Raw genomic sequence first — 57,671 nt, 5'->3', positions numbered from 1 at the left:
GCGCGGGGGACACCATCTTTGAAAATTTCATTTTACATGTACCTCGCCGGCCGCGCCGACCTGCATCATAAGGAAGATCTTCACTTCTAATGCACCTTGCACTCCCCATACCAGGTTGCGTGTCAGCAGGAACTCCCAAGGGCACACCAAGACAGGGACAAGAACACTAAAAACCGGAACCCAAGAGGCACCGGTTCAAAAACTCTATTTTACTTTATTCAATGCTTGTTTTAAGTCATCTCGTATATCTTCCCAAGCTTCAAGGCCTACTGATACCCTCAAAAGAGTATCCGTTATGCCCATCTTTACTCTGGACTCTTCTGGTACTACCGCATGTGTCATGGTGGCAGGGTGCTGAATCAGCGTTTCGGCATCCCCCAAACTCACCGCAATTTTGATCAGGCTTAGCTCATTCATGAATTTCTGTGCAGTTTCTTTCGTTCCTTTAAGGGTGAAAGCAATTAATCCGCCCGGCTGAGTCATTTGTTTTTTCATCGTTTCATAATTGGGGTTATCAGGGTCGCCCGGGTAATACAGCTTATCCACTTGTGGCTGTTCTTTTAAGAAAGCTGCAATCTTTTCAGCATTTTCACAATGACGGTCCATCCTAACCGGCAGGGTTTTCAATCCCCTAAGTAACAGCCAGGCATCAAATGGGGAAATCACTCCGCCGATATCTTTTTGGGTAGTCATCCGGATGTGCTCCATGGAGTCCTTTTTCCCCGCCACGATTCCAGCTATTACGTCGCCATGACCGCAAATGTATTTTGTGGCACTGTGAATGATGATGTCACACCCCAGATCAAGGGGCTTTTGCAGATAGGGTGAAGAAAACGTATTATCCACTATGACTGGAATCCCTTTTTCCTTTGCGATACCTGCGACCATTTCAAGGTCAATCAATTTCATTGTAGGATTGATCGGTGTTTCAACGTAGATGCAGACCGTTTCAGGCTTAATACTATTTCTGATCTCTTCAGCATTCTCCATCGCAGAGAAATCATGCGTAATATTATATTTTTCTTCCATCAGGTTCAAAAGCCCGAATGTACAGCCATAAACTCCCTGTGAGCAGAGGATATGATCATTTGCTTTTGTCATTGATAATAAAACAGCCGATACTGCTGCCATTCCAGAACCGAACGCAAGGGCCGCTTCCCCATTTTCCAGTGCAGCCATCCGCTCTTCAAGGATGGAAACGGTAGGATTTCCAAGACGGGAATAAATATATCCACCTTCTTCGCCCGCAAACCTTCTTTCACCCTGCTGGGCATCCTTAAATGTAAAAGTAGAAGTTTGATAGAGTGGCGGCGCCAAACTATCATGGTATTCCACAGAGTTGTACCCTTCATGGATCACTTTTGTTTCAAATCTATCGTAATTCTTTTTCATTTTTTCTCCTCCTGATCTATGGTCCGTTCCCTTACATTGTGTTCCTTCTCTATCCCCTTCTGACAGGGTCTCTCCGGCGGCAGTTAAACCGTCCGGCCTACTCATCTCTTAAGAATCCATTAATAGCATATGACATTTCTTTGGAAAAAGAAAGCGTTTACAATAAATCTGTTTTGTGCTTCCATTTTAAAAATTCAATAAGAAAAGACCTCGAAACACAACTGTTTCAAGGTCTTCTTTGACTAGTATAAAATGTTGGCAACCTGGTTTTTTCCATTATTTTTTGCGTAGTACATGGAGGCGTCCGCTCTTTTGACTAAGTCCTTCACATGATCCTCCTGCCCCTTCTTCCAAGAGGAGACACCGCAGGATACAGTGACAAAAGGATTGGTTGCTTTCGGGATCTGCTCCACAAGCCTTGCTCCCATCGAGACACCCGATTTCAAATCCATATCAGGAAGGTAAACAGCAAGTTCCTCTCCTCCCCACCTTGCCGCAAAGCCTGTTCCGTTTGATTCATCTATAAGGACCTTGGCAACCTGGATGAGGACTTCATCTCCGATCTGATGTCCATATGTATCGTTGATTTTCTTGAAGTTATCAATATCCAAAAGCAGGAGTGCGCCTTGTTCATCTCTCTTCATCGCCTTGGCCATTTCATCATCCAAATAATTTCTTGAATAAAGCTGCGTCAAGTGATCCGTCACGACCAGTTCTTCCAGCTTTTCACGGAGCATGGAGTTGGTCAATGCCAGTGTGGAATGATGGATAAATGACTGCAGGAGCTTGTACATATCAAATGAAAAAGAATAAGGTTCCTCATGAAGTACAATACAGAAACCAATTATTGAATTGTTCTGGACCATTGGAACAGCCATGAGAGAAAGATAAGACAGGTCCTTGCCGAACTTGCCGCTGAGATCGCCAATGAATATCGCTTCTTTATCCGTATAGATTTTACGTTTAACATAGTTGATGCATGTCGCCCCTTCAATACTTTTAAAATAGGAGGAGCTTTCTGTAAGAACCTTGGATTCCCCCATTTTATCAATAAAGACAAAGCCGATAGAGGAAGCTTGAAAAGAACGCTTAATCTGTTTTTTTAAGAATGCAAGAGTCTCCGCCATCCGTAAATTTGAATTTAATCTGTGTGAAGTCTCATTGATCAGCTGCAGATCAGAAATCAACCTTCTGGACTGCTGATAAAGCTTGGCATTTTCAAGCGCGTTTCCAGCTGTATAGGCCAGGAGACGGACGAATTCCCTTTGATTTTCAGGAAACTTGAATGGGAGACCGGTTATGACTTCCAGAACACCATATACACCCTGCTTTCCTTTTAACGGAGCATACAGGGTAAGCTTTTGCTCTGAATAATGTTGTTCTATTTCGATGGTTCCATTAACAAAAGCCTCCATGGCTGCTGTGTTGGCACTATCGTAGTCAAAATCCTTAATAGGCAGATTTCCATGGTTTTTATCATTATCATTTGAAAGCAATAAATGAAAGTGGTAATCCGGGAACACCCTGGTCAGTGTACTGATGATCTGGCCAAGCAAAATATTAATATCCATTGAAGAATGGAAAGCTTCATTCACCTTGAAAAGTTCACGGTAACGATGCTCATCTTCTATAATTTGAAGATACAAATTCATTTTCTTCAGGAAAGCACTGCTGGAGGCTGTAAACTTCTCCAAAGCATTCCTGGACAGGCTCAGAACCTCGTTGGACCGGATTCCTGACACCAGCAGAACGCCAAACGAGCCATGCTGATGATCCTTTATGCGAAAGGCATAGTCATATGAGAGGAAATCAGTTTGCCTGTCTGTACCTTTTGCGAAAACCTCTTTGTCGTCCTTGAAAATACCGTCTAAAATATCAGGAAAAACTGAAGAAGGATGGTTTTCCAATGATATCCACTCGGTAAGCTGATAGCTGCACTCCATCCGCTGGTAGAAAAGGACCGTTTCAGCATGCAGGATATCGTGCACCATTTTCATCCAGCTGTAAAGGCATTGACCGGTGTTGCCGTCTTCTTCATTGAACTCTTCATTCACTAAGTCAAACAATTGGGCTTTGTAGTTATCCAGGAAACGGTCGTCCTTCCTGTCCATCCCGATCACCTGTGTGTCCACACAATCTTTCTTATCCATAGTATGTCCCTCATATCCTAGCTTTACTGTTATTTATTCCTTTGGCCCGCCAGCTTATCAATAAACTTACCGCTATGTAATAACCGTTTTAGGACTTTCATCATTATCGGTATATCCAAGGGAATTGGAGGCACCGATAATGATGAAATACACCATTACACCTCTGATTCTATCAAATAAAATTATATCACAAAGATTCAGATGATTCCTATGTAATATTCTAAATTAACTACTTTTCACAGGGGCTAATTCTCCACCTTTTTAAAGGCCGGCCTTACAAGGGTTCTTACTAAGGCTGTACTTTAATTGATAAGTAAAAACAGAAGCCGTTTCCTGCTTCAGGTTTACTACTGCGTTGAACAGGTGTAACCCAAAACCGACAAATAGTATGGGTAAATAATAGAGGAACGATTCTAAATAAGAATTCACCCTTGACTTCACCGGTTTAAAATCATATAATATTCTTTGTGTAAAATAAATGCAGCCTTTGTGATGTCCTTTATGCTGTATTTTGTTCCTCGTGAATGAGGTGTATCTTGTAACTCTCTGCTGCTGGAGCGAAGGTACATGAAAACATAATACGCATGATTGTCAATTCACACACGGTTTTTATTTTACAACAAAATAAAAACACGAAGGAGGAGTCTTCAATGGCTCGTTATACTGGCCCTAGCTGGAAATTATCCCGCCGCCTTGGAATCTCTCTAAGCGGTACAGGTAAAGAATTAGAAAAGCGTCCTTACGCTCCTGGACAACATGGTCCTAACCAACGCAAAAAAATCTCTGAGTATGGTTTACAATTACAAGAGAAGCAAAAGCTTCGTCATATGTATGGAGTGACTGAGCGTCAATTCCGTAACCTATTCGACAGAGCAGGTAAAATGCAAGGTAAACACGGTGAAAACTTCATGGCACTTCTTGAATCCCGCCTTGATAACGTTGTTTATCGTCTTGGTTTGGCTCGTACTCGCCGTCAAGCACGCCAACTTGTTAACCACGGACACGTTACTGTTGATGGATCTCGCGTAGATATCCCATCATACCGTCTGTCTGCTGGCCAAACAATCGGTGTTCGCGAAAAATCCCGCAACCTTAACATCGTTAAAGAAGCTCTTGAAGTGAACAGCTTTGTTCCTGACTTCTTGACTTTCGATGCTGACAAGCTTGAAGGATCTTTCACTCGCTTACCAGAGCGTTCTGAACTTCCAGCTGAAATTAACGAAGCTCTTATCGTTGAGTTCTACTCTCGTTAATCTTCCAGGAACCTTTCCCTTTTATGGGAAAGGTTTTTTATTTTAATCCAATCCAACTCACTCTCTATACATTAATGAAATAGATCTTCTTGTGCTGATCCTGTTTAACAGAGCATTCTTGTAATCGAAAATTGTTTCGTTGCTGAAAAAAAATGGCTGATAGCTGTTTTGAATACATTAGTAAAGTCTTTTGAAATAGGGAATAATTTATTTTCAGCTTTGTTCTTATATCTATGAATAAAGTCAAGAAAATCGTCAGCAGTTTATGCTGACGATTTTTAAATATATATGCGGAAACTTTACTCCATTGCACTTTCATCCATGGAAAACAGCTCCCACAAATGACCGTCAATATCTTCAAACCCCCAACCATACATGAAACCATGATCTTGCGGATCCTTCGAAGGACTTGCTCCTGCTTCTAACGCTTTGTTTACAATTTCAATGACTTTTTCTTTGCTTTCAACTGATAGTGCCAAGATTGCTTCAGTACTTTTTTTCGAGTCCGTGATTTCTTTTTTAGTAAAAGACTTAAAATGGTCTTCCACTAACAACATGGCAAATATATTTTCATTAATAACCATGCATGCTGCAAATTCGTTAGTAAACTGAAGATTGAATTCAAAGCCTACTTTAGTGAAAAATTCCTTGGTCTTGTGGAGATCTTTTACCGCTAAATTCACAAATATCTTATCAGCCTGATAACCCATGTACCCACCCGCCTCAATCATATTTTTTATTCACATTACATTTCTCTGTATAGCAAATAAACTCCTTCAAAGAAAATATTAATTTTTCTTAATATTATGGAGCGATCATTATTTAGGATGAATCAACACTGATAAAATGTAAAGTTGTTTTCTCATAAATTGTTGCTTCATGAAAATTCCACTTACCGGATCCCCCCTGGAATCGGAGTTTTTTCTCTCTAAACAGGCAAAGCAGCTCTTTTCTAAGTTATTTCCGCTTAATTCTGGCGATCGATTCCAAAATCAATCGTAATAGCAACAAAGTTTACGAAAAGAGTCAAATGAAAAAAGGAGCGCCAAAATCAAAACGATTTGGCCCTCCTTTTATCGTAGGTTTTCATTAAGAGTATTGAATCATGAAATACTTTTTCTTCCCTCTTCTGATGATGGTGAACTGGTCATCGATCCGGTCTGATTCAGACATGACGTGCTGAAGATTGGTGGTACGGTCACCATTGATATAGATAGCTCCGTTTCCGATATCTTCCCTTGCCTGTCTTTTGGATGAAGCGATTTTTGTGTTTACAAGGAGGTCGACAAGATTGATTTCCTCATCTTTAGCCTGCGTAAATGATGGGACATCCTTAAAGCCCTGCTTGATTTCTGCAGAAGAGAGTTCTTTGATGTTTCCGCTGAACAATGCTTCTGTGATTTTGATCGCCTGGGCCAAAGCTCCTTCTCCGTGAATCAGCTTCGTCATTTCTTCTGCCAGTGTCTTCTGAGCCTTACGCAGGTGGGGCTCTGTTTCGACTGCTTGTGCCAATCCTTCGATTTCCTCATGTGTCAAGAACGTGAAGTATTTAAGGTATTTGATAACATCCGCATCAGCTGTATTGATCCAGAACTGATAGAATTCGTATGGAGAAGTTTTTTCTGGATCAAGCCAAATAGCGCCGCTTTCTGTTTTTCCGAACTTGGAGCCGTCAGCTTTCGTTACAAGGGGGATGGTGAATCCGAATGCTTTGGATTCCTCTTCTCTCGTGCGGCGAATCAACTCTAGTCCTGTTGTGATGTTCCCCCACTGATCGCTTCCGCCGATTTGCAGCTTGCAGTTGTAGTTCTCATACAAGTGATTGAAGTCCATCGCCTGCAGTATCGTATAGGTGAACTCAGTATAGGAAATACCTGATTCCAGACGAGATGAGATCGTGTCTTTTGCAAGCATATAGTTGACACCGATATGCTTTCCGAAATCACGAAGGAATGTCACCATATCCATCGGTCCGATCCAATCAAAGTTGTTGACCATCACCGCGCCATTTTCACCTTGGAAATCAAAGATGCTCTTCAGCTGTTCCTTAATGCTTTCCACATTGTGCTGGATAGATTCCACAGTCTGCAGTTTTCTTTCCTCACTTTTTCCGCTTGGATCTCCAATGAGGCCAGTCGCACCTCCGACAAGCACGAGTGGACGATGGCCATGATTCTGAAAACGTCTCAATGTTAAAAACGGAAGAAGATGCCCGATGTGCATGCTGTCTGCTGTAGGATCGATTCCACAGTAAATCGAAATCTTCTCTTTGTCCAAAAGGGTTTTCAATCCCTCTTCATCCGTCTGCTGATAGGTTATGCCGCGCCATTCTAAATCTTTTAATAAATCCATTTCCATCTTCCTCCTGGTATTTACATATTTTTTCGCTTAGGGAGATATTTTCTCCACAAAAAAAACGCCTCTGCCAATGCAGGGACGTTTATCACGCGGTACCACCCAACTTAAGGACACAAGTATCCTTCACTCTACAGAATAACGGTTTTCCCGTTTGCCGCTAATCGACTTTTTTGTCTTTCACAGCAAAAGCTCGAGGAGGTAATTCATCACGTCATATATGTCAGTTTCCACCTGCCACTGACTCTCTGGGATAGGGATAACGGGACTACTTGTTCCTGTCTAAGCGATTTCATTATAATTTTTTCAGATACCCCATTTTTATCATAATCACATCCTCTTTGTCAATTTCCCTACTGAACTTCATCTCCAAAACAGCCAGCTTATTTATCAATACGGAAAAATCCACCAATTAAATTAAAAAGGGAAAATATACCACGTTTATTTCTACATTGATTTTTCACGGCTTGGCGGCTGCCTCCCTATAAATTCCTGATTAAGGTCTTTACATGGTCGAAATATGCTATAATATAGTTGATTTTAGGAGGAGTGAATATATGAAGGAAAAATTTCAATCTTTACTGCAGCGATCTCAACCTGTCATCAAGTTTTTTACTAACAATAGATTTTTAAAACGCGCCAGAATTACATATGGTGTTCTTTGGAATTTATTATTGATTTTTATTATTTTCGCCGTTCTTGGTACAGCATTCGCAGGCGGTGTCGGTGCTGGTTATTTTGCCTCTTTGGTAAAAGAAGAACCAATCCGCCCATACGACAACATGAAAAAAGATATCTATAACTACGAGGAAACTTCCCAGCTCTACTTTGCCAATGATGTGTATCTTGGAAAAATGAGGACCGACTTGGAACGGGAAGAAGTCAGCATAGATGAAGTTTCGGATCATCTGGTCAACGCATTGATCGCAACAGAGGACGAATACTTCCAAGAGCATAACGGGGTGGTCCCGAAAGCAATCCTCCGGGCAATCGTGCAGGAGTTCACTAATTCCGCTTCTCAAACTGGTGGAAGCACCCTTACACAGCAGCTGATCAAGAATCAAATCCTTACAAATGAAGTTTCTTTTGACCGTAAAGCAAAAGAAATCCTTTTAGCGATGAGGCTGGAGCGATTCTTTGAAAAAGAGGAAATCCTTGAAGCCTATTTAAATGTGGCAACATTGGGGCGGAACTCATCAGGCAGAAATATTGCCGGCGTTAAATCTGCCGCAAAAGGGATTTTCGGAGTTGAACCTAAAGACTTGTCGCTTCCTCAGGCGGCATTCATTGCGGGCCTTCCGCAAGCACCCTTCTCCTATACTCCTTTCACTAATGGCGGAGAAGTCAAAGAAAACCTGGAACCTGGAATTGCAAGGATGCAGACGGTGCTGTACCGGATGTTTGAAGAAGGGTATATTACGGAGGAAGAATATGATACAGCCTCCAGCCACGACATTGCCAAAGACTTCATCGGTCCTTTGCCTTCTGTTAATGACGATTATCCATGGCTGACCGCCGAGCTTGAAAGCCGCGCAAAGGATATCATCTCAGTCACTTTAGCTGAGCAGGATGGCTATTCACAGGATGATCTGGATAATAATGATGAGATTTATGAAAAATACATGACCCTTGCCGACCGTGAAATGAGGCAGCGTGGGTACCAGATCCACTCTACAATCGATAAAGAAATTTATGACAGCATGCAAAAAACGAAAGATGCTTATGAAATGTACGGACAAGAACTTACAAGGACGAAGATCGATCCTGAAACAGGGGAAGAAATTGAAGTTCCGAATCCCGTTCAGGTCGGCGGCATCATGATTGAAAACAAAACAGGAAGAATCATCAGTTTTGTCGGCGGAAGGGACTTTGATCTCGAGCAGTCGAACCATGCTACCAAAACCATCCGTCAGAATGGTTCAACCATGAAGCCGCTGCTTGTATACGCGCCGGCTTTGGAATTCGGCGAAATTGGACCGGGTTCACCTGTACCAGATGTTGATATGACTATCATGGCTGGAAACGGGGTTCCTTGGAATCCGCAGAACTATTCCTTTGATTATAATGGGTTAATTCCTGCCAGATATGCATTGGCAGAATCCTTGAATATACCGGCTGCTCGTTTGTATACAAAAATATTCGATAAGCAGCCGATACAATTCCTGGAAAAAATGGGTTTCTCCACCATTACCAGCAGAGAGAAAGAGAACTACTCCCTTTCACTTGGCGGCATGGAACGCGGAGTTACCCTTGAAGAAAATACTAATGCCTATACAACTTTTGCTAATGGCGGAAAATTCGTCGATGCGTATATGATTGATAAAATTCTGGATAAGGATGGAAACACCATTTATCAACATGAAGTTGAATCAGTTGATGTTTTCAGTCCTGAAACAGCTTACATGACCATCGATATGATGCGTGATACCTTTGACCACTACGCCGGAACGGGACGTTATGCTAAAACCTTCCTTAACTTCTCATCCGACTGGGCAGGGAAATCAGGAACGACACAGGACTACAAAGATCACTGGTTCATTGCATCCAACCCAAACATCACGTTCGGAACATGGCTGGGTTATGATGATCCGCAATCAATGTTCAGAGCCATGGAAACTTATGGACACTATGGTTTGAGAAACATACGATTATGGTCTTACCTGTTGAATGACGTACGAGACCTAGCACCTGATTTGATTGACCCTGAAGGTTCATTCCAAGCACCGGAAGGCGTCATAACCAGATCCTTCTGCGGCATCTCCGGGCTTCTTCCATCCGATGCATGCAGCCAGGCCGGGCTTGTGAAGAGCGACCTGTTCAATGCTCAGTTTGCACCGAGCAAGACAGATGACAGCCTACTGAAAAGCCGCTACGTGATGGCTAACGGCAAGAAGTATCTGGCACTCGATTCCACTCCGGAAGAGTTTTCACAACCAGGTGTCATCTTGAATCCTGACTTTGTAGAAAGCATCCTGAATGGTATCAACGCAGATCCGCGGCAATTGATTCCAGCGGATGATGAAAAATACAAGAACATTCTCGTAGCAGAAAACAAGATAGAAGATGACGGAGCCGCTCCTGGAACAGTTAACGCCACTGCTTCCGGAAACAAAATAACCTGGACAGCTTCAGCAAGCAGCGACGTTGTCGGCTATAGAGTCTTTACCGTCAGCGGACAAAAAGTAGCAAGTGTTAAATCTGATTCCGATCTAGTCTCATCTGTCGGCAATGGAGAGTATTACGTCGTTGCAGTAGATGTTGCCGGAAAACAATCAGGCAAATCAAATACAGTAAGAATCGGGAAAGAAAAAGAAGAACCAAAACCTCCAAAAGATGAAAAGCCAAAACCGGAAAAACCTGAGGAGCCTAACCCAGACACTGGCAATACGGATGGTGATTCAGGCCAAGAGGGCGGAGGCTCAGACTCTGAGGGTGGAGGCAGCGATTCTGATTCAGGAGCTGAATCAGGAGGAAACGAAGACAGCAGCCAAGGATAAAGAATAACAAAAAGCCGGATCCGCAGTAATGTCGGATCCGGCTTTTTTATATTTTAGCGCGTTACCGTGCGAAAAGGGACTTTCCCTTTTCACGCATTAACGTGTTAAAGTCGCTGAAGTATATGAAACCTTCCAAAGGTATCATTCTCAATAGGTTGTTAGGACTGGTCATACACCTCTCCTCCAATCCTCTTGCTCGTGTGTCCTCCTTACACTTCTGGATACATATCTCTGCCTCAAATCTCCATCTCATGTATCCACCTCACCCTTCTGGATACACATCTCTGCCTCAAACCTCCAACTCATGTATCCACTCCACACTTATGGATACACATCTCCACCTCAAACCTTCAACTCATGTATCCACCTCGCCCTTCTGGATACACATCTCTGCCTCAAACCTTCAACTCATGTATCCACCTCGCCCTTCTGGATACATATCTCTGCCTCAAACCTCCAACTCATGTATCCACCTCACCCTTATGGATCCACATCTCCGCCTCAAACCTCCTACTCATGTACCCACCTCACCCTTGTGGATACATATCTCTGCCTCCAACCTTCATCTCATGTACCCATCTCGCCCTTCTGGATACACATCTCTGCCTCAAACCTCCTACTCATGTATCCACCTCACCATTCTGGATACATATCTCTGCCTCCAACCTTCATCTCATGTACCCATCTCGCCCTTCTGGATACATATCTCTGCCTCAAACCTCCATCTCATGTATCCACTTCACACCTCTGGATACACATCTCTGCCTCAAACCTCCATCTCATGTACCCACCTCACCCTTCTGGATACATATCTCTGCCTCAAACCTCCATCTCATGTATCCACYTCGACACTTCTGGATACACATCTCCACCTCAAAACCACAACTCATGTACCCACCCGACGCTTCTGGATACACATCTCCACCTCAAAACCACAACTCATGTACCCACATCGCTCTCCTAGATACACATCTCCACCTCAAAACCACAACTCATGTACCCACCCCATGCTCCTGGGTACATATCTCCCCTCAAATATAACAACTCGTGTATCCACCCAACGCTTCTGGATACACATCTCAGCCCAAAATCCTCAACTCATGTATCCACCCCACGCTTCTGGGTACATATCTCCCCTCAAAAACCACAACTCATGTATCCACCCCACGCTTCTGGGTACATATCTCCCCTCAAATACAACAACTCATGTATCCACCTCACCCTTCTGGATACACATCTCCACCTCAAAACCACAACTCATGTATCCACCCCACGCTTCTGAAAACACATCTCCACCTCAAAACCACAACTCATGTACCCTCACCGCTCTCCTAGGTAAACGTTTCAGCCCAAAGCTATCATCAAATCATGTACCCACACAGCACTCATGAGAGAGAGAGAGCTCCCCCATCCCCAAAATCACCACTTCCAAAACTAAATTCCCAAACAATTAACATATTCTTTACAATATTCTCATTCTTCTATATCAAACCACTAGTAAAATATGACCTGTTGACTTTAAACAACAGAGTTTAGGGGGTTTCACCTTGAAAATCGACTTAAAGAATATTTCAATGAAGTTTGATGATGTAACGGCAGTAGATAACTTAAATGTAACCATAAATGAAGGTGAACTTGTCTCTCTCCTTGGTCCAAGCGGATGCGGCAAGAGTACGACTTTGTTCATGCTTGCCGGCCTTTATAAGCCTACCTCCGGCGAGATGCTTTTCGGGGACAAGCTTGTCAATAAGGTAGAGCCGGAAAACAGGGAAATCGGGATGGTGTTTCAAAACTACGCCCTTTATCCCCACATGACCGTATTGAAAAATATTATGTTTCCTTTAAAAATGGCCAAAGTCCCGAAGAAAGAAGCGGAAGAAAGAGCCAAAAAGATGGCCGCGCTTGTTCATATCGACCATCTGATCGACCGCAAACCTGGACAACTTTCAGGCGGACAGCAGCAGCGGGTCGCCATCGCCAGGGCACTTGTCAAACAGCCAAAGCTGCTTTTGCTTGATGAGCCGCTATCCAACCTGGACGCCAGGCTTCGTCTAGAAATGCGCGAAGAAATCAGGCGGATTCAACAGGAAGTCGGCATCACGACGATCTTTGTCACCCATGATCAGGAAGAGGCAATGAGTATCTCTGATAAAGTACTTCTCATGAAAGACGGGAAAAACCAGCAGTTCAGCCCTCCTCAGGAAATGTACGATCACCCGGTGAATATTTTTGTGGGTCAATTCATGGGGAGCCCGCCGATTAATATGATCCCGGTAACAGCAGATAAAGAGACTGGGAGAATTGTACTGAAGGGAACGCAAGAAACACTGAGCCTGCCTGCTCAAGTCCAGCCGGCTGCTATCAATGGCAATGATTTGGTTCTCGGTGTCAGACCTGAGGACTTCCATATTGCAGAGGGTAATCAGGAAGGAATCACGGCAAGAGTGGACCTCGTGGAAAGAATCGGGCGGGATACCCTTTTGAGCGCCACAGTCGGGGACAAGCAGATCCGGGCCCTGGTACAGCCAGATTTCCAAGGAAAGAAAGACGATGCCGTCAAACTCGGCATCCGCAATCATCAATTTCATTTATTCGATTCAGAAACAGAAAAAATTTAATAGAACTAAAACGATAGAGGAGGGGTCACGGTGGATCCAAAACCAACTTTGCTTGCTACCCTGAAAGCCCTTCTATATCTGCTTCCTGCACTCATCATTCTGGGGGTTTTCAATATTTATCCGATCATCAAGTCCTTCTTGATGAGCTTTTACACCGATTACGATTATTTTAATGACATCGTCAATGAGTACGGATTTGATAATTTTACCTATATATTTTCGGATCCTGAATTTTGGCAGTCGATGAAGAACACGATCATTTTCGTGGTCGGTGTTGTGCCTTTATCGATTATTATATCGCTTGGGATCGCTATTCTATTAAACTCCAAGATTAAGTTCAAAGGGCTTTTCCGCACCATTTATTTCATTCCCTTTGTCACTTCTGTCGTCGCGGTTTCGATTGTCTGGAGATGGATTTTCCACACAAACTATGGAATCCTGAACTTCTTTCTTGGGTGGTTTGGCATTTCACCTATAGAATGGCTGACTGATCCGAAATGGGCCATGCCGGCTCTGATTATCCTGAGTATCTGGAAAGGGATCGGCTACAATATCGTCATTTTCCTGGCAGGCCTGCAAACCATTAATCAGCAGTACTACTTGGCAGCAAGGATTGATGGGGCCTCACCCTGGAACAGATTTCTCGCTATCACAGTGCCATTGCTTTCACCTACGACCTTTTTCATTTCAATCGTGTCCATCATCAACTCTTTCAAAGTGTTCGATGAAGTCTTTGCTTTATTCGACGGCAAACCAGGTCCTGCCTACAGTGCCCAGACCGTTGTATACTACATTTTTGAAAAATTTTATAACGAGTGGGAATTCGGAATTGCATCTGCTGCCGCTTATGTCCTGTTCCTCGTGATTTTCATCTTCACGCTGGTCCAACTCTACATCGGAAAGCGTAAGGTCACCTACTAGAGAAAGGAGGAGTACTCATTGCAAAGAGATGCCTTATCTAAAACATTCATCTATTTCACGCTCATTTTGGGGAGCCTGCTCATGCTGCTTCCATTCATCTGGATGATCAGCACATCTTTGAAATCTCCGGGTGAAGTCATGACGATGCCGCCAGTATGGATTCCCGGTGAGTTCAAATGGGAAAATTATGCTGCTGCCTGGGCAATGGCTCCTTTCGCCCAATATACCGTGAACAGCATAATCGTCACTATCCTTACCACAATCGGTGAACTGATTACGACGATTCTCGCTGCCTATGCATTTTCACGAATCAACTTTTATGGCAGGGACATTGTGTTCGCTGTACTGCTCGGGACTATGATGGTGCCAGGCGAGGTCCTATTGATCCCGAACTTTGTGACACTCTCCAACCTGGGCTGGATCGACCAATATGAAGCTCTCATCGTCCCTTGGCTTGCCAGCATTTTTGCCATCTTCTTGCTGCGACAATTCTTCCTCGGCATTCCGAAAGAATTGTCCTATGCTGCCAAGATCGACGGCTGCAGTAATTTCCGCTTCTTGTGGATGATCATGGTGCCTCTGGCCAAACCGGCACTGATTACGATCGCCTTGCTAAAAGCCATCGGAAGCTGGAACGCATTCCTCTGGCCGCTGATCGTCACTCAATCCAAGGAAATGAGGACACTGCCTGTAGGCCTGACCTCATTCAGCACAGAAGCCGGCACTGTTTATGAACTGCTGATGGCCGCATCCACGATGATCATCCTGCCGATGATTGTGCTTTACCTGATTTTACAGAAGTACATTATCGAAGGTGTCGCCAGATCTGGAATTAAAGGATAACGAAGAATCTTGTCTTTAAGGAGGTGGTCCAACTCATAAGCTGTTTTGCAAGACTGATTCTTGGCACTAATGATTTTCAAAAATAATATAATTTTTCAGGAGGGTTTTACATGAAGAAGTTTTTATTATTGATGCTGGCCTTAGTATTCTCGGTTGTTTTAGCTGCCTGCGGAAACAACAGTGAAAATGCTGCCACTGAAGCAGATACAAAGGATGTTGAGGAAGCCACAGCCGGCGAAGCTACGGAAGGAATCACAACTGAAATCACTTCACCTGTAGAAATCGACTTCTGGCACGCAATGAGCGGCGACCATGAAGCTGCATTAACGGAAATCACTGACAATTTCAATGACTCCCAAGAAAACATTACAGTAAATTTAGTAAACCAAGGAAGCTATGATGACCTTTCTCAAAAAATCATGGCTGCTGCAAAAGCAAAGAACCTTCCTGCAATGTCTCAAGCTTATGAAGACTGGATCACAGAGTATCTTGAAAACGACCTGGTTGCAGACTTGACTCCATATGTAACCGACGCAAAGTATGGCATGGATGACGAAGAACTAAATGATATCGTTGAAATTTTCCGCGAATCCAATACGTGGGATGGAAAATACTACGGCATGCCTTTCAACAAAAGTACACGTATCATGTTCTACAACACTGACTACTTTGAAGAAGCTGGCTTAGAAGCTCCAACAACTTGGGAAGAACTTCGCGCTGCAGCTGAAAAATTAACAATGGACAAAGACGGCAAGAAAGTTGTCGGACTAGGTTTGGAAAACTCCGTAACCCTTGAATTCAATCAATGGGTAGAGCAAGCTGGCGGAGACTTCATTGACGAAGAAAGCGGCGAATTCAAAATGAATTCAGCAGAAGGTAAAGAAGCGCTTGATTTTGTAAATGGCATGATTCAAGATGGCGTTGCCCGTACAGCTGGTGAAGATGGTTACATGTCAGGTCCTTTCACAAATGGTGATGTGGCAATCTATATCGGTTCCTCTGCAGGTATCCCTTATGTTGCCGGTCCTGCTGAAGAAAATGGTTTGAACTGGTCTGCCGCGGTCCTTCCTGCAGGTAAAGAAGCAGCGACTCCATTCGCAGGCACAAACGTTTCTGTCTTTAACTCTGCTTCTGATGAAGAAAAATTGGCTGCTTGGGAATTCTCTAAATTCCTGATCAACACTGAAAACACTGCATTCTGGGCTTCTAAAACAGGTTACCTTCCTGTCCGCTACTCTGCGCTTGAGAGCGATGAGTGGGTAAAATATAAAGAAGAAAATCCTGTATATGGTGTAGGCGAACAGCAATTCGACGCTGGATTCTATGATCCTCGTATTGTTGGTGCTTACGCTTTGAAAAATGCTGTTGCCAAAGAACTTGATAAAGTCCTTCTTGGCGAAATGACAGTAGAAGAAGGCTTGGAAGCTGCTGAAAAAGCTGCAAACGCCGAGCTTGGAAACTAATTAATTTAGAAGGAGCCCCTTTAAACGGGCTCTTTCTTCTTTGGTTTTTCGCAAGTATATTCACCAGCAAATAGCTGCTCATCCCCTAAAAACCTAAGCATCCATGGAGATCAAAATCTCGAAGGAAATAACCTTCTTTTAAAGCGAAAAGGAGAGATTGACAATGAGCAAAACAACTTTGACATTTTACGGTGGACTCCGTACCATTGGCGGCACCGTCATCGCCTTACAGTATGAAGATTCCAGGGTAATATTTGATTTCGGACTCACCTACAACCCAGCTGCCAATATTTTCGACGGCATGGTTAAGCTGAGAAACTCCGCAATGGTAAGGGACTACCTGAAACTTGGCTTAATTCCAGAAGTAAACGGCCTGTACAGCAGGGAAGATCTGCCTGCCAGCAGTCCCCTCCTCCCTGCCCAGGAGTACACAGGTGAAACAGCCGTCCTTATCTCGCATCTTCACTTGGACCATATGGGCGCCATGGGCTTCATCGATCCTTCAGTGCCAGTATTCATGACAACCGACTCCCATCGATTGTATCAAGCACTGGAAACAACCGGAGAAGGCGTCGCCGGAAGCCGCTCTTATAGCACCTGTGATTTTGGCCAGCCTTTCTCCATAGGTAAAATCAAAGTGACTCCGCTTAAGCTTGATCACGATATTATCGGTGCCTGTGCATTCCATATCGAAACACCGGACGGAGCCATTATTTACACCGGAGATCTTCGATTGCACGGAAAGAATCCTCAGTACATAGATTCTTTTATCCAGGAAGCGAAGAAACTGGGATATACCGCTGTTCTAATGGAAGGGACGAGCCTGAGAAACGAAGAGGAGCTTCCGGAAAACCTTATTTCTCCCGATCGCAGCCTGCCAGCCGACTTACTTACGGAAACCGACATCCACAGCAGGATCTCAGATATTTTAAAAGCAACCAGCGGAATCGCCCTGTTCAATATTTATCACCGTAACATTGACCGTATCAACGGAATTCTCCAAGCCGGCAAGAGCGCGGGGCGGAAGGTGATCCTTGAAGCGGCTACTGCAAAAATTGCCAATACACTTGGCGACAATCAGGAATTTTTCATATATGAATCCGAGGACATCAGAACAGCCAAAGAATCTGGCAACCTGCCCGAATGGCTTAAGGCTTTATTGAGTGACTATCCATCTCTATCCTTTAAGGATATCAATGAAAACCCTGGCGGTTACCTGCTGCAGAATTCGTACGACCAATCCCTGGAGCTGTTCGATTTGAACACAGAAGAAGGAATGTATCTCCACTCTAATGGCGTGCCGCTAGGAAGCTTTGATCCAGCTTACGAAAACTTAAACCGGATTTTATCCTCCATCAGTTTGGAAAGAGTGGAAATCGGCACCAGCGGACATGCCACTCCTCAGCACCTAAAGTACATTGTCGATGAACTCGATCCGGCAATCTTAATCCCGCTTCACAGCTTCCACCCGGAAAGACTTCAGCCCAAGACCGGCCGGCAATTGCTGCCGAGCTATGGAAAAACTTATATTCTTTCTGGTGGGGATGTATCGGAAGGATAATGATGTGCTGGTGCGACGAGAATTCCTTGTGGTACCTCAAGCCAAAGTTACAGAAAAGAGACATGCCGTGGCATGTCTCTTTTTTCTTTAGAAATTTCATGGTGAAGGTGGATAGAGTCTACTGGATACACATCTCCGACGAAAAAACTCCACTCATGTATCCACACCGCGCTTCTGGGTACATATCTCCTCGCGAATCTACCAACTCATGTATCCACACCTCGCTCCTGGATACATATCTCCGCTTGGAAACCTCAACTCATGTATCCACCCGACGCTTCTGGATACATATCTTCGCCCAAATCTATCGACTCATGTATCCACCCGACACTTCTGGATACACATCTCAGACCAAAATCCACAACTCATGTACCCACCCCACGCTCCTGGATACACGTCTCCTCCCAAATCTATCAATTCATGTATCCACCCGACGCTTCTGGATACATATCTTCGCCCAAATCTATCGACTCATGTATCCACCTCACGCTCTTTGGTACATAACTCCTCTCAAATCTTTCAACTCATGTATCCACCCGACGCTTTTGGGTACATATCTCCACCTCAAAACCACAACTCATGTATCCACCCGACGCTTCTGGATACACATCTCAGCCCAAAATTCACAACTCATGTATCCACCCGACACTCCTGGGTACATATCTCTACTCAAATCTAACAACTCATGTATCCACCCGACACTTCTGGATACACATCTCCACCTCAAAACCACAACTCATGTATCCACCTCGCGCTCCTGGATACACATCTACACTCAAATCTAACAACTCATGTATCCACCCAACGCTTCTAGGTACACATCTCTACCCAAAATTCACAACTCATGTACCCACCCGACGCTCCTGGATACACATCTCAGCCCAAAATCCACAACTCATGTATCCACCTCACACTCCCGAATACACATCCCCACAACAAAACCTCCACTCATGTTTCCAACCGCTGCAATCTATCAGAAGCCACCCTTGCCTCCAAACTACCTAAAAATAAGAACTCACCCCATGCCCCTGCTGTTGGCAGTTACCCTTTAACACCTTTCGGATCGTTCGTTTGTCTTTAAAAACTCCACACCAATCAAATAGTCTATTAGTAGTTAATTTTTCAGAAGGAAACAGCAGTTGAAACTCTGCCATACTTCTCAAAACAGCTTGCTCCGTTCTTTCTTGCAGTTGGCATGATTCACAATAAAAGGATGTATATTTTGGAGGGCTGTACAACTTGAGGCATCGGGGACAGGCAATTCCCTTTTGAAGGGTTTGATAATCGTAGTGCGGGAGGTTGGAATAAGTAGATTCATTGATATGAAGCGAAAGAAGGGTTTGTGCTAACTTCATGTCGGATGGGGTAATTTTTACCGGTTCATTGTTGAGCTTTTCTATAAAGCGGTTAAGCTGAGTGGGGTATACAATGGGAAGGCTTGACGGGATGTCGTATAGGTGAAATTCGGGATTTACGAAAATGAGATGGGATTCTACGGTATGGCGGAAGCCTTTGTCGCGGAGTAATTGAGTCAGCAGCGCATCTGTTCGCTGAACTTGCAGGAGTGGATTTTTCACTATGATATTGTTCGGGGAAAACCACTTGTTCTCTTTTATAATATAGTCTCCTTCAAAGTTTTTGACTTCAAAAGTATGAAGCTTGTTCGAAGCAATGGCCATGGAGTCAATTTGACACTCGTTATTATTTTGCTTCAACGTTACATCGTTTAAGAATACCATTTTTTCTCTGAGAGGTTCGGTCAGCTTATCAAACGCCAGCTCTCCTTCGAATCCTTTTTCCTTGTAATCAAGGTAATTCTTCTCTTCATTTGTAAAATGCAGCCTTGGTTTCAACCCTCTTAGCATCACTAATTCTTGAGATGGTTCTCGATCTTTGATTAACAAATACATCACTCCTTTATAGGTTAATCCAATTTTACCCATATTCCTTGTGGGAGTCTACTCATTTCCCTTATAATTTTGCGTTCTTTCTATTAATAAAGTAAAAAGAATGGATTTTCCACTCAGACGCTAAACTGTGTAGAAAATCCACTCTGTCATTATTTCACCATCGTTTTTCCAAGGACTAACTCAGCCAGAATCGGGACGACCCCTTCAATATTGCGGACGATATAATCTGCATCGCCATGTTCTCCAATCACATGGGGATCAATCAGGATTGTAGAGCACCCCAGCTCTTTTGCCGGCTGAATTTCATTAATCAAATTATCGCCGACACTCAGCATCTCATTGTACTCAATACCTGTTTTTTCCCTGATCAGTGCGAATCTTTCCTTTGTTTTTAAAGGCTTATTGCCATTAAAAATCTTTACGTGGAATGAATCTTTCAGTCCCAGCTTCTCTAAAATGATTTCACTGTCTTCTTCCGGGCTGTTAGTAAGGAGAACGACCTGCACACCCTCTTTTACCTCCTCCAGAATTTCATTGAAAGCCTGAATCGTGTTCATCTGAAAATCCGGTGTGGTCATGAAGGTCCTGGTTTCCCTAAATGCCTCCGCAGAGTCACTGCTTGTGAGGCCGTAATGCCGGCCGATGGAATTCGGTACCCACCATAAATCACCGACATTAAACATGGTATCCATATCAAACAACAGCTTTTCTCGATATAAGTCCCTTACCCCCTCCTCATCCAGCTTCTCGCCGTCCCAGGTGAAAGCCTCGGACACACTGCCGTTCTTATGTATCAAAATCAAATCCCGGGAAACATCATAAATCCGGCCGATCCGGAGAGGATGTACTCCCTTTATGATTTTCTGATAATCATCTTCAAAACTTCCTTGATGCTCTGCCGCCGTCCGCGCTTTAAGACGCTCCGCATAGAAATCAAAATGGTGTGTATCCTCATACAGTGTGCCGTCCAAGTCAAATACAACGGCCTTGATTGCTCTCTCTTCTGCCAACATATGTCACCTTCTATTTTCATAATCTTCCTGTCTATGATACTAAAGGAAGATTAAGGAAAGGTTAAGGTCTGGCTAATCTTTTATGACAAAACCAGCCGCCTGGAAACGAAAAGTGTTGTTAAGTTTAAGTAAACCACACCCATATGCCCGACGTCCTAATGAACCAGGCAGAAGTGCACAACAAAGTTATCAACCTTCGCACCTCCAGACTGCCATTCTATTCAACTCTGGAAAATTCAAGAGCCCGATGAATCATTATAAGTCATCAATCTTGATCAGGGCGCGGTTTATCCAACTTGGCGCCACCCTTAAATAACAGCTTATTTACAAACTATTAACTTGTTAAAAAATTCTACAGTGTACTATGATTTCCAGTAGAGAGGCGCACTCGCAAACTATTAATCACCCCTCAGAAATGTCTCAGCCGTCAAAGCGGCAACCACCTTACCCGGTATTAACATCTTTTCATTGTAAAAATGAACAGAGATGCTGATATATAAAATTACATAACAGGAGGCATTTCCATGTTGAAGAAATCGATGATGTTTGTTTTTGCTTTGCTGATCTCGTTTGCCGCTTTACAATTTGACCTGCAGTCCGCTTCTGCATTTCTACCGGGCACACCAACCAAGTCAGCCGCTCAATCTCAGCTGAACTCATTAACAGTAAAATCCGAAAGCTCCATGTCCGGTTACTCGCGCGAAAAGTTTCCCCATTGGATTGGTCAGGGCAGCGGCTGCGATACCCGCCAGTTAGTCCTGCAGCGTGACGCTGATTACTACAGCGAAGACTGTCCTGTAACATCCGGTAAATGGTACAGCTACTACGATGGAGTGACTGTATATTCTCCATCTGAACTCGACATTGATCACATGGTACCATTAGCTGAAGCGTGGCGGTCCGGAGCCAGCAGCTGGTCAACGGAAAAACGTGAAGATTTCGCCAACGACCTCAGCGGCCCGCACCTGATCGCGGTCACCGCCAGCTCCAACCGTTCCAAGGGTGACCAGGATCCTTCAACATGGCAGCCAACCCGCTACAGTGCCCACTGCGGATACGCGAAGTGGTGGATCAACACAAAGCATGAATGGAACCTGAGCCTCCAATCGTCTGAAAAATCGGCACTGCAAACAATGCTGAACACCTGCCATTACTAAGCTATCGTAATTACATCAGGGCTGCCTTTACTACCGGCAACCCTGATGTATAATCAAATCCCAAAGGGGGTTAGTTTTATGGATAAAAAATCTTCAACCTTTACCGCGACACATGGAGTCATGACCTCTGAAGTCGGCGTCATCAGCGGGGAACTTCAACTGAGAACCACCTGTGATGATAATGGGGTTCTCACACTCGAAATCACTTATGTTGGTGCTGAGGAGTGGTATACATTGCCGGGCGATAACTACCAGCTCCATGACCCGCGTGACCATGAAGTCATCCACCTTATGCTCGCTAAGGTGCTGGAGCGTCCTTAATAAGGGTGTGATTACAGGATGGACGTTATCTAACAAGAACTAATCACCGGCATACTAATTTTGTATGTCGGTTCGAGTTCAGAGTGAGCAGTGTTTTTTTCGCCTGCCAAACACTGCTCATATATACACTCATCAGCCATGCGTCGAAACTCTCCCACCGCCGTTAAGAAACTAAATATAGAAAGGGAGATCATTCCTAGTAAGCTGTAACTAACTATTTTACAGTGGAGCTTTCAACTTCAGCTTATATTTACATCCGGCTATCCTGATCATTTCTCTGGCTAAAATATATAACGCATATATCCACTGGACTCTCTTAGGTACCTATCTTTGACTAAAACCTACAACTCATGTACCCACCCGCCCTCCTTGGATTCATATCTTGGTCTAAAAACTACAACTCTTGTACCCACCTGCCATCTCTAGATACATATCTCGGAACAAAAACTACAACTCTTGTACCCACCAGTCCTCCTTGGATACATATCTCGGTCTAAAAACTACAACTCTTGTACCCACCTGCAACCTCTGGATACATATCTCTGACTAAAACTACAACTCATGAATCCACCGGGCTACCTTGGATACATATCTCGATCTAAAAACTACAACTCTTGTACCCACCGGGCTCACTTGGATACATATCTCGGACTAAAACTACAAACTCATGTATCCACCCGGCTCACTTGGATACATATCTCGGACTAAAACCTACAACTCATGTATCCACCCGCCACCTCTGGATACATATCTCTGACTAAAACCCACAACTCATGTATCCACCCGCCACCTCTGGATACATATCTCGGAACAAAACCTGCTACTCTTGTATCCACCGGGCTACCTTGGATACATATCTCTAACCCAAACCTGTAACTCATGTATCCACCCGGCTCACTTGGATACATATCTCTGACCAGAACCTACAACTCATGTATCCACAAGCCACCTCTGGATACATATCTTTGACCAAACCCTACAACTCATGTACCCACCGAGCTCTCTTGAACCAAGAAACATATCTCCCTGAGTACTTAACAACGACAATACCGATTCGGCTGGCCGCAATCGTCACAGCACTCACATGGATACGAATCGCACCTTGAACAGCACCGGCATGGATGATCATCACATGTCCTGCAGCACTGGCAAGGGTATGAATCGCACGACCGGCAACAGCGGCAATTTGCTTCTCCACATTCATCGCAGCATTCACAAGGATAAGAATTACAACGGCTGCAGCAGCGGCAGTAACTGTCCGGCTGTCCGCACTCATCACAGCATTCACAAGGGTATGTCTCACACTTTGAACAACAACGGCATCTCGCCTCACCGCATTCCTCACAGCATTCGCAGGGATATTCCTTGCATTTGTAACAGCACTTACATGGGTACTCCTCACAAGTATTACAGCAACGGCATTGGGACTCCCAGTGATTGCACGTATCACATACGGGCTGGTAATCCTGCTTTTCGTTTTCCCAGTCACGTTCTCTTTGTGTACGGCCTAAGGCATCATCGGCTGCTTTTACTTTCCAGTGGTCAGCATTATGTTTCCGGAGAAGATAAGCCTCCTCTTCCAACGCCTTCCGCTTCGCCCTTTCGCTTTCCCTTTTAGCAGAAAAACTGTCTCCTTCATTTGAATATGAATAATCATGTTCTCTTCTCCTACGTTCCTCCCGTCTGTCGATTTCCTGCAAGTAGATGTTGTCCGGGTCCTCGTAATACCCTGCCGTATCACCAGGTATGTATTCTTCCTTTTTCCGTGACTTTTTTGATTTAGCAGAGTCATAGCTGGACGTTGTTACACCCACCGACTGACCTATTCCTTTGTATTCCATTGTGACTTCGTTTCCAGGCTTTTTTCCCTTCCTGGACGACCATAGTATACAGATAGGAAAACCGATAAGTGCCGCTATAGCTCCACCTAAATGATGCCCGCCATTGAATAATATTACTAACGCAACTAGATAAAAAATCCAAACCATATTTCCGCCTCCCCATTTTCCCCTTTATAACTCTATGATTGCTTTTTCCTGCACATGATTGAAAAAGCTCAGGACGAAGGTCCCTTGTCTCAGGTACAGAAAAATTATGCCGCAGACGTCCCCGCTCTAATAAAAGATGCTCGAAACTTTTATAGACATCAGCTTTTTCAGGAAGGTGCCCCCGTTCTTATAAACCAAATACTTCCGCCAAAACTTTCCACTTTTTGCTATAATAATACTATAGCTTACAAAAAGTTACATAGTATTTCGGCAAAACAAAATCTCGAAAGGGGGGAAAGAATGTCTTTTCTTAAAAATGTCCTCAATGTCCTGACTGATAAAAGAGAACTAAAAGAACCTAAGATTTATAAACCATTCAATGAGAATTCCTCTATAATTACGGCACTAATAAGACTGGCAGAAGGGAATAATCCCTCCGTCGATCTGAAAAAAGTAAAAAACCAGTTGAAATTATTCACCATAGGACAAACAGGAGAAAAAAATGTATTATATGAGCTGCAGCATTCTATGCTCCCGTTGCTGATTTTACACGATGTTTATATTGAGTATGAGGATTATTCTGCTCAGCTGGATTTTGTGGTTATTACCCATAAATTCATTATGATTATCGAAGTGAAGAAGTTGTTTGGCAATATACATGTTACGGAGAAAGGCGAATTTCAACGGGTGATTACTAAAAACAACAGAGTGGTCAACAAAGAAGGAATGTACAGCCCGATTAATCAAGTAGAACGTCACGTAAGCATCCTTGAAAAGCTTCTTAAAAAAGAAGGAGCAATAGAAAACTGCCCTGTTAAATATGCTGTTACTTTCGCAAACCCCAAAACGATATTAGAAGTCTCCAAGAATGCCCCGGCATATATCCAATCCAATGTTTTGCGGCATGACCAAATCAAGCATTTTATAAAAAATGAATTAGAGAAGAAGTCACCAGTATTCATGTCCGACCAGCAGCTGTATGAAATAGCCGATACAATCCTGAAATTCAGCAGAGAAAAAGTGTTTAACCCTGAGGATTACTTGTTAGAAAAACCTCAGACATCACCGCAGGACGAATCTACCAATCCACCTGCCGAAAGCAAGAATTGCACAAAGGAAGATAACTTAAAAGCAGCCCTAACAGAATTTCGTCTAAAACGTTCAAGGGAATCCAACGTGAAACCCTATCATATTTATACAAACAAGATTCTTGAGAGTCTGCTTGAGAAAAAACCACTCACGTTGAGACAGCTTTTAGAAATTGAAGGCATCGGCCCTAAAAAAGTGGAGGAGTACGGTAAAGAAATAGTGTCTATTATAAAGAGCCATAGTTCCGAAAGTTCCTCAGCAAATGAACAAGCCGCCAGAGTAAACTCAGCTGTTGTTCAGCCGCAAAAACAAAGTACTGAACAAGTCAGATCAGCCCTGACAGAATTCAGAACCACCCGTTCTAAGGAATTAAATGTTAAGCCATACTACATCTTTACGAATAACACCTTAGAATTAATTCTCGACAAGAGGCCGGTCACCATGGATGCACTCTTAGAGATAGATGGAATTGGACCAAAAAAAGCGGAGGAATTCGGTCAGGAGATTATTAATATTATTGTGAGGAATTAGGTGCGCTTGGGACGGAGGGGCAGGTCCCGTGTCCCATTTCAACTCAGTAAAAAATAGAAAAGAGACATGCCAGTTTATTTAGACATGTCTCTTCTATATAAAATCCGGCATTATCTGCCCCTGTAGTTCGCTGTAAATATATGGCAGGACAAGGAACCTGTCCCTATGTCCCCAGTGTCCCGCTTACTACACCACAGGAACCGGTGATCCCTTCTTCGCATATTCAACCACAGCTTTCCCCAATGTCTTTGCAGCTACAAGCATCGATTCTTCACTGATTTTAAACTTAGGATGGTGATGAGGATACGTCTCTTTCCAGTCCGGGTCGCCGGCTCCTGTGAAGAAGAAAGTTCCTTTTACGTGCTGCAAATAATAGGAGAAATCTTCCCCGCCCATTCGAGGAGCCGCTTCACAAACCTTTTTCACTCCTGGAACCGATTCAGCGATTTCTGCTAAGAACTCGGTTTCTTCCTGGTGATTGACAACGGCAGGATAACCTTTGACAAATTCGTATTTATAGTCGGCATCAGCAGAAAGACAAGCCCCTTTTATGACACGCTCAATTTCAGTTTTCACTGATTCGCGCACTTCTTCTTTAAAGGACCTTACTGTTCCTGTCAGCTCTACTGAATCAGCGATAACGTTAAACGCATTCTTCGCAACAAAGTTCCCGATGGATACTACTGCGGATTCAAGCGGATCAACGCGGCGGGCGACGATTTGCTGCAGGTTCATTACTACTTGGGACGCAATCACAACAGAGTCTTTTGTCAGGTGAGGCTGGGCACCATGTCCGCCTTTACCTTGAATCGTGACATGGAAACGATCAGCTGCAGCCATTACCGGGCCGGAACGGTAGCTTATTTCCCCGACAGGCGCATTGGCCCATAAGTGAGTACCAAAGATGGCATCCACCCCTTCAAGACAGCCGTCCTCGATCATGGCAACCGCTCCGCCCGGTTGATATTCTTCAGCGTGCTGATGGATGAACACGATGGTACCTTGAAGCTCTTCCTTCATCTTATTAAGCGCTTTTGCCAGGATCAGCAGTTCCGCCGTATGGCCGTCATGGCCGCACGCATGCATCACGCCATCCACTTTGGACTTGTGAGGGAGATCGGTTTCTTCCTGGATCGGCAGGGCGTCAAAGTCGGCACGCAACGCGATAGTCGGCCCAGGCTTGCCGCCTTTCAGTTTTGCAACTACACCTCTGCCGCCGACTTCTGTGCGGACCTCATGTCCCAGCTGAGTATGATAGTTTGCGATAAATTTAGGCGTTTCCACTTCTTGAAAAGAAAGTTCAGGATGCATATGCAGGTGGCGGAACACCTCCACCATTTCATCGTACAATTGGTCAAGCTGCTGATATAACTTTTCCATTAAATAACACCATCCTATTATTTTTTTGGCGGGACAAAGGGACAGGTTCCGTGTCCCATTAGATTACTGCGGCTTTTTCTTTTACCTCTTTTAAAAAGACTGTATTCGCATATATTGTTGCTTTCGGAAAAATCCCCAAAGCCTGATTTTTCCCCGGATACTAAGAGTTTACTCTCTGATTGAGGGAGAGTAGCTCTTTTCTTTTCATTATTACAAGTTTATTCCTTATTTTATTGATTATTTTTCAGAATAAGTGTTAAATAGCAACAAAGTTTTCGAAAAGAGCCTTTGTAAAATAGCATTCACCCTCTTTGAAGACTTTTACGACCTTGCGCAAATCGGAAATGTTTTCTAATGGATTTCCTTGGACAAGCAGCAGATCAGCAGACTTTCCTACTTCCACGGTTCCTGTTATAGTGTCGATCCTCATGGCTTCCGAAGCTGTTTTCGTCGCGGAACGCAGTACATCATCATTCTTCATCCCGTTCTTCACCATGAGCTCCAGCTCGGTCACAAAGTCACCGTGCCTGTTAAACGGTGTCCCGGCGTCTGTGCCGGCAGCGATCTTCACGCCTTTTTTATAAGCTTGGTAGAAGCTCTTCTGGTGGTCTCCCATTACACTCTCTGCTTTCTCCACCGCATGTTTCGGTATCCCGGATTCGAGACCGTACTCTACGATGTTATAGGGTGCGGCAAGTGTCGGGACGAGGAAGGTTCCCCGCTGTAGCATCATGTCGATCGCCTCATCATCCAGGTAAATACCATGTTCTACCGTTGTGATGCCGGCACGGATCGCATTTTTGATTCCCTCCACTCCCTGTGCGTGCGCTGCAGTGGTTTTCCCTGCATTTGAAGCCTCTGTACAGGCGCATCGCAGTTCATCTTCACCAAGCTGCGGGGAGTTTGGATCGACACCTGGTGTCATGACGCCTCCGGTTGCCATCAGCTTAAGGAGATCCGCCCCTTTTTTCAACTGGGTACGGGCCGCTTTCCGAACCTCATCGACACCGTCCGCTTCGATTGCCATCGTATGGCCATGGCCGCCTGTCATGACGATCGGCTCCCCTGAAGCAACAATTCTCGGACCCTTGACGACCCCTTTCTCGATCGCATTACGGAGCGCAATATCCACATTGGCTTTGGAGCCGACGTTACGGACCGTCACGACACCACTCTCAATTTGCTTTTGAGCATTGCGATAAGCCTTATAAGCATCGTCCGCTTCGGTATTCCCGAGGCTGTCAACAAAAGGATCTGCATTTCCATCCATTGTGAGGTGGACGTGGCAGTCGATCAAACCGGGCACACAGGTTAAGCCTTCTCCATCGAAAACTTGATCTGCATCTGCATCCTGCGCCAGGGCACCGATGGCAAGGATCGCTTTTTCATCAAATAGAATAGTAGTTTTAGTTAAGCTGGAGCTTTTCCCGTCAAATAATTGAATGTTGGTTAGTTTTGTTTTCATAGTTTCCTCCATTAGATTAAGAGTTTTCGAGACAGAGGGACAGGTTCATTGTCCCCGGGACACGGGACCTGTCCCCTTGTCCCGCTATAATGTCCCCATAAGGATGCTTGCGATGAAAATGGATGCGATGGTTACAGTCGTAAATCCACCTACCAGCATTGGAGATAAAATTTCATTAAAGATATACTCCTGCTCTTCTTTCGTTTCTCCTACACTTCGGCTGACTTCCTCACATACAAGATAATCTCCAGGGAATCCGTACATCGCTGTCAGTGCAACTGGAATTCCTTTGTCCGCATCCCATTTCACCAGCTTGGCTCCCACGAATCCTCCAAGGATGATGCCTACTGATCCAATAACAAGAATCATGGCCACAGCCGGCAGGTTTTGTAAAAACAAGCTGAACGTTACTTGATTCATAGAAGGAATGATGACGAAGATGACACCCACCATTCCAACACCGAAGGAATTGGCGCGCTCCATCATGTTGTCGCGGTAGAAGCCGCTCAACGTTCCAGCCAACCCAATAACGAGCGCCCAGATACTGAAGTGAACTCCTGTCAGATTTCCGGCCACGACTGCTAGCGATCCGCCCAAAAACAATTGAAACAATAGAATTGATGAAGTGGCGTACCGATCAGGAATCCAGCTTTTCTTTACAGGCTCTTCTTCTTCTACTTCCGCTTGGTCCAATGATTCTTGTCGAACGGCAGCTTCACTTGCCGCAGCAACATAAAGATTGCTTCCCATTTGCTCTTTCACTTTTACTGCATAACGACGCAGGAAGTAAGTCGTCAGCGGAAGTCCGATCAGGCTTTGAAGAGAAAGGACAATAATAGGGATTGTGATAAGAGTTGTTAAGCCTAACGCCTGTAACTTTTCAGAAGTTATAACAAAGGCGATGATTCCACCCGTAAGCGGTCCGGTTCCGGCAGCCGCTGTATTGTAGCCAAAGATCGGGGAAACCGTCACCAGGATGGTCCCGGCAGCAATAACGATTCCCAGCAGGGCGATCACCACCGATTTATACTGCTGTCTGATGATTTTCATAGGAATCAGTGTCCCCATATGTACAATCAATGGGGCGATCAACACTGCCCCAACCATCGAAAACGTGGAGTTCTCTACAAGATCTTTCGGAATGACACCGACCCACATTAAGACAAGATAGCCTAACGACACGACTAACAGCATCGGCACCCTTGCCCTGGTCTTAATGGAGATGACTTCCCCGACCGCAATCAATGCAAGGATAAGCATCGTGGCTACAACTGGTTCATTTAACAATATAATCGCCTCCATTATTTTATTTGGGTCATCATTCACTTAGACTAGTTCTGCTTCTTTCTTTACAGTGAAACTACGTTTATTTCCTCCCGCCGACATGTACCTGTTTTAGGTTGTTTGACATCCAGCGATATCTTCCGCTGGATTTCCGTCAACCGCGGTTAAGCCTGCGAGCTTCCTAGTCTTTAATCAGCTCCAGTTCTATTGCTTTTCCGCCATGGTGTACAGCATCAAGTCCCCCATTCCTATCAATTAACAAACTGGCTTTTAAGAAAATTCTTTTCGTCATCCAACCTCTCTTTCTGAATTATTTAAATTGTTTGTAAGTCTATCTTATTTTGACAGAGTGGGTCAATGGTTTTTTTGAATGTTTTTCAATTGGGAGGAAAGACAGGTATATTGTCACCGCTTTAACGGTTTTTTGTTTAATAAGCGGTTTTAAACATGAGGAATTGTGTTTAGAATAATTTGAAGTCTCTTTTCTCTATGTTACTTTTCCGGGACATTGGGGCATGTTATTTGCACATAAAAAAGCATCAGCCACTAAGACTGATGCCTTCTTCTTATACCCGGTCTTCGGGAAGCGGGACCTTTGAAGACAGAAAAGGTACATACCTTAATAAAAGGCACCTTGAGAAGGAATACCTTTAAACTCTCAAAAAATCAATCTACGATTGCCACTACCGGAGGCTTGTTCAGGTAAGTTACAAGATTTTTCACATCACCCTGTACTTCCTGGAATTCAGGCGTGGCCAGTGCCTGAGTCAAAATCTCCGGACTTTCAAACTGCAGTTCAGCTATTAAGTATAATTTTTCTTCAGTGTACATCGTTTGCAGTACACGATGGACTTCGGCACCTTTTAAATTCGGCACTTTTTGTACCAGCGGAACATGAATTTCATGATAATGCTTGTCAAAACCTTCCTGGTCTTTTGGCTGGTCGTAAGTCACAATGATCTTTGCCATCTTCATCCCCCTTAGGAAAATTTACTCTCTTTTTCATTATAACGAACTAAAAATTTCCAGAAAAGAAAAACTCTTCGACAAAATCTATACTTTCCAACCTTGCCGCTGCTCCAATTTTTTCCGATACTCATAATGGAAGGGGACAAGGAACACGTCCCTGGGGCCAGCACTCTAGATAGGATCTTGTATAATCAAGCTTTTATGTTCCTTGGATTCAACCACATACCACTCATTGGCGGAAAGGTCGTATTCACAATAATACGTAAAGAAATACTTCTTTGGTATGAAGGTCGCAGCCGCAGAGTCGGATGGATCATTCCAGCTGCTTGTATATCGCTCCTCGACATTTATGCTGGCAAAATACGTGCCATCCCTTTCTTCGATTGAAAAGGAGGAACCGTCAAATATCATATTATCCAAACGCCCTCCATAGGTAATTTTCCGCTGCTGTAAATTTTTGATGGTCTTTTGCATCTCCTGAAGTTGTTTTCCCTTCACGTTCTGCAGCAATGAAGAGTCAACATAGGTAATGGATTCGATATAAGATGTGTTATAACGAACAAGAGCATCTATTACCTCAGTACGAATGGCAGCGGTATTGAGAGGGAAGGTTAAATCGACACTTTCAGATCCGCCAGCCTGAATATCATCGGTGAACACATCTCCCCATGGATAACTGTATTTTCCGCTGATGGTTATCACTTCACCTTCTGCAACCGGTCCAATCTTTATATCCGCACCCTCAATTTTCCCATATAGCTTTCCATCAAGAAAAACCTCTGCTCCCTCGGCATCCGAAGTGACAGTGACATATTCCTCCTGGAAATAGAGAGGGATGGGACCCTTTCTTGTTTCCCAGATCATCATTTCCTCCGTGACTTCGAAGGTTCCATAATCTCCATCCTTAATCGCTTTCATGTTAAAACTGCCAGGAAGCTCATCCGCGGACTGCCTTACTTCGGTTCCGGATGGGGGGATTTCCTGCTCATTGATCCAGACCCGGGCGTCCCTATCCGTTTCCACGGTAAATGAAACAGGCAGCAGATCAATGCTATATTGATCGATAAGCATCCACTTCTTCTCCGCTGATTGCTTTAATTCAAATAAAAAAGGTTGAGAAAAAGGGTTCCCGGCCGCCAAGGATGTTTCTTGCTGCTTCATATTCCTCAGGGCATTCTCCATTACTTCCGGGTGAGAATGCAGATCATTTATAAACTCTCCAACTTCCGATTCCTTCAACCCAGGATTTTCTTCCTTAAGAATGGCACTTAGCTTCGCAGCATCCTGAGCTTGAACTGCCTTAATGAAAGGTTCCACAGTATGTGAAGGGGAGGATGCATCCTGGACATAGAAATAGCCATATATCCCTCCGCCAGCCATCAATACTGCTGTTATCGCCACTGCTATAAACCACTTGCGCGGCTTCCGCTTTTTAGTGGAAGGCGGAGAATAAACGGACTGTCCGGGCCCAGGAGCTTGCTGCATGCAAAGAACACAGAAGGTTTCATGAAATGCAATTATTGTTCCACAGCTTTTACAATAGGCAGTCTGCTCAGATGTCACCCTGCATATTGGACATTCCTGGTCACCTTCACCTATTTTCTCCCCACAATGCCCGCAAAACCTTTTCCTCTCATCAGCTGGAGGGTTGCAGTCCGGACACCATTCAAGGCCTTCACCGATTTCCTTTCCGCAACTTTTGCAGCGACGATCTGGCTTCTCTTTCTTAGGAGAGACAATTTCCCCGCAGTTATTACAGAAGGATGCCTTTTCTGTCAGAGCACTTCCGCACTGTTTACAATACCTCATTTCATCACCTCTTCATTTAATAATCAAAATGGAATCAGTGATTCTAATTGATATTGTATAAGGTCTATCAGTGTCGCAATGATGAATGCTGCCATTACGATAAATGTAAGGAAGATGGCCAGATACGTCAGCAATGTACCATAGAGCACATCAAGACCCGAGGACGTGTCTTTTTTAAAACTTGAAATAACAAGCGGCGGCAATATAAAAACGGAACCGAAGAAACCAATTCCCAGCAGGACAGGAAACAACTTCATATCAATAAGCGACATAATCAGGGCAATGAAAAATAAGCCTAAAAAGGAATGAGCATGGATCCAAATCTTGCGATGACATCGGTATAACCAGCAGAAGCCTTCCCAAGCTTGATTGAAACATACGTATAGGAAGCAATGAGAAGGATGAATATTCCATATGAAAACGCAGGTTTGACCACAAACTCCATGAAAGCACCGTCACTGGAAGGATCGAGGCTGAAATATATAATCAGCGGTATGATAAGAGCAAATAAACCAATAGAGATCAATCCATTTGTAAGCTGTTCTCTGTTAGTATTCTGCGTGGCAGCCATGGGCGACTTTAGAACAGTCATAAAGTAACTGAAATACATTTTTGAAGCTTGTTTGGCATTCTCCAAGTGAACATTCGGATTAGGAGGCGGAACAGCTTGAGCTGTCTGCACATATTGACCTGCCCCTCCCTGAACCGGCTGCATATGAGATGGAGGATCAGGAGGAGAATACGCTGAGGTTAACTTGGTACCGCACTGTTCACAAAAGTTCCCCCCATTATTCACATGTTGGCAGTCAGGACAATTCATCAGCAAAACCCCTTTCTTGGTTATAACTAATAAATACCAAAATCATGAGAAAATATGCCTAAAAAATGAATAGCGGGGACGGATGGAAAGATACGTTTCCCCCTCCACAAGCTCTGCTACAAAACAAATAATATAAAAAAGGCATCAGCAGGAGTCCGCTGATACTCTAATTTATGATTAGAAATTATCCAAGAACCTGAAAGCAAGAATTGTCCCTAGAGATGAATTGTAAAATGAAGAACTCCCACGTTAGAAGATTTCATAATAAAAACCCTGCAAGATTACTAGAGTGTTAATCTGCAGGGTTTTTGTAAAACTATTGGCGAAAAATAATATGGCGAATGTGGTAGAATCTTATGAACACAAGCAGCATGGCGACATGACATGTCCCTCTTCAATGGAGAAGAACTGTTCCTGATCGAGAATCTAATCTTGCCTTCTGTCCCGCGCCTTGCTCTCTTAATATAATCTTTCTTCTATCGTCGCCATAGGAAAATAATCTCCATAATCATTTGTTTCTTTTTCCATACGATTCATGCTGACTGTGCCGACACCCGGGAATGTAACAGTTAGTACTCCCCAGCCTTCATAGTATAGTAACTCATCTGACAGCTGACTGTATCTGTTCACAGCTAAATCAATCAAAGGAATTGAACCATCCGATTCTAAATGAATCGTCGTGTTTATTTCACCATTTTCAAAAGAAACATCGGCTGGAATGTCTTCTATTCCAATGTAAGAATTAACTATAGCATTTATTTCTTCAGATGTTATGGATAATAATTCTTACTCTTGAACTTCAACCGCTTCTTCAGCGACGTCCGATTCTTCAACTGGTTGTTCTTCTTCAATAACCGCTTCCTCAGGAATTGTTTCTTCTGATTCCACTATTGGTGCCTCTTCTACCTCTTCCTCAGGTAATTCTACCTGTTCCATTACCTCGGTTTCCTCTTCTTGAACTGCTTCATTAGTGCCACACCCAACTAAAACTAGTAACGAAGCCAACAAAATAAATCCTGTTTTCATCATGATGTCATCTACCTCCAATCATCCATTATTACTCAGATGATCTCTTTAAACAACTTCTACCGTTCGACAAAAACTGACAGGATTTTATTGAGCTGAGGAAGGGTCAATCCAAGAGTTAATCATCACTAATTCACGGGATGAGGCACCCTTAATTTTCCGGCTATAAAACAAATACTCCCCCCAAAAACTTTCCACTATTTGCTATAATAAAACCATAAATGACAAAAAGTTACATGATATTCCAAAAAAACTTCGAAAGCGGGGTAAAGAATGTCTTTTCTTAAAAACGTCCTCAATGTCCTAACTGATAAAAGAGAACTAAAAGAACCCAAGATTTATAAACCGTTTAATGAGAATTCCTCTACAATAACGGCCCTAACCAGATTGGCAGAAGAAAATGATCCCTCCTTCGATTTGAAGAAAGCAGCAAGCCAGTTGAAATTATTCACTATAGGTCAAACAGGAGAGAAGAACGTATTATTTGAACTGCAGCACTCTATGCTCCCATTGGTTATCCTGCACGATGTGTATATCGAGTATGAGGATTATTCCGCTCAATTAGATTTTGTGGTTCTGACCCATAAATTCATTATGATAATCGAAGTAAAGAAGCTGTTTGGCAATATCCGCGTTACGGATAAAGGAGAATTTCAACGAATCATTACAAAGAGCAACAGAGTGGTAAACAAAGAAGGAATGTACAGCCCGATCAATCAAGTAGAACGGCACGTAGCCATCCTTGAAAAGCTTCTTAAAGACGAAGGAGCAATAGAAAACTGCCCTGTTAAATATGCTGTTACTTTCGCAAACCCTAAAACGATATTAGAAGTCTCCAAGAATGCCCCGGCATATATCCAATCAAATGTTTTGCGGCATGACCAAATCAAACATTTTATAAAAAATGAATTAGAAAAGAAGTCACCAGTATTCATGTCCGACCAACAGCTGTATGGAATAGCTGATACGATCCTAAAATTCAGTAAAGAAAAAGTGTTTAACCCTGAGGAGTACTTGATAGAAAAACCTCAGACATCACCACAGGTTGAAGCTGCCAATTACCCTTCTGAAAGCAAGAACAATCCAAAGGAAGAGAACTTAAAAGCAGCCCTGACAGAATTTCGTCTAAAACGTTCAAGGGAATCCAACGTGAAACCCTATCATATTTTTACAAACAAGATTCTTGAGAGTCTGCTTGAGAAAAAACCACTCACGCTGGGACAGCTTTTAGAAATTGAAGGCATCGGCCCTAAAAAAGTGGAGGAGTACGGTAAAGAAATAGTGTCTATTATAAAGAGCCACAGTACTAAAAACTCTCCATTAAAGGAACCTGCACCAATAGTGAAACCAGCTATTCAGCCTAGAAAACAAAGTACTGAAAAAGCCAGATCGGATCTAACCCAACTCAGAACCACCCGATCCAAGGAATTGAATGTTAAACCATACTACGTTTTTACAAATAACACCTTAGAATTGATTCTTGAAAAAAGGCCAGTCACGATGGATCAACTATTAAAGATAGATGGAATTGGGCCAAAAAAGGCAGAGGAATTCGGGCAGGAGATTATTAATATACTTGTGAGGAGTTAGTCTAGGGGATTGGGACAGTGGGACAGTTCACTAGTGAACTATCCCACTGTCCTCCTTATATGTTTCAAAACCCCAGCCCTCTTTCTCAATAACTTTCTTAACAAACAAGCTATGAAACTCAGGAATGAACCTCTTTATTTTATCTGGTGAATTAGGACCTTTAAGAAAGAAAACACCGACCTCCGATTCTTTCTTTCCAGCATAATCAGGGACTCTTTTTCCTGTCTCCAGGAGAATTCCAGGGCTGCGTTCTCCTATTTGATCAATTGTTTCATCAAATAACCTTCTTAATTCATTCAGCCTGGACACCTTTTCTTCTCTTATCACACTTACAGGACTATTTACATACCGGACTATGTCTTGATTTTGGTAATTATAATATTGCCGCAGCGATAGATAAACACCTTCTGAGCGTCTATCTAATCTATAAAATAATGACTCCGGAAACTTCAAACTTGTATTTACTTTTATGAAAGAGCATTGTGTCCAAGGTCTTCCGCTGCTATTTCCTCGATAAATATGGAAATCACCTTCCATTCTGGAGAATAATTCCTTCATAAATATCCATTGACCAACCTGGGTCTTCAGAGCGTTGGTAAACTGCTTATTATCACTGGAATTAAGATGCATTTTTATTTCATCTTCTTCTCTTTGAATCTCACATAAATACTCGTAATAATCATGAAATAAATCACTTTTTACTACAGCTTGATACTTTTTCATAAGCTCAATCATGTCTTGTCTATTAAAAACTTTAAACTTTCCTATAGTGTTATTAAAATCATTAATATATCTTATCTCATTGTCAAAAATAAAACCTGTCTTATAGTAAACACCTAAGATTTCCGGCATTCCGTCACAAGGTTCACTCCTGATTTCATCAAAGTACCGCTCCAGCTGTTCCGAATGCATGGATGTATTTGTCTTATCCTCGATGATTATTCGATAGTGTATACTGTTAATCCTAAAACGAAGAAGGATATCAATATTCTTATGCTGCCTGATTACTTCCAGTCTTTCTAAACCATCAAGCCCCGAGATTTTAATATTATGAAAAGCCAGCATCTCACCCAATAAATCAATCGAAAATTGCCTCATGGCTATGTTCTCTGTTTGGTTTGCCCAAGATAGACTCCAACAAAGAAATGCATCTTGTGTCAGTTCTTTAGTTGCAAATCGAAAAATATTAGGTTTAGTAGTCATCTTTCTTCTCCTTCTTTATATTAAAATCTAGATAAAGCAACAACGTTTAAGATAGGAATCTTTTATAAAAACCACAAAACTTACTGCATATTAATGCTGGATAAATAATCTCCTGCTCAAAGCTTCCGTTTTCTTCATGAATGATTTCCCAAACATCCTCATACACATCCGCACCGCAATGAGGACATTTATCTTTGCTATTTGCTATAACTATCACCTCATCTTTCAAGAGATAACTTCATCATCGTCGCAAATCTTCCACAATATCTTTTGTACGACCCGAGAAATAAAATGCAACGAAATGGTAAGATAAGAATCTCTCAGCGGATAATATTCTTTTTTCCCGACAGTGAATGCAAATTAGTGCTTTCCATAAAACCAGGAGTAAAAAAGCAGAATCGCTCTTTCGAGTGTACGATTCTGTACGGTAGATTTCATTTGGTTTTGAGAGGTTTACGCCAGCAGCTAGTATCTATAAAAAATCTACTCTGACTTCTTATAATAAAACCGGGAAAGAGCAATCCCCACACCGCCCAGAGCGATGAACAATACAGCCCGGACCAAAATGGAAATATACGCGATATCAATAAAAATAACTTTTACGAGAGTCAGGAAAATCAGGACGATCCCCAGCAAACGAATCTTTTTATCTTCTCTTTTCACCCCGATAATAACGCCAATGATGGAGTAGGACACCCAGAGACCAGAAATGATCAAACTCTGAACATCAGAAGTATAACCTTGAGTGGCTGCGAGCCCTAGTTGTGTAATAAAGGCCAAAATCAGAACAGCCATTGCTCCAAACAGGATCCGCATGGTCGTTTTGAAATCCAAGAATTTTTCATAAAAGATCTGGTTTCTTTTCAGGGTGAACTTCAACCCCCAGCCAGAAAAAATCAAAATGAGCCAAGCGGCTGTTTGGTAAGAAAAAACATCATATATTTGGTCGGTGATAATAGCGGTCAATCCGATAAAATAGAGAAGCAAAGCCAGCAGGGACTGTATTCTTCCTTGTGTCGCCAACCCTGCATACAAGGCGATCACCCCTTGAATCACCAATAGAGCTCCCACTTCTTCGTAGTTCAGCAGATCAGCCAGAAGCAAAGCAATGGAGTAAGTGGCGACCGGAAGAAGAGTGCGCAGTTTATCCGCTCCTCTTTGCCAATAAGATAAAGAGAGATAAACAGCAGCCGACATCACCAGGAATAAGGTATAGTCTGAATCCTTGAGCCACAATACGACCCAGCCTTGCGTTACGATGAAGCTCGTAAACAAGGTAGCTCTTTGCAAAATTGGATATATTTCTTTCGTGACAAACATCCCTAACAGAAAAACATGCTGAACAATGATCCCAAGGACAATGATTCTGAAATCACCCTCTTGGGTAACGGCGTAAACAAACAGCGCCGGGTGAAGCAGGATAAAACTGGTCAGATACAGCCATCTATAATTTTTATACATAGCGTAGAAGAGCAGGGTGATGAAAAACAGCACTTCATAGCCAGTAAACAGAAGAATATTTGTTGAAGTTCCCTCTACCAAAAAAGGAACAAGGAAGCCGGCAATCGATGACAGGACCGCAACCGGCTGGGAACCATGCCTGTCAGATAAGTATATCCCCAGTACCACCCAGCTTACATTCAATAGAAACGCAGGAACTCCTGGGATGATTCCGTAAAGGACGTTGCCTGCAAATGTCGTCAATATCAGGATGGGAATAGAACCTCCGATGAGAATCTGGCCAAGGGCGTTCCTGCCATTCTTGATCTGCCTTTCGCCCACCCAAACGAAAAAGCCGGCTAGTGCATATCCGAGTAGGATCCTGATTGGCTCAGTGATTAAGCCGATATCCACCATTGCTTTGTAACCCCATAAAACACCGAGGATGAGCACCAGGATGAATACCCTCGGCAGCCAGACCTGGCCGATCAGTTTTTCATAATCCACAGTTTTATCTTCAGTCTTAGGACCAACAGGATCTGCAACCGTTTTTTTAGACGGTATCAAAGGTTTCTGATTTCGTTTCTCTATCTTCGGTTTAGAGTCTGTATGGTTAAAGGGCTTACTGGCTGCTGAATGGGAAGAAGTTCTTAGCTTCAAAACGTCTATTTGCCGCTCTAATTCTATAACTCTTATTTCCAATTCTTCTACCTTTTTTTCTAAAGTCATAATGCACCAACTCTCTATATAACTTAATCCAATTATATCCTAAAATACGGAAAATAGGGGCTGGTTTTTGCTGTCATGGGGACCCTTGTCCCTGCTATTATAATAATTTGAGTTATAAGGTATGTGAGGAACCCGGCTTTTAGAACTTGGCTGGTTAAAAGGAACGGATTTCCGCTCCAGGCGCGCGACTCCGCGGGGCGGGCGTTGAGCCTCCTCGGCTTCGCCTGCGGGGTCTCACCTGTCCCGCTGCTCCCGCAGGAGGTCGCACGCCTTCCGCTCCAATCCTTCTACTAAAAAGGGAAAGGAGGATATAACAACATTAAAAAGAAACAATCTCTTAGAAACCGCCTGGACTAAGAGCAACAGTTCTTGTTAATAAAAGAGAGGCATATCATTGAGACATATCTCTCTTATTTGTTTAATGCATAACGGTACGCCTTGACATAATCTATATGTTGTAAAGAAATATCGGGACATGGAATCTGCTGCTGAGTCCCTTCTGGAAGGTTTCTGTTTTGAGGACATGTTAAAAACAAGTGGACGTAATAAAAATCGTTGTAATAGCTGACATCGCGTAGAAATTCTTAACTTCTTTGTTTCACAATCCGGGCAATTTCCCTTTCGTTCCGTACTGCTTTTTCCCAGATATATTCCTGATCTAATTCTAAGTTCTTCAATTTAGCAAGGAGCTCTTTATGGCGCTGTTCGTTCTCGATTTTAATATTACCGACCATTTCATTCAAATTGCAAACACTTGAATTTAATTGAGAAAGCATTCCTTCCATTCTTTCCATTCTCTCATCCATTTTTACCACCTCCTTCTTTTTAAGATATTATAGCAGTTTTAATTATTAAATATATGTCTATCAGCGGTACCAGTATTTGGGTTTCAACCTCTCCCTGAACATCCACCAATAAACCAGAATGGCTAAGCGCCAAAACCAAACTTTACTATAGTACTTTAACGCACCGGGGGTCAGGCACCCGATAACCTGATCACAGTCTCCCCTACCGAAAAAAAGAACCAGACCTTGGATTACATGTAACGCCTAAAAGATTTTCATAATCAACAATGGCTCCGCACTCTCCAGGATCGTTTTTGACAGTAATGGTGCGGTCCTCACCAATTTTTGCAACAAAAGCATCCGTACTACCGCCTCCATAGGAAGATTGGAAGGGAGTTACTGTCGGAAAACTGCCAGTCTGGGAACCGGTTATGCCTGTTGCACAGGCATTGCCAAAGATATCTACAACAATGGTGTTGCCAGCATCTTCTCCGCTCTCCCCTAAGTAAGAGAGATAGTCAAGAGAACCACTCGGACTGACCCTTGTTACAAACGCGTCGTTAACGCCTCCTCCGTATTCTGCCTGAAACGCTTCGACTGTTGGGAATGTTCCGGTGGGAGAGTTCGTACTCCTAGTCAGATAGACATTTCCAGAATGATCTGTGGCGATACTGATAAAGTTCCCTCGGTCAGATCCTGTGCCGCCAGGATAATAGGAATAGAGCAAGCCAGGATCAATAATTAACAGGTAATTCGGATTATAATCATCTCCAACCTGAAAAGAAACCGTTCTGGTTCCAACCTCGGTATTCGTAACCTTATATATAGTACCCACCTGCACTTGCCGGCCGTTTTTCTCTTGAAAACTCACCGGTCGCTCATCTATCATCATCCCAATCGGCGTCTCAATTTCCAGATTCCCCTCTTGATCGATCGATAGACTCTCACCCCCCTCATAAGTGAACTGAATATCCTCCACTTTTGCACACGGCTGTACCAAAAAACCATATTTCAACTTTCCTTCTCTTCCATAAAAGAAAAGGTTGATCCCCGGCCACACTTGTATATAAACCACTTCAATTAAGATTGGGATTTCCGTCCGCCACTTAGCCGGGTCAGAACCCCGAAAGTAGTTCACCTTACCGGGCAGTTCTCCCATCGCGACTGGATCTATTGCTTTATCGCCATTCAGAAATTTAAAATCCAGCCGGAATGCGATTAGCTCCTCAGGAAGCTCCTTATCTGCCAAAGCTTCTCCTTTTTCTCTTCCAACGAAAACAAATCTGGCCCCTTCTTCTGTAAAATAGACAGAATAGCCAGCACTTTTGGAATAATAGACTATCTTTTCTTCATCGAGCGGCCCCTCATTCTTTATAAAATTGGGAGGCATCTGATTATCGGTTTCTGACACCTGGAATCCTGACGTAATATTCTTCATCATCCCTCTATCCCTTCATACTTTAGCTTTTTACTCCAATATATGGGATAGTGCCAACGAGGGGTGGGCGAGACCATGAATTCGATATAAATAAGGGGGAAGGACCCCCTTCCCTTGAAAAAATCTATGAAACTATATCAGTATAACTCAGTAGGAAGTGGAATATTGTCCGCCCTCGGTAGACAAAACTTGCGGAGCACTTCGAGTTTGACCGGAATCTCAACCTGAATATCCTTTCACAGAGTGACCGACTGTGGGATCATCGGATCGAAGAGATCGGTTCCTATCAGCGGCCCTTTCGAATGGGGGATGGTCTGAGCGGCATGGCAGCTGATATTTTCAAGGGACACAGCGGTCATCTCAACTGGCACAGTCCATACAACTAACAATCTTCCTTGGTTGCCGTTTTCTAAGATCCTCCCATTGCAAGTAAATTCATCCAGCGAAGGCTCCGTACAGCTTACTGAAACCTGCCGGCCCTCCGCGATTGCAGCCAAAACCAATGCACGGCACTCTCAGGAATCATCTGCTTGTTTTGATAACAGTTAGCGAAGAACAGCGGTCGTAGACCTTCCCGAAGGAGATGCATTCCGGACTGAGGAACGGAGGAACAGATCCCTCGTCACGCTACCATTTACCTCATAACAGAAAAGAGAGACATATTGCTATGACATGTCTCTCCTTCAGACTTGCCTTTATATATATGTAAATTGTGAACTCACGTCGAACACAGCAAGAAACTCATGAATACCTCAAATGGCTTATTATAATTGAGCACTTTCCGGGGAACCCAGTTGAACGTCAAGAGAAAATCCATGATGTCCTTCCGGATCATCCCGCTGAAATCGGTACCTTTTGGGTACGTACGCCTAATGCGACCGTTGCTATTTTCGTTCCGTACCACGCTGACCTGGTTTTCCGGGATCCGAGAAGTAAAAGGGAACTTCTCTAGCCCCTTTTCAACTCTTTCCTAAAGATGAAATTCCTTGCCACGGTCGGCGGTGATGAACTTCACCACTTTTTTAGGCAAGTTTTTCAACACATGGATGATGGATTGTGCCGTTTTTGCCGCTAGCTTATTGATAATCTCAAACCGGCTAGTGCGAGGAACCTGTTGTGTCCCTGTGTCCCTTGCAACAAAACAAAAAGACACCCCAAAACCTTCGACAAATCTCGGGGCGTCACTGTGACCATAATTTAAAGGAACCCCCTCTGTGAATATTTGGCGGGACGAGAGACCGTCCCTCTGTCCTCTACCGGTACTTTATGGCCACGTTCTTAAGCTGGGTATAATTCTTCAAGGCAACCAGCCCTTTTTCCCGGCCGAACCCGCTCTTTTTATAGCCGCCAAACGGCATTTGAATGCCACCGCCCGCGCCATAATTATTAATAAATACCTGACCTGACCGAATCCGGTCGGCCAGCCTGTGGGCCTTCCCTATATCTTGTGTCCAAATTCCTGTGACCAGGCCATAATCGGTGCCGTTAGCGAGTCGAATGGCCTCTTCTTCTGATTCAAAAGTGAATACAGAGAGAACCGGTCCAAATATCTCCTCTTGGGCAATGACGCTGTCAGGTGATACCTCATCAATGATAGTCGGCCTTACATAATAACCATTTTCAAAGCCTTCTATCTCTACGCGCTTGCCGCCTGTAACGATTTTCCCTTCTTTTTCAGCTTGGTCAACAAATGTCATAACCCGTTCAAATTGGTTTTTAGACAAGATAGGTCCTATATCAGGATCTGTTTTACCCGGACCTACTCTCAGCTGTTCAAATCGTTCCTTCAATAAGGATACAAAACGCTGTTTATAAGAAGCTTCGACCAATAATCTCGAGCCAGCGGAACATGTTTGCCCCGCGTTTTGAATGATGGATTTTGTAACCCAATCTACCGTCTTTTCCTCATCACAATCCCTGAACACTACATTTGGAGACTTACCGCCAAGTTCAAGAGTGACAGGAACAATATTTTCCGCAGCTGACTTCATGATCATTTTTCCGGTATCTACAGATCCCGTAAAGGTAATATGATTCACTTTGGGATGTGATGACAAAGCCTGCCCCGCTTCACGCCCATACCCTGTCACCACATTAAACACACCTTTGGGTAAAGCTGTCTCAGCAAAGAACTCAGCGAGCTTCAATGCTGTTAAAGGAGTATCCTCCGCTGTTTTCAAAACGACTGTATTGCCTGTTGCAATCGCTGCCGCTGTACTTCGAGAAGTGATCTGTATAGGATAATTCCACGGAATGATATGGGCAGTGACACCTATAGGCTCTCTCACAGTAAAATCAAGGACTCCATCTTCAATGGGAATCGTCTCCCCCATCATCTTATCCGCCGCACCTGCATAAAACTCAAAATAACGGGCCGCCGCTTCAACATCAGCGTATGCCTGAGACATTGGTTTTCCCACGTCCGCTGTTTCAAGTTCCGCCAGCTCATCCCGGTTCTCGCGAATTTTTTTCGCCAGCTCAAGTAATACATAACCGCGCTCATGAGGTTTAAATGTCCGCCATTCTTCACTTTCGAAGGTGAAAAGGGCAACCTGGACCGCCTCATCCATATCCTCTTCCAGGCCTCTTGGAATCGTCCCGATTTCTGATTGGTCAGCCGGATCATAAAATGGAATCGTTTGGCCAGATTTGCTGTTGACCCATTCCCCATTAATATACATCTTCAGTTCCTTCATGTTATCACCCTTACGTTAGATTCCTCTTCCACCATCAATATTCAAGGTTGCCCCAGTGATCATTTCAGCCTCATCAGAGAGAAGAAACGCGATTGAATGGGCAATATCCGTTGGTTTTAATAGCTTTCCTAAAGGGACGCTTTGTTTAAAAATGGTATCCTTCACCTCATCAATATCGGTCCCCTCTGCCGCAAACTGTTCCAGCATATTCGTATCGCATGGCCCCGGATGGACGGTATTGACCCGGACCTGATGAGCAGCCAGTTCAATCGCCAATGCTCTGGTAAAGCTTTCCGCCCCGCCCTTTGAGGCGATATAGGCTTGGAGACCTGGTCGGGGACGAACAGCAGAGATTGACGCAACATTGATGATCGAGCCATAGCCTTGTTGTTTCATATATATAGCCGCCTCTTTACACGTTAAAAATAGGAGCGTCGTATTCACATTGACTAACCGGTTCCATTCATCCAGAGTGACATCCTCGATGGGGGTTGCTTTTTGAGCGATCCCCGCCGCGTTGACCAATCCGCTGATTGACCCAAATCTGGCATTCCCCTCTGCAAAAACGTATTGAACAAACGGCTCGTCCAACATGTCTCCTTCATAGACTGCCAGCTGGTCGCTTTGGATACTGTCGAGCTCTTGTGTATTCAAGTCGCTGGCAATGACCTTTGCGCCTTTTTCCAGCAGTAACTTTACTACCGCCAGCCCCATGCCGCCGCCAGCTCCTGTAACAACAATTGATTTATCTTGCAGCTGCATTCGTATTCTCCTCCTTCATTCGCAGCTTTAAATGATTTTTGATTGCTGAACCAACTTCCTTTGTCGATGATGTGCCGCCTAAATCCGGAGTAACAACACCGGCTGCAATAGAATCTTCAATTGCTTCTAAGATAGCATCATGTAAGTCGGACCTGCCCAAATGCTCAACCATTAACGCCGCCGACCAAATCTGCGCAATCGGATTGGCGATTTCTTCCCCTTTTATATCAGGTGCCGATCCATGCACAGGTTCGAACATGGATGGATATTCCTTGGATGGGTTGATGTTGGCAGAAGGCGATACCCCCAGCCCCCCGACGACCGCCGAACCGAGGTCAGACAAAATGTCACCGAATAAATTCGAGGCGACAACCACCTCAAAGGTTTGTGGTTTTTGAACAAAGAAAGCAGCAAGGGCATCAATGTAAATCCGTTCCAGGTCAATATCGGGATAATTACCCGCAACGTCATTGACGACTTCATCCCAGAAATTCATGGAGTGAATAACCGCATTGGACTTTGTGGCACTTGTTACTTTTTTCAGCCCTTTCGAACGCGCGTAATCAAATGCGAATCGGCTTACTTTTTTGACTCCTTCCTTTGTCATGATGGTATTCTGAATGGCGAGCTCGTGATCAGTTCCCTCATAAAGTCTGCCGCCGGAATTGGAATATTCCCCTTCTGCATTCTCACGGATAATGGCGAAATCAACCTTCTGATTTTGATTCTTAAAGGGTGTGGGGATTCCCTCCAGCTGTTTGACAGGACGGTAATTAATATACTGGCCGAACCTCTTCCTGATTGGCATGATCAATTCCCAAACGGTTACATAATCGGGAACCCGGGAGTCACCGATTGCCCCGAACAAAATCGCATCAAATGCTTTCAGCCTATCCAATCCGTCTTCAGGCATCATCCGATTGTGTGCAAGATAATACTCTGAATTCCAATCCAATGTAGTGAACTCACATTGGAAATTCGGGTCCTCTTCACACAGTAGACGCAATACCTTTTCCGCTTCACGCATAACCTCAGGACCTATGCCGTCGCCGGGCAGGATGGCAATTTTATGCTTACTCAACTTCAAGCACCCTCTTCATTTAAAAAGTTCAGAGCCGCCTGGCGGAATATTTCAGTCGTTTCTGCCAACTCATCAACATCCACATATTCATCAATCTGGTGTGGAACTTCACGATCTCCCGCCCCAATGGTCACAATCGGAACACCCGCAACATGAAGGAAGGTTCCATCCGTTGCACCTGGCACTCCATTATAGACCGGCTCCATTTTCAAAACTGTTTGCACAGCTTGCGCGACAGCCTTCACAACTGGATCTTCTCTATCTGTGTCTGTCCATGGGCGGTCCTCAATCACTTCAAAATCTGCTTTGAAGTCGGGATCATTCTTTGACAACCGTTCAAAAATACGGTGGATTTCCTTCTGTAAGACTTCATGATCCTGGCCAGGCACGGTGCGGATATCGAGTGTCGTCATACATTGTTCAGGAATGACATTGATTTGCGCATCCCCTTTGACAGGTGCTTGAATGATCGTCGGTGTGATACTTGGCCATCCCAGTGTCGGATGCTTGCCTAAACGCTCCTGCTCGTGCTTTTCCAATTTTTCCAGCTCGCAAATTATTTTAGCCATGCGCCAGTTTGGGTTGATGCCGCTCCAGGAAATCGCGCCATGAGCCATTTTTCCATACGTTTTCAAAACGACACGCATGGCGCCCCTCTGGTTGATGCATACCTGATTTTCTTCCGGCTCACAAATGATGGCTCCATCTATACCATCTGCCCAGCCCTGCTTAATGAAATGCTTGATTCCGATCATCATGCCTTCTTCATCACACGGGATACACAAAATGATTTTTCCTGACCATTCTTCCTGATCCTGTAACAGGGAATGGACCGCAGTAATCATGCAGGCTAAGTTACCTTTTGTATCATTTGTTCCCCTGCCGTACATACGGCCATCTATAATTTCTGCCCCAAACGGGTCATGTTTCCATGAATCATGGTCTCCCTCTGTCACGACATCCGTATGCCCTTCAAACAGAAGTGTTTTTCCAGGCTTGCCCGAATCCACGATACCGATGACATTCGGCCGTCCAGGCACAACTTCTTCCACATGGACTTCAATCCCAAGATTGCTTAGGTGACCCGCGACAAAGTGAGCAACCTTTTCTTCATTGCCCCCTTCAATCCCAGGGCGGTATACACTCGGTATCCTTACTAAGTCCTGTGTTAAGGAAATAACTTCTTTTCGATCTCGTGTAAATCTGGTCTCTGTGAAAGTTTCACTCATTTCCGTTAAACACTCCTTTCCAGTTTTTGTTGAGTAATATAATCATTCACTGTATAAGATTTTGTCATCAGACTAACGGTTATAAATGCCACAAATGATAGAATGATAGGAACGACAACATTATGCATCCCGAACAGATTAGGGAAATATTGATCAACAATAATGTAGGAACCTATCCCAACAATCATGGATGACAGCGCTCCGTACTTGTTGCCCGCTTTCCAATAAAGTCCCAGTACCACCGGCCAAATGAATGTAGCTTCCAGACCGCCAAAGGCAAATAGGTTCAACCAGATTAGTAGATCCGGCGGGTTCAAAGCCATCAGGAACACTAATACCCCGAGGATCGCTGTTACACTGAAGCTTAGCTTTTTAACCGTACCAATGGCTGCCTCGGGCTTGATGTAGTTCAAGTAAACATCTTTTACGACAGCAGAGCTGACAAGTAACAGGAGGGAGTCAACCGTAGACATGATGGCTGCCATAGGTGCCGCCAATACAATTCCGGCAAGCCATGCTGGCAGGACCTCCTGGGCAATCATCGGCATCACTTTGTCGCCCACTTCAATGCCAGGTAAAATCGGACGGGCAAATACACCGATCAAATGCATATTCAACATGATAAATCCAACTACTATCGTTCCGATAATGAGTGCCCGGTGCATGGATCGTGAATTCTTATAAGACATAGCACGAACGGTCACCTGCGGCAAACCGACTACAGCCACCCCTACCAAAATCCAGAAAGAAGATACATACGATGGGCTCAGATCTCCCGCCGCACCATACGGAGTCACCAAGTTGGGATTCTCCGCCAATAGATCACCCATAATATTCGAGATACCACCTCCTGCGATGATTGTGGCAATCAGCAGAACCAGCGTACCCCCAAACATGACGACGCCTTGAACAGCATCCGTCAAAGCGACGGCTCTGAATCCGCCGATAATAACATATACAAGAACGGAAACAGCAAAGATGAATAATGCTGTTGTATAGTTTAATCCTGTCAACGACTCAATTAATCTGGCACCGCCGACCCACTGGGCAGCCATTGCCGAGAATAGGAAAATGATGATACTTAAAGCGGCCGTTAAGACCACCCACTTGCTCTTGTAACGTTCTTTTAAGAAGTCGATCAACGTCACGGCATTATATTTACGAGCCATGATTGCAAACTTTTTACCAAGAATCATTAAGACAAAATAACCGGTTGCCACCTGTGACATTGACAGCAATACCCAGGCAAGCCCTTGAGTATAAGCAACACCGGGACCACCGATGAAACTGCTCGCACTTCCGTAAGTGGCGATCATGGTCATCGCAAGGATGAACCCCCCGAGCTGTCTTCCGCCCAGGAAGTACTCTTGCAAGAATGAATTCTCTGTTGTTGTTTTTAAAGATTTACTTGCCCAAAAACCGATGAAGAAAATGATAATCAGAAAGACAACTAAAGGTAAAATAACTGCCAAGTTCATAATTTCTCACCTCCATCTTCATCAAATGGGACGTCGACAAACCAAAATTTCACAACAACTATAACAAGTACCACCATGATCAAGAATCCAACTACACAGCTGTAAAAGAACCAAGCCGGCAGCCCGAATACATATGAGTAATTTTCAGGTGACTCATCACCCAGCCCATATGCGAAGGCAAACCACCAAAGGAAGTTGAAGACGGCCAAAGCTACTCCTATCAACGCTTCCCGGTTTGCAATCTTAAACCGATAATCCTGCTTTCCCCCTAGATCTTTCTGCAATTCTCCCATCTCCTTGTCTATTAAGTTAAAACTTCACGAATCGAAGTTTTAAGAACACCGCTCAAGAAATATATCGTACCTTCATCAATGGAAAGTGGAGGCGCCACCGTTAAAATATTATTAAACCCAGCCACTGTATCCCCATTCTTTCCGATGATGACCCCTTTCAATTTACATGCTGAGATGATGCTATTAACCTTTTCTTCCTCAATCGGCTTGCGGGTCAGTGAGTCCTCAACCAGTTCAATTCCCAGCAATAACCCCTTACTTCGGATGTCACCGACATTGGGATGACTCAACAGCTCTTTCACTTCCTCATAGAGCTGCTGCCCGCGAACAGCGGCGTTGCTGATGTAGCCCTCATCCTTAATGATATCTATATTCTTCAGGGCTAATGCGCAAGCAGCCGGATTCCCGCCAAATGTTGTGACCGATCGGAAATGGTCATATTCACAAGCCTCCTGAAACATTTCATAGCGGTCTTTCCTAACCGCTGTAACAGAGAGCGGTAAATAGCCACTGGTCAATCCTTTTGCCATTGTGATGATATCCGGCTTAATACCCTCATGCATAAATCCGAACATCTCTCCCGTTCGGCCGAAACCGCTGATCACTTCGTCCACTATCAGCAAAACACCATGCTTATCGCAAATCTCCCTGACTTTTTTCAAGTAGCCTTCCGGCGGGACCAGAATGCCGCCCCCTGTAATGATCGGCTCCATGATGACCGCCGCAACCGTCCTATTAAGCTCCCATGTAATAGTCTGGTCAATCATATCGGCACAAGCGGTTTGGCAGCTTCCAGGTTCCTTTTTCAAAGGACATCGGTAGCAGTCCGGCGGCACGGTATGCAGAAAGCCGGCAGCCAATGGTTCATAGCGGTATTTCCGCTCCGCCTGCCCGGTTGCTGACAAGGCCCCCATAGTACCGCCATGGTAGGCACGGTAACGGGAAACAATTTTATATTTGCCTGGCTCATCATTTTGGTTATGATACTGCCTCGCTATCTTAAATGCGGTTTCGTTTGCCTCAGAACCGCTGCTTGAGAAGAAGAATACATACTCGTCATCAAGCCATTCATTGATTTTCTCCGCTAACTGAATGGCCGGATAATGGCTTTGGGTCAGCGGATAGTAGGGCATCTCCTTTAGCTGCTGGTAAGCAGCCTCCGCCAATTCCTCTCTCCCATACCCCACATTGACGCACCAGAGCCCGCTCATCGCATCTAAATATTTGTTTCCATCGGAATCTTCAAGAAAACAGCCTTTTGCCATTTTTACGATAAGGGGTGTTTTCGCATAAGGTGTCATCGCGTGCATAACATTTTCTTTGTCCCGCTCTTGCCAGGTTTTTGTCTTCACTTTATTATTCACCATCCTTCTGTCTGGTCTAGAACCGGCTGGTCAGCATCTTTCTTCTTGTATAGAAATTCACACCATCTGATCCGTTTGCATGCAGGTCTCCATAGAAAGACTCTTTCCAGCCTGAGAATGGGAAAAAGGCCATTGGCGCAGGAACTCCCACATTCACTCCCAGCATCCCGGCTTCCGTTTTTTCACGGAAATACCTGACTGCTCTGGAGTCATTCGAATAAAGAACGGCAGAGTTTCCAAAACGTGACTGATTCACCTTATCGACTGCCTCCTCAATGGTTTCTGCGCGAAGGACACTTACTACCGGACCAAAGATTTCTTCTTTAGCAACGGTCATTTCAGGTTCTACCTGATCTAACAAGGTCCCTCCTAAATAGAAGCCTTCACCTTGTGCTGATGGATGATTACGGCCATCACATAACAACTCTGCCCCTTCGGCTACACCTTTCTCAATATAATCCGCCACTTTGTCCCGGTGCTCCTTGCGAATAAGCGGTGTCAAGGACACATTATCTTGAAAGCCATCCCCGACAGTTAAGTTCTCCACCTCATGAATAAGTGCCTCCATGAATGTCGGCTGATCCCCCACGACAACGACCGCACTACAAGCCATGCATCTTTCGCCGGCACTGCCATATGAAGATTTTATGATTTCATCTACTGATTGTCGGACCGACGCATCCGGCATGACAATATGATGGTTCTTTGCACCCGACAGCGCCTGCACCCGCTTGCCTGTTTGCGAAGCGCGTTCATACACAAGCTTTGCAACTGGCTGGGAACCTACAAATGAAATGGCATCCACTTGTTCATGCTCCAGCAGACCTTCAACAACATCCTTCGCACCATGCACAATATTGAACACGCCATCGGGAAGTCCGGCTTCTTTCAATAATTCCGCAAGCCTGTTAGCTAACAATGGTGTTTTTTCAGAAGGCTTCAATACGAATGTATTTCCGCACACGATGGCAAGCGGGAACATCCAGCATGGCACCATCATCGGAAAGTTGAAAGGCGTTATGCCTCCTACCACCCCGACTGGATAACGATACATCGATGAATCCATATTCGATGCAATGTTTGTCAGGCTTTCACCTTTCATCAAATTAGGTGCTCCAGCTGCAAATTCAACGCACTCGATTCCCCGCAGAACTTCCCCTTTTGCTTCTTTGAAACTTTTTCCATTCTCCAATGTAATCAGCTTCGCTAACTCATCCTCATGTTCCACCAGCAGCCTGTGATAAGAGAACATTAGACGTGCCCTCTTGGGAACCGGTACTTCTGACCACGTTTCGAAAGCTTCCCTTGCTGTTTGGACAGCTGCGTCCACATCTTCTTTCGAGGAGATTGGAACTTGGGCTATCTCCCTCCCATTTGACGGATTGTAAACTGCTCCATAATTTTGACTTCTTGTAGGTACCTTTTTATTTCCAATGAAATTTGACAATGTAACCGGGCTCTGTTCTAACTTTTGCACCTAATCCTTCCCTTCTTTCGCTATACTTGATAAAATAATTATGAATATTCAAATAATATTTTACATTGAAAACGATTACATTTCATTAGACAAACAAATAGTAAAAAAACTGAACAACTTACATTGTGTAAAGTCAGGAGGTCTCTTTAGCATGACAAAGGACAGTTATCTAACAATTGAAATGATATTAGCAATGGATTGCTTTCAATCAGCAAAAGTACTAAGCGGGATAAAGGGAACAACCAAAATGGTCAAGTGGGCACATATATTGGAAGTGAACCATATAGGGACCTTAATAAATGGTGGTGAACTCATATTGACCACCGGTATAGGCTGGGGAGAAAATCATGAAGTCGCCATAAGGTTGATGAAGGAATTGATACAAAACAAAGCATCAGGTTTGTGCATCGAATTAAATACATACATATCAGAACTGCCTGAAGAAATGATGAATCTCTCGGAGGAACATGACTTTCCAATAATTGCGTTTTATGAACAAGTCCGCTTCATCGACATAACAAAGAAGATTTATGACTACATCTACTATCCTGATAAAAATCTAAGCTTATCCCAGCATCTGACACAGCTTTGGAATCAGCACCACACCAGCTTTACTGAGGTCACGGCTGCCATCTCCGAGGAGTTGGCACCTGGAATTCCAGCATTGGTATTGGGAAGAAATAGTCTTTCAGATTATGAAAGTCTTGCCGAAGAAGAAGGTTTTGAAATGCTATACACATACCTTCCCTCCTCATCCTCCCTTTTTGTACTTTTCCGGGATATTTTCGGAAACAGAGCATCCCTTAAACAGCGGTTATCCCGTTTATATGCAGCAATAGAAGAGCCAATAGAACTAATCGCCGGCAAGGATTATCAATCGACAGACGAGTTGTCCAAATCACTAATGACACTAAAGGAAGCCATTGAAATAAAAAAAATCTTTGAGAACCGTCACTTGATGTTCTACCAAGATCTCCAACTTGAGAGACTGCTGGTCCCGCTCATCCTGAATAACCAGCTCCCAGGAATCATCAATGAATATCTTGAACCTCTAATAAACTATGATCAGAACCATAACAGCCAGTTACTGGAAACACTTGATGCCTATCTGCAATGCCACGGCAATAAACAAGACACTGCCAATAAACTTTTCATCGTAAGACAAACCCTTTACCCCCGTCTGAATAAAATAACAGAGATACTAGGGGAAGACTTTATGAAGACCGATTTGAGGATCATACTTGAAATCGCCCTATGGTATAGGAAACAGACTAAAAATGGAAGAAGGGCGGCTGTAGTTGCGGAAAATATTCAATCTGGGAGAGACGTTCACTGTCCCTCTGTCCCTCCCAGCAAGAAGTGGGAATGACAGAAGATGGGCGCCTGCTAACTGTGATTTATGAAAAAAAGAATAAATGATTCGAGTTGTTACAGGTTGGGAAGAAGGAGAAAATGATATGAGTGCAAGTTCTTTTAACACGAAGAAAAAGATGAATTAGGTAGAGTAATGGTTCGGTGTAAAGGGAAATCACACTGTTCGCAAGTATCATAAGAAAGGAAAAAATAGAGAATTTTAACGGTACTACTTCGAAAAGGAGCAATGCCGAAATTGCCCTATAAGGGACGCTTGTATTTCAGGGAAGACCGTGGGTAAAGTAATGGAAGTTGGTATCAATACCCCAGAATTCTTTGAATACAGCCAGGAACAAAAAAGGAAGAATTTAAAGTAGAATACAAGAAAAGAGCTTGCCAGGAATGGAAAAATGGTGAGATGAAGAATTTTCACAGGCTAGGTCGTGCCAAAGGGTACGGTCTAAAAAGCATGGCCTTACAAGCCAAGCTAACCGCATTAGCAGTAAATTTAAAGAGGATAGCAGCAATACTATCCTCTAAGAGAGGGCTCAATCTGTTTCAATTACCATTTTATTGAATTTTCCATCTAAAAGTTGTGAGATTCACAAAATGTGTGCTTAGCAGGCGATAAAAAAGCTACTTTTTCAGTGGTCTCAACCTGTCCCTGTGTCCCTTAAAAACCTCCAACAAAAACAAAAAAGACACCCCAAAGCCTTCGACAAATCTCGGGCCGTCACTGTGACAGTACTTAAGGAGTCGTTTTTCAGTGGTCTCGCCCTGTCCCTGTGTCCCCTTGTAAATATTTGGTGGGACGAGGGACCTGTGTCCTTGTGTCCCTCAAACATTCGACATATCTCGTGGCGTCACTGTAACATTCACAAGAACAAACGTGCTTATAAATAAAATTTACTTCATCAACCAGATACGTCAAGACAGAGCCTTATGACCAACTACCACCGACAAAAATAGGGAGAAAACCAAAACAGCAAAGCAAAATTTCATTATAGCGCTTTAACTCACAGGGGTGAGACCTATTATTCTCGAGAAAATTGTAAAGCTTGTAAATGGGCTTGATCGACAAATAGTACACCCATTAGCCACACATCACATTCCATATTATTCCTTTAAGAGGCTAGAAAATGATATACTTGTTATTCAGAGATAATAAGGTCTTCACAACATGTCACTTTATTGAACTCCAACCAACAGTGAAAAGGATAGCTATACCAAAATAAGAGTAGAGGAGAATGACTGTATGGGAGTAAAAATGGAATTTGATGCAATTTTCGACAATACCCAAAGTCCTACTTTTAGATATTCATTAAAGAGAATTTGGGATAGTAACTTAAAAAAAGCAACAGTAATTATGCTCAATCCTAGTATTGCAAATGTGTTGAAAAATGATTTGTCTATTAATCGTTGTCTTAACTTTTGCATTGATAATAATTATGGTTCTTTAGAAGTTGTTAACCTATTTGCTTTTATTGAAACTGATTCAAAGAAGCTCTCAGCAAAACCTGAATTTATTGGTTGTGAAAATAATAAATATATCCAAGGGGCAGTTGAAAGTGCTAATACCATCATTGTTGCTTGGGGAAGCGATAAAGAATATAGGTCTAGGAAAAAACAAGTTTGGAATCAAATCTTAAATAATAAAACTGTGTACTATTTCGAAGATAACTCCTCGCGTACACTACCCGTCCACATTTCTAGGCTAGCTAATGGTTTTTACTTAAAAGAGTATAGACCAACATTTCTAAGTGACCAAAGAGAAAAGCCATGAAAAAACTATTAATAATTTGTACTTTTCTAGTTGCAAGTTTAGTAGGGTGTAGTGTAAAAGAAACTCAGTCTAATCTAGATATTATGTCAAATCATAACTTATTAGACTATTTACCATCTAAACCCGGGAGTTTATTCACCTATACATAAAAACAAGAATTTGGAGGGAACCAAATGGGGAAAGTCGGTCAAGTTTATAATGGAATTATTGATTGGAATGGAAATGAACTATTCCCGCTAGAAGATCCTTACTATGACGAAATTAAATCTCATGAATGTCGAAATGAAGGGTGCTTAAACATTCTTGAAATGACAGACTATGAATACGATAATAATGAGAAGAGTGTATATTGTATAGACTGTTTAGAAAGGCACGGTTCTAAAAATCTTGGTATAGATAGTAGTATTAATTCTCTTGAAATACTTAATGATCCTAATGGGGTAAATAAGTGCCTAAAGAACTTCGGGCATGACATATCTATTTTATCCGATTTAGGTTGTTTTCAATGTTCAATTAATAGTATCAAGTTGTTACAAGGTAAACAAACTTATTTCAATGAACAAAGAAAGGAAGGGTCTAATATTGGTGAACCAACCGAAGTTGACGGCATACTGTTCAGGTCAAAAGGAGAGAGTATTTTATATAATAAGTTAAAGCGTAAAGACCAAGAATTAATATATGAAATGTTTTTTATTAGAACATTTATTAATGGGAAAAAGGAATATTATAACCCTGATTTCTATCTACCAAAGTTTAATTTATTTATAGAATACCGCGGCTATAATGCAGATGATAAAGTTAAAAAGCATCAATGGAAAAAAACCTTTTATTTTGGAGAACAAATTAGGAAAGGTTTGAAAAATCATCTAGATTGGAATAATGACCAACCATCAGCATCTCGATACTGCAGTTTTTTAGTGTTAGCACCAAGAAATGCATATTATTATAAAAAAGGTAAAAAATACATCTTACAATACAAAAAGTGTTCAAAATGCTCCGAGGGCACTGTGTTTTTAGATATATTTAATTATAAATGTATTAACTGCAGAAAATAGTAAAACTAATTATTATAACCACTTCTCCATTTACAATGGAAATGTAAATAAACCCACTAAGTGGCAGTATGATAACTCCGTATGCCAACTCAGTGGGTTATCTTATTCTCTTTATTCACTTTTTAGGTACCCCCTTTTGTGTGGGAGCTTCAGACAATTCTTGATTAGGAGTGGGTTGGTGTATGGAATCATTCATTTCCTGAACGTAATCGGGTACCCTTCAATCTGCTATTTTAGTCTCCTCTTGGTCAAACCATTTAATAATATACGCTTCTTTTGAAAACTCTGTATTAATAATAATCCAAGCTCTCAGATAATCCATTGTAAGTTCTTTGAAAAACCGTTCAATGCTGGTGACCTCTTCCAACCATTCAATAGCTTGATTACGGTATTTTCTATCTCATTCTATTTTGTTAACCCACTCCTCGAATTGCTGCAGCTCCTTTTCTATTTCCTCACTTCCTCTAATATTTTATGGACAGAGGGACAAGTTTATTTCCTAACATGGAATGGAGCCTGCCCTTATCCCAAACATTATTCACCTCATCACCGTTCTCTTCGAAGCATCCCCCATACCCCTCCCCTGCAACCTAACCCCCTCCCAAATATGCTCATCCAAAAGTTCTTCAGAATGCCCAAGATCGGCAATTGTCCGAGCCAGTCTGAGAATCTTGATCTGCGCCCGGTTGCTTAGATGATTCTTAGAGGACAGCTGCCGGATCAGTTGGTGCTGGCTGTTTGACAGAGAGCTGCTTTTCATCAATCGGTCATAGGTGACCCTGCCGTTACAGATCTGTTCCCCGTATCGGTCATGCTGTCTTTTCCTGGCTTCAGTGACACGTTTGCGGACTGCTTCTGAATCTTCCTTTTCGTTTTGCTGCTCTCTCTGCAAATCTACGGGTTTTAAGGAAAGGTGGATATCAAAGCGGTCACGGATGGGGCCGGAAAGCCGATTATGGTAAGCGGTGATTTGCTTTGGGGTACATGTGCAGTAATTGGTGAGGGAATGGAGAAAGCCGCAGGGACATGGGTTCATCGCACCTATTAAGATGAAGGATGCCGGATAATTGACGGTAGAATGGGCGCGGCTGATGGTTACC

General features: G+C 43.5%; 46 protein-coding genes, 1 pseudogene and 1 other annotated feature (1 of these 48 cut by a window edge). Of the genes and pseudogenes, 16 read left to right on the top strand and 31 right to left on the bottom strand.

Annotation, left to right across the window (positions count from 1 at the left end; genetic code table 11):
• Positions 1–204: 204 nt before the first annotated feature.
• Both megL and B9Z54_RS10835 read right to left on the bottom strand, forming a co-directional pair.
• Positions 205–1,392, bottom strand: coding sequence for a methionine gamma-lyase (gene megL / locus B9Z54_RS10840; protein ID WP_113928409.1), 1,188 nt, complete (start codon positions 1,390–1,392; stop codon positions 205–207).
• Between the two features lie 242 nt (positions 1,393–1,634).
• Positions 1,635–3,542 (bottom strand): sensor domain-containing diguanylate cyclase, encoded by a 1,908-nt coding sequence (locus B9Z54_RS10835; protein ID WP_113928408.1) that lies wholly within the window; start codon positions 3,540–3,542, stop codon positions 1,635–1,637.
• 650 nt (positions 3,543–4,192) lie between these two features.
• On the opposite strand from B9Z54_RS10835, the gene rpsD reads away from it, so the two are divergent.
• Positions 4,193–4,795, top strand: a complete 603-nt coding sequence (rpsD, locus tag B9Z54_RS10830; protein WP_113928407.1) for a 30S ribosomal protein S4 — start codon at positions 4,193–4,195, stop codon at positions 4,793–4,795.
• 299 nt (positions 4,796–5,094) lie between these two features.
• Here the strand turns inward: rpsD and B9Z54_RS10820 are convergent, their stop codons facing one another.
• On the bottom strand, positions 5,095–5,505 hold the full coding sequence (locus B9Z54_RS10820; protein ID WP_113928405.1) for a VOC family protein: 411 nt from the start codon (positions 5,503–5,505) through the stop codon (positions 5,095–5,097).
• A 379-nt stretch (positions 5,506–5,884) separates the two neighbouring features.
• Positions 5,885–7,147, bottom strand: a complete 1,263-nt coding sequence (gene tyrS / locus B9Z54_RS10815) for a tyrosine--tRNA ligase (protein WP_113928404.1) — start codon at positions 7,145–7,147, stop codon at positions 5,885–5,887.
• Positions 7,148–7,224: 77 nt separating this feature from the next.
• Positions 7,225–7,444, bottom strand: a binding site (T-box leader).
• A 263-nt stretch (positions 7,445–7,707) separates the two neighbouring features.
• On the opposite strand from tyrS, the gene B9Z54_RS10810 reads away from it, so the two are divergent.
• From B9Z54_RS10810 to B9Z54_RS10780, 6 genes are all read left to right on the top strand, one after another.
• The gene (locus B9Z54_RS10810; RefSeq protein WP_113928403.1) at positions 7,708–10,647 is read left to right on the top strand and encodes a transglycosylase domain-containing protein; all 2,940 of its coding nucleotides are present in this window, start codon (positions 7,708–7,710) and stop codon (positions 10,645–10,647) included.
• 1,547 nt (positions 10,648–12,194) lie between these two features.
• Positions 12,195–13,265: an ABC transporter ATP-binding protein gene (locus B9Z54_RS10800; RefSeq protein WP_113928401.1), complete on the top strand. Its 1,071-nt coding sequence runs from the start codon at positions 12,195–12,197 to the stop codon at positions 13,263–13,265.
• Positions 13,266–13,295: 30 nt separating this feature from the next.
• On the top strand, positions 13,296–14,186 hold the full coding sequence (locus tag B9Z54_RS10795; RefSeq protein WP_113928400.1) for a carbohydrate ABC transporter permease: 891 nt from the start codon (positions 13,296–13,298) through the stop codon (positions 14,184–14,186).
• An 18-nt stretch (positions 14,187–14,204) separates the two neighbouring features.
• Positions 14,205–15,029 (top strand): carbohydrate ABC transporter permease, encoded by an 825-nt coding sequence (locus B9Z54_RS10790; protein WP_113928399.1) that lies wholly within the window; start codon positions 14,205–14,207, stop codon positions 15,027–15,029.
• A 110-nt stretch (positions 15,030–15,139) separates the two neighbouring features.
• Positions 15,140–16,492 (top strand): ABC transporter substrate-binding protein, encoded by a 1,353-nt coding sequence (locus B9Z54_RS10785; RefSeq protein ID WP_113928398.1) that lies wholly within the window; start codon positions 15,140–15,142, stop codon positions 16,490–16,492.
• Between the two features lie 163 nt (positions 16,493–16,655).
• Entirely contained in the window at positions 16,656–18,053 is a 1,398-nt protein-coding gene (locus tag B9Z54_RS10780; RefSeq protein ID WP_113928397.1) for an MBL fold metallo-hydrolase, read from the top strand.
• A gap of 1,001 nt (positions 18,054–19,054) precedes the next feature.
• Here the strand turns inward: B9Z54_RS10780 and B9Z54_RS10775 are convergent.
• Positions 19,055–19,957, bottom strand: coding sequence for a nuclease-related domain-containing protein (locus B9Z54_RS10775; protein ID WP_240189885.1), 903 nt, complete (start codon positions 19,955–19,957; stop codon positions 19,055–19,057).
• Between the two features lie 155 nt (positions 19,958–20,112).
• Positions 20,113–20,973: an HAD family hydrolase gene (locus tag B9Z54_RS10770; RefSeq protein WP_240189884.1), complete on the bottom strand. Its 861-nt coding sequence runs from the start codon at positions 20,971–20,973 to the stop codon at positions 20,113–20,115.
• Positions 20,974–21,058: 85 nt separating this feature from the next.
• Here B9Z54_RS10770 and B9Z54_RS25265 point away from each other — a divergent pair, with 85 nt between their 5' ends.
• The 3 genes from B9Z54_RS25265 to B9Z54_RS10760 all read left to right on the top strand — a co-directional run bounded on the left by B9Z54_RS25265 (position 21,059) and on the right by B9Z54_RS10760 (position 22,454).
• Positions 21,059–21,292: a hypothetical protein gene (locus tag B9Z54_RS25265; RefSeq protein WP_205207702.1), complete on the top strand. Its 234-nt coding sequence runs from the start codon at positions 21,059–21,061 to the stop codon at positions 21,290–21,292.
• A gap of 208 nt (positions 21,293–21,500) precedes the next feature.
• Entirely contained in the window at positions 21,501–22,133 is a 633-nt protein-coding gene (locus B9Z54_RS10765; RefSeq protein ID WP_113928395.1) for an HNH endonuclease family protein, read from the top strand.
• A gap of 78 nt (positions 22,134–22,211) precedes the next feature.
• On the top strand, positions 22,212–22,454 hold the full coding sequence (locus B9Z54_RS10760) for a hypothetical protein (RefSeq protein ID WP_113928394.1): 243 nt from the start codon (positions 22,212–22,214) through the stop codon (positions 22,452–22,454).
• Positions 22,455–23,430: 976 nt separating this feature from the next.
• Here the strand turns inward: B9Z54_RS10760 and B9Z54_RS10755 are convergent.
• The gene (locus B9Z54_RS10755) at positions 23,431–23,943 is read right to left on the bottom strand and encodes a hypothetical protein (RefSeq protein WP_113928393.1); all 513 of its coding nucleotides are present in this window, start codon (positions 23,941–23,943) and stop codon (positions 23,431–23,433) included.
• 799 nt (positions 23,944–24,742) lie between these two features.
• On the opposite strand from B9Z54_RS10755, the gene B9Z54_RS10750 reads away from it, so the two are divergent.
• Complete coding sequence (locus tag B9Z54_RS10750) at positions 24,743–26,062, top strand: HRDC domain-containing protein (protein WP_113928392.1); 1,320 nt, start codon at positions 24,743–24,745, stop codon at positions 26,060–26,062.
• Between the two features lie 186 nt (positions 26,063–26,248).
• On the opposite strand, the gene B9Z54_RS10745 is transcribed toward B9Z54_RS10750, so the two are convergent.
• The 9 genes from B9Z54_RS10745 to B9Z54_RS10705 form a co-directional block, all read right to left on the bottom strand.
• Positions 26,249–27,442: a M20 family metallopeptidase gene (locus B9Z54_RS10745; RefSeq protein ID WP_113928391.1), complete on the bottom strand. Its 1,194-nt coding sequence runs from the start codon at positions 27,440–27,442 to the stop codon at positions 26,249–26,251.
• Between the two features lie 256 nt (positions 27,443–27,698).
• The gene (locus B9Z54_RS10740) at positions 27,699–28,907 is read right to left on the bottom strand and encodes a metal-dependent hydrolase family protein (RefSeq protein ID WP_113928390.1); all 1,209 of its coding nucleotides are present in this window, start codon (positions 28,905–28,907) and stop codon (positions 27,699–27,701) included.
• Between the two features lie 84 nt (positions 28,908–28,991).
• Positions 28,992–30,209 (bottom strand): hypothetical protein, encoded by a 1,218-nt coding sequence (locus B9Z54_RS10735; RefSeq protein ID WP_113928495.1) that lies wholly within the window; start codon positions 30,207–30,209, stop codon positions 28,992–28,994.
• Positions 30,210–30,857: 648 nt separating this feature from the next.
• Entirely contained in the window at positions 30,858–31,160 is a 303-nt protein-coding gene (locus B9Z54_RS10730; RefSeq protein ID WP_113928389.1) for an EthD family reductase, read from the bottom strand.
• 171 nt (positions 31,161–31,331) lie between these two features.
• A complete protein-coding gene (locus B9Z54_RS10725; RefSeq protein ID WP_113928388.1) occupies positions 31,332–32,969 on the bottom strand; it encodes a zinc ribbon domain-containing protein in 1,638 nt (545 codons plus the stop codon).
• Between the two features lie 23 nt (positions 32,970–32,992).
• Positions 32,993–33,241 carry a hypothetical protein gene (locus B9Z54_RS10720; RefSeq protein ID WP_113928387.1) on the bottom strand — a complete coding sequence of 83 codons (249 nt, stop codon included), beginning with the start codon at positions 33,239–33,241 and terminating at the stop codon, positions 32,993–32,995.
• Positions 33,242–33,264: 23 nt separating this feature from the next.
• Positions 33,265–33,789 carry a zinc ribbon domain-containing protein gene (locus B9Z54_RS10715; RefSeq protein WP_113928386.1) on the bottom strand — a complete coding sequence of 175 codons (525 nt, stop codon included), beginning with the start codon at positions 33,787–33,789 and terminating at the stop codon, positions 33,265–33,267.
• A gap of 459 nt (positions 33,790–34,248) precedes the next feature.
• Positions 34,249–34,419 carry a hypothetical protein gene (locus B9Z54_RS10710; RefSeq protein ID WP_162785175.1) on the bottom strand — a complete coding sequence of 57 codons (171 nt, stop codon included), beginning with the start codon at positions 34,417–34,419 and terminating at the stop codon, positions 34,249–34,251.
• 156 nt (positions 34,420–34,575) lie between these two features.
• Positions 34,576–34,818 carry a hypothetical protein gene (locus B9Z54_RS10705; protein ID WP_113928384.1) on the bottom strand — a complete coding sequence of 81 codons (243 nt, stop codon included), beginning with the start codon at positions 34,816–34,818 and terminating at the stop codon, positions 34,576–34,578.
• Between the two features lie 270 nt (positions 34,819–35,088).
• On the opposite strand from B9Z54_RS10705, the gene B9Z54_RS10700 reads away from it, so the two are divergent.
• Positions 35,089–36,405 carry an HRDC domain-containing protein gene (locus tag B9Z54_RS10700; protein WP_113928383.1) on the top strand — a complete coding sequence of 439 codons (1,317 nt, stop codon included), beginning with the start codon at positions 35,089–35,091 and terminating at the stop codon, positions 36,403–36,405.
• A 30-nt stretch (positions 36,406–36,435) separates the two neighbouring features.
• Here the strand turns inward: B9Z54_RS10700 and B9Z54_RS10695 are convergent, their stop codons facing one another.
• The 14 genes from B9Z54_RS10695 to B9Z54_RS10630 form a co-directional block, all read right to left on the bottom strand.
• The gene (locus B9Z54_RS10695; RefSeq protein ID WP_113928382.1) at positions 36,436–37,608 is read right to left on the bottom strand and encodes a PD-(D/E)XK nuclease family protein; all 1,173 of its coding nucleotides are present in this window, start codon (positions 37,606–37,608) and stop codon (positions 36,436–36,438) included.
• A gap of 46 nt (positions 37,609–37,654) precedes the next feature.
• Positions 37,655–37,837 carry a hypothetical protein gene (locus tag B9Z54_RS24810; RefSeq protein ID WP_162785174.1) on the bottom strand — a complete coding sequence of 61 codons (183 nt, stop codon included), beginning with the start codon at positions 37,835–37,837 and terminating at the stop codon, positions 37,655–37,657.
• Positions 37,838–38,091: 254 nt separating this feature from the next.
• Positions 38,092–39,777, bottom strand: coding sequence for a DUF2339 domain-containing protein (locus B9Z54_RS10690; protein ID WP_113928381.1), 1,686 nt, complete (start codon positions 39,775–39,777; stop codon positions 38,092–38,094).
• 584 nt (positions 39,778–40,361) lie between these two features.
• Complete coding sequence (locus tag B9Z54_RS10685; protein WP_113928380.1) at positions 40,362–40,583, bottom strand: hypothetical protein; 222 nt, start codon at positions 40,581–40,583, stop codon at positions 40,362–40,364.
• A gap of 202 nt (positions 40,584–40,785) precedes the next feature.
• Positions 40,786–42,003 (bottom strand): DUF7948 domain-containing protein, encoded by a 1,218-nt coding sequence (locus tag B9Z54_RS10680; protein ID WP_113928379.1) that lies wholly within the window; start codon positions 42,001–42,003, stop codon positions 40,786–40,788.
• A gap of 233 nt (positions 42,004–42,236) precedes the next feature.
• Complete coding sequence (locus tag B9Z54_RS10675; protein ID WP_162785173.1) at positions 42,237–42,497, bottom strand: hypothetical protein; 261 nt, start codon at positions 42,495–42,497, stop codon at positions 42,237–42,239.
• Between the two features lie 756 nt (positions 42,498–43,253).
• On the bottom strand, positions 43,254–44,696 hold the full coding sequence (locus B9Z54_RS10665; protein ID WP_113928376.1) for an aldehyde dehydrogenase family protein: 1,443 nt from the start codon (positions 44,694–44,696) through the stop codon (positions 43,254–43,256).
• 15 nt (positions 44,697–44,711) lie between these two features.
• Positions 44,712–45,458, bottom strand: a complete 747-nt coding sequence (locus tag B9Z54_RS10660) for an SDR family NAD(P)-dependent oxidoreductase (RefSeq protein WP_113928375.1) — start codon at positions 45,456–45,458, stop codon at positions 44,712–44,714.
• Positions 45,442–46,539 carry a tartrate dehydrogenase gene (locus B9Z54_RS10655; RefSeq protein ID WP_113928374.1) on the bottom strand — a complete coding sequence of 366 codons (1,098 nt, stop codon included), beginning with the start codon at positions 46,537–46,539 and terminating at the stop codon, positions 45,442–45,444. Before B9Z54_RS10655 ends, B9Z54_RS10660 begins: the two co-directional genes overlap by 17 nt.
• Positions 46,540–46,541: 2 nt before the next feature.
• Positions 46,542–47,768 carry a M20 family metallopeptidase gene (locus B9Z54_RS10650; RefSeq protein WP_113928373.1) on the bottom strand — a complete coding sequence of 409 codons (1,227 nt, stop codon included), beginning with the start codon at positions 47,766–47,768 and terminating at the stop codon, positions 46,542–46,544.
• 5 nt (positions 47,769–47,773) lie between these two features.
• Positions 47,774–49,246 carry a sodium/pantothenate symporter gene (gene panF / locus B9Z54_RS10645; protein WP_113928372.1) on the bottom strand — a complete coding sequence of 491 codons (1,473 nt, stop codon included), beginning with the start codon at positions 49,244–49,246 and terminating at the stop codon, positions 47,774–47,776.
• The gene (locus B9Z54_RS10640; protein WP_240189883.1) at positions 49,243–49,530 is read right to left on the bottom strand and encodes a YhdT family protein; all 288 of its coding nucleotides are present in this window, start codon (positions 49,528–49,530) and stop codon (positions 49,243–49,245) included. Before B9Z54_RS10640 ends, panF begins: the two co-directional genes overlap by 4 nt.
• Before the next feature lie 20 nt (positions 49,531–49,550).
• Positions 49,551–50,906 carry an aspartate aminotransferase family protein gene (locus B9Z54_RS10635; protein WP_113928370.1) on the bottom strand — a complete coding sequence of 452 codons (1,356 nt, stop codon included), beginning with the start codon at positions 50,904–50,906 and terminating at the stop codon, positions 49,551–49,553.
• A gap of 13 nt (positions 50,907–50,919) precedes the next feature.
• On the bottom strand, positions 50,920–52,380 hold the full coding sequence (locus B9Z54_RS10630; RefSeq protein ID WP_113928369.1) for a CoA-acylating methylmalonate-semialdehyde dehydrogenase: 1,461 nt from the start codon (positions 52,378–52,380) through the stop codon (positions 50,920–50,922).
• A 151-nt stretch (positions 52,381–52,531) separates the two neighbouring features.
• On the opposite strand from B9Z54_RS10630, the gene B9Z54_RS10625 reads away from it, so the two are divergent.
• From B9Z54_RS10625 to B9Z54_RS10610, 4 genes and pseudogenes are all read left to right on the top strand, one after another.
• Complete coding sequence (locus B9Z54_RS10625; protein WP_240189881.1) at positions 52,532–53,749, top strand: PucR family transcriptional regulator; 1,218 nt, start codon at positions 52,532–52,534, stop codon at positions 53,747–53,749.
• A gap of 139 nt (positions 53,750–53,888) precedes the next feature.
• Positions 53,889–54,310 (top strand): annotated as a pseudogene (locus B9Z54_RS25695) (transposase); the annotation flags it as partial.
• Between the two features lie 678 nt (positions 54,311–54,988).
• Positions 54,989–55,516: a DUF1643 domain-containing protein gene (locus B9Z54_RS10615; protein WP_113928367.1), complete on the top strand. Its 528-nt coding sequence runs from the start codon at positions 54,989–54,991 to the stop codon at positions 55,514–55,516.
• A gap of 173 nt (positions 55,517–55,689) precedes the next feature.
• Entirely contained in the window at positions 55,690–56,571 is an 882-nt protein-coding gene (locus B9Z54_RS10610; RefSeq protein ID WP_113928366.1) for a PDDEXK family nuclease, read from the top strand.
• A gap of 538 nt (positions 56,572–57,109) precedes the next feature.
• Here B9Z54_RS10610 and B9Z54_RS10605 read toward each other — a convergent pair.
• Positions 57,110–57,671: the final stretch of a YifB family Mg chelatase-like AAA ATPase gene (locus B9Z54_RS10605; protein ID WP_113928365.1), read on the bottom strand. 965 nt of this gene lie beyond the right edge of the window; 562 of the gene's 1,527 nt are visible here — the last part of the coding sequence; its start codon lies beyond the right edge, outside the window — the gene reads right to left on this strand; its stop codon occupies positions 57,110–57,112.

The organism is Bacillus sp. P14.5 (genome assembly GCF_003316765.1).
Classification (GTDB): Bacteria; Bacillota; Bacilli; order Bacillales; family Bacillaceae_B; genus Rossellomorea.
Note: the sequence above shows the minus strand (reverse complement) of the source record. Positions and strands in the feature narration are given on the sequence as shown.

Coding starts and splice junctions, on each gene's coding strand:
- megL (WP_113928409.1), bottom strand. CDS start 1,392: ATGAAAAAGAATTACGATAGATTTGAAACAAAAGTGATCCATGAAGGG.
- B9Z54_RS10835 (WP_113928408.1), bottom strand. CDS start 3,542: ATGGATAAGAAAGATTGTGTGGACACACAGGTGATCGGGATGGACAGG.
- rpsD (WP_113928407.1), top strand. CDS start 4,193: ATGGCTCGTTATACTGGCCCTAGCTGGAAATTATCCCGCCGCCTTGGA.
- B9Z54_RS10820 (WP_113928405.1), bottom strand. CDS start 5,505: ATGGGTTATCAGGCTGATAAGATATTTGTGAATTTAGCGGTAAAAGAT.
- tyrS (WP_113928404.1), bottom strand. CDS start 7,147: ATGGATTTATTAAAAGATTTAGAATGGCGCGGCATAACCTATCAGCAG.
- B9Z54_RS10810 (WP_113928403.1), top strand. CDS start 7,708: ATGAAGGAAAAATTTCAATCTTTACTGCAGCGATCTCAACCTGTCATC.
- B9Z54_RS10785 (WP_113928398.1), top strand. CDS start 15,140: ATGAAGAAGTTTTTATTATTGATGCTGGCCTTAGTATTCTCGGTTGTT.
- B9Z54_RS10780 (WP_113928397.1), top strand. CDS start 16,656: ATGAGCAAAACAACTTTGACATTTTACGGTGGACTCCGTACCATTGGC.
- B9Z54_RS25265 (WP_205207702.1), top strand. CDS start 21,059: ATGACAAAACCAGCCGCCTGGAAACGAAAAGTGTTGTTAAGTTTAAGT.
- B9Z54_RS10765 (WP_113928395.1), top strand. CDS start 21,501: ATGTTGAAGAAATCGATGATGTTTGTTTTTGCTTTGCTGATCTCGTTT.
- B9Z54_RS10760 (WP_113928394.1), top strand. CDS start 22,212: ATGGATAAAAAATCTTCAACCTTTACCGCGACACATGGAGTCATGACC.
- B9Z54_RS10750 (WP_113928392.1), top strand. CDS start 24,743: ATGTCTTTTCTTAAAAATGTCCTCAATGTCCTGACTGATAAAAGAGAA.
- B9Z54_RS10745 (WP_113928391.1), bottom strand. CDS start 27,442: ATGGAAAAGTTATATCAGCAGCTTGACCAATTGTACGATGAAATGGTG.
- B9Z54_RS10740 (WP_113928390.1), bottom strand. CDS start 28,907: ATGAAAACAAAACTAACCAACATTCAATTATTTGACGGGAAAAGCTCC.
- B9Z54_RS10735 (WP_113928495.1), bottom strand. CDS start 30,209: ATGGAGGCGATTATATTGTTAAATGAACCAGTTGTAGCCACGATGCTT.
- B9Z54_RS10730 (WP_113928389.1), bottom strand. CDS start 31,160: ATGGCAAAGATCATTGTGACTTACGACCAGCCAAAAGACCAGGAAGGT.
- B9Z54_RS10725 (WP_113928388.1), bottom strand. CDS start 32,969: ATGAGGTATTGTAAACAGTGCGGAAGTGCTCTGACAGAAAAGGCATCC.
- B9Z54_RS10720 (WP_113928387.1), bottom strand. CDS start 33,241: ATGTCGCTTATTGATATGAAGTTGTTTCCTGTCCTGCTGGGAATTGGT.
- B9Z54_RS10715 (WP_113928386.1), bottom strand. CDS start 33,789: ATGAATTGTCCTGACTGCCAACATGTGAATAATGGGGGGAACTTTTGT.
- B9Z54_RS10705 (WP_113928384.1), bottom strand. CDS start 34,818: ATGATGAAAACAGGATTTATTTTGTTGGCTTCGTTACTAGTTTTAGTT.
- B9Z54_RS10700 (WP_113928383.1), top strand. CDS start 35,089: ATGTCTTTTCTTAAAAACGTCCTCAATGTCCTAACTGATAAAAGAGAA.
- B9Z54_RS10695 (WP_113928382.1), bottom strand. CDS start 37,608: ATGACTACTAAACCTAATATTTTTCGATTTGCAACTAAAGAACTGACA.
- B9Z54_RS10690 (WP_113928381.1), bottom strand. CDS start 39,777: ATGACTTTAGAAAAAAAGGTAGAAGAATTGGAAATAAGAGTTATAGAA.
- B9Z54_RS10685 (WP_113928380.1), bottom strand. CDS start 40,583: ATGGATGAGAGAATGGAAAGAATGGAAGGAATGCTTTCTCAATTAAAT.
- B9Z54_RS10680 (WP_113928379.1), bottom strand. CDS start 42,003: ATGATGAAGAATATTACGTCAGGATTCCAGGTGTCAGAAACCGATAAT.
- B9Z54_RS10665 (WP_113928376.1), bottom strand. CDS start 44,696: ATGAAGGAACTGAAGATGTATATTAATGGGGAATGGGTCAACAGCAAA.
- B9Z54_RS10660 (WP_113928375.1), bottom strand. CDS start 45,458: ATGCAGCTGCAAGATAAATCAATTGTTGTTACAGGAGCTGGCGGCGGC.
- B9Z54_RS10650 (WP_113928373.1), bottom strand. CDS start 47,768: ATGAGTGAAACTTTCACAGAGACCAGATTTACACGAGATCGAAAAGAA.
- panF (WP_113928372.1), bottom strand. CDS start 49,246: ATGAACTTGGCAGTTATTTTACCTTTAGTTGTCTTTCTGATTATCATT.
- B9Z54_RS10635 (WP_113928370.1), bottom strand. CDS start 50,906: ATGGTGAATAATAAAGTGAAGACAAAAACCTGGCAAGAGCGGGACAAA.
- B9Z54_RS10625 (WP_240189881.1), top strand. CDS start 52,532: ATGACAAAGGACAGTTATCTAACAATTGAAATGATATTAGCAATGGAT.
- B9Z54_RS10615 (WP_113928367.1), top strand. CDS start 54,989: ATGGGAGTAAAAATGGAATTTGATGCAATTTTCGACAATACCCAAAGT.
- B9Z54_RS10610 (WP_113928366.1), top strand. CDS start 55,690: ATGGGGAAAGTCGGTCAAGTTTATAATGGAATTATTGATTGGAATGGA.